The organism is Flavobacteriales bacterium, assembly GCA_016779995.1.
Lineage (GTDB): Bacteria > Bacteroidota > Bacteroidia > Flavobacteriales > UBA7312 > UBA8444.
This window is the reverse complement of sequence record JADHMO010000013.1, coordinates 1-48,363: the sequence shown is the minus strand read 5'-3', so window position 1 is coordinate 48,363 and position 48,363 is coordinate 1. Positions and strand designations below refer to the sequence as shown.

Here is a 48,363-nt window from a genome sequence, read left to right as displayed (position 1 = left end):
TAACCCAACCGACTGCAGTAGTGGCTACGTTTAATGCTAGTCAAACACCATTTACAGCTTCAGCAAGTGGAGGTACGCCACCTTATACATACGAATGGTTGTATTTTGGTAATTATCAGTCTAGTGGAACGACTTTTAGTCCTTCTGAAAGTGGTGAATATACTTTAGTTGTTACTGATGCTAACGATTGTGAGGGTCGTAAACTCAATACCTACAGTAATACTGTTGATGTTTCAGAATTTGAAGATTTAGAAGTATTGATTTATCCTAATCCAGTTAAAGAGAGTTTAATTGTAGAAGTGACAAAACAGTCAAACTTAGATGAAGATTATAATATCAAAATCTTAGATTACAGAGGGAGAGTTGTCAAAGAAGATACATTTCAAAGACAAACTAAGATTAATAGAAATTCTATTGCTCCAGGTTTTTATGTAATAGTCATTTCATCACAAGATATAAGTTATCAGGAAAAGATATTCTTTGAATAATAATTCTAAGATTATTTAACCTTAACCAAACAAAGTTTAAATATGAAAACTAATTTTTTAATTATTTTCTTTTTTTCATTCTTATCCGTTCAAGCACAATTGACCGTTGATAACGCCCCTCCTAATGATAGTCCAGTTTATTTAGTTAACGATATTTTATTGGGAGATGGTGTGGTAGCCTCTAATCATACTTATCAAGGCGATTCTATTCAAATAGGTTTTTTTGACGGTACAGCATCTAATTTAGGCTTGAATAGTGGCATTGTGATGAGTACAGGTGATATTTCTATTCTTGACCCTAATTTTACTGGTTTTGGTGGTTTTATTGATGTTAACCCACCAGTTACAGATCCTGATTTGCTAGATGTGGCAAATAGTGTTCCTGCTTTGATTGGACAGAATTTTGTGGTACAAGATATAAACGATGTGGCAGTTTTAGAATTTGATTTTATACCAAGTAGTGATACGGTGACATTCCAATATGTTTTTGCTTCCCAAGAATATTTTGCTTTTGAAAACTCTCAGTATAACGATGTGTTTGGTTTCTTTATCTCAGGACCTGGCATTGTAGGGCCATATGCAAGTCCTGCGGCTTTTCCAAATGGGAGTATAAATATTGCGACTATAGAAGATGATAACGGAGTAGTTATGCCAGTTACTATATCTTCTGTTAATGCAACAGTTAATCCCGATTATTTTATTAATAATCAAGGTTTAGAAACTGTTGATGATGCTGATGGATTCACTATTCCTCTGACAGCTGTAGCTGCTGTTCAGTGTGGTGAGACCTATCATATTCGTTTAGCTATAGCAGATGGTTCAGATGGCGGATTATCTTCTTATGTCTTTTTAGAAGAAAATAGTTTTTCATCTCCCTTTTTGGAGGTAACTAACAATATTGGTCAAGACTCTAGTCATATTGTAATTCCTTGTGGAACCGATGTAACTTTATCCGCACAGATGTCTGTACCTGGAGTTTATCAATACCTTTGGAGTAATGGTTCTACTCAGCAAAATGTTACGGTTGGAGAGGGGTCTTATACTGTAGAGGTTACTAGTAATATAAATTGTGTTACACTTTCTGACACATTTTATGTAGATGAATTAAATACAGTTGAAATCGATTTGGGAGAAGATATTTCGGTTTGTGAAGGAGAAGATGCAACTATTGAAATAGAAACTCTGAATGCTATTGCGCCAATAAGTTACACTTGGAGTAGTGGGCAGAATACAGATCAAATAACAGTTCCTGCAGGCGTTTACGCTTTGACTATTACCGATGCTAATGGTTGTATAGGACAAGATGATATAACCGTATTTTCATTAGATAGACCTACTGCTGTTTTGGATGGAGGAGGTGCTATCTGTGAAGGACAACCTTTTGTATTACCTCTCAACGTAAATTTGACAGGTCAAGCTCCTTATTATATCAGTTATACCAATGGAGACCAGCAATTTGTTGATACTGCTATGTTCTCTAATTACTCTATAAATGCTACCTATACAGGTAATTATTCAATTACCTCTTTGACAGATAAAAATTGTTTAGGTTCAGCGAGTGGTTCTGCCTTAATTACTTACAACACCTTGCCAAAATCTTTAATTACTGGAGGAGAAACCATGTGTGATGGTGATAGTACACTAATTAGAATTGATGTTGAAGCCGATGCTTTACCTTACAATGTATTGTTAAGTAATGGTAATTATTCAATTAACTTTAGTTCACTTATGGATAGCTATATGACAACTTATGTCAAAGAGCCAGCTTCATATATAGTTAGTAAAGTTATTGATGCTAACGGTTGCCAATCTATTGAAAATGAAGGTATTGCTATTGTTGCTTTCAAGGATTTTAAAAATCCTGAAATCACGTCTCATTTTGATACGGTTGTTTGTCCTGTTGACAGTGCTTTTCAGTTAACAACTATGGAACCAAACGGACTTTGGACAGGTAAAGGTATGGGATTAAATAATTATTTTTATCCTATCAATGCCAACATAGGAGATAATTGGATATATTATAGCTTTCCAGAAAATTGTAATGAAACCGATTCTATTTTAATTGAATTAGGTTGTAATCTTCATATTTTTATACCCAATTCATTTACTCCTAATGGTGATGATGAAAATGAATTACTCGTTGTAAGAGGTAATAATGTGCTTACTTTTGAGATGTCGATTTATAATAGATGGGGGGAGTTAATGTATTTTACAGATAACATTAATTCGTTTTGGGATGGGAAGTACAAAAATAAAATTGTTCCAGAAGGCGCGTACTCTTACTCTTTCAGTGCCTATGGAAAAGACGCTCAATACATCACAAAAATGGGTGTAGTAAATGTTTTACACTAAATTTTTCCTAAATTTGTAAGGATACATTTGCTGTTCTTCAGCATTTTAAATAATTCCATGCCATTGAAAAAAGTAATCCTTATAATTTCTATTCTTTTATATAGTTATTCTACCTATGGTCAACTCACAGTAGACAGAACACCTCCGTATGATAATGTGAGTTTTTTGATTAACGACGTTCTTTTGTCAGACGATTTACCTATTTCAAATCTAAATTATAATGGCGACTCCATTCAAATAGGATATTTTAAAGGAACAAATTCAAATTTAGGACTAAACGGAGGAATAGTAATGGGAACGGGTGATATTGCTATACTAGACACTAGTTTCAATGGTATTGGTGAATTTGTAAATGTAAATCCAATCGTTACAGATCCAGATCTTTTAGATGTTGCTAATGCTGTTCCTGACTTAATAGGTCAAGATTTTAATGTTTCTGCCATAAATGATGTAGCAGTCTTAGAATTTGATTTTGTGCCTAATAGTGATACAGTTTCATTTAACTATGTTTTTGGTTCACAAGAATATCTTTTTTATGAAAACTCTCCTTATAATGATGTTTTTGGTTTTTTTATTTCAGGTCCTGGTATTTCTGGTCAGTACGCTAGTCCAACGGCTTTTACAGATGGTAGTATTAATATTGCAACTTTTGAAAGTGTTGAAGAAAATTCGCTTGGACAAATGTTACCCATTACCATTTCATCTATTTGTAATTTTGAGACAAATAATGCCGTCTATAATTCTCATTTATTTGTAAACAATCAATCCTTGGAATCAGTGGGTGGAATAAGAGGTTTTACAGATGTTATGACTGCAAAAGTAGTGGTTCAATGTGGAGAAACTTACCATATTCGTCTAGCCATTGCAGATGGTTCGGATGCTGGTATGTCATCTTTTATTTTTATTGAAGAAAATAGTTTTTCATCATCCTCACTTTATTTAAGTAACTCATTGGGTATTCAAGGCAATCAAATACAAATACCTTGTGGTTCAAAAATTGAATTGTCAGCTCAGTTAGAATCTGAAGATGATTATTCTTTTATATGGAATACAAATGATACAACACAATCAATAAGTGTTGGGGCAGGTAGTTATTATGTACAAGCGTCTAATGAAGGTTGTGTAATTAATTCTGACACAATTATAATAACAGAAACACCAATATTGGTAGATTTGGGTGAGGATGTTTATACATGTAAAAATGAGAATATAAACATAAATGTGAAATCAATTGATCAGGCTACACCTCCGTATTCTTATCAATGGAGTACTGGGCAAACTACAGAAAGTATAAACGTCTTAGATGGTACATATTGGGTGAAAATAATTGATGCTAATGGTTGTGAAGAAATTGACACTATTATTGTTCATGGATATAATCTTCCACAAGCGAGGACACATGGTGGAGGAAATATTTGTGAAGGTCAGACTTCTGATTTCCCAATTATAGATATAAACTTTTCTGGGCAAAGTCCATTCTATTTTACTTTTGGAAATGGAATTACTTCAATTCATGATACATCAACTACTATGAATTACTCCTTTGAGGCAAGAAATAAAGGAAACTATAAAGTTACTCAACTTAAAGACGTAAATTGTGAAGGTCTGCCATCAAATTCTGTAGAAGTTACTTATTCAACCTCATCATCATATATAGAAAATGGGAGTGTAATATGTGAAGGGGATAGTGCCTTGCTCACTATCCATTCAAAGGTAGATGCTCCGCCCTATAGTTTATATTTATTCAATGGTTCTTACAATAGAGTATTTGATGATTTAACCGAATCTAAATTTGAAGTATATGTCAAAGATTCTGCTAATTATACTATAAGTAAATTGATAGATAAATACGATTGTAAATCGCTTACTAATGAAGGTTTGGCTAGTGTTCGGTTTAAAGAACCGATTTTTCCAAAATTCATCACATCAGTTGATTCTATTTTATGTCCTGTTGACCCTCCAATTTTATTAGAGGCCATGCCTACAGGAGGAGTGTTTAGTGGCAAGGGAGTAGATTTTGAGGGGTATTTTCACCCTATAAATGCCTTTGAAGGAAAAAGTTGGGTTTACTATAGTTTTCCTAATAATTGTAACGAAACAGATTCTACTTATATACTAATAGATTGTGAGGTTCATTTATACATTCCGAATACCTTTACCCCTAACAATGATCAAATCAATGATTTTTTTGAGTTAAGAGGAGATAATATTTTAGAATTTGAAATCTCAGTTTACTCTAGATGGGGACAAAAAGTATTTTATTCTAATAGAATAGAACATCAATGGGACGGCACATATAAGAATAAAACATTACCAACAGGTGTTTATACTTACGCTGTTACAATTTATGGTAAAGACGCTGAAATTTTCAAGCAAAACGGTTACGTTAATCTAGTTCGTTAGCCAATAACTTATTGTCATTTCTTGTGGATTATTCTAATCAATTTCACATCTTTGTAGGTAGTGATTTATGTTGATGTCATATTACCTTTACCTCTTCAAAATAGCTTTACTTATGAAGTGCCTTCTGAATTTGAAGCTATTCAAGAAGGTATGCGTGTAGTCGTACAGTTTGGTCAAAAAAAATTCTATACAGCTATTGTTTTTAAAATACATAATGAAACTCCAAAAAATTATAGAGCAAAGCCGATAATTAATGTTTTAGACCATCAGCCAATCATTTCAAATCAACAATTTAGGTTGTGGGAATGGATAGCTAATTATTATTGTTGTAGCTTAGGTGATGTGATGCATTCTGCATTACCCTCAGTATTGAAACTTTCTAGTGAAACAAAGTTGAAAATCGCAGAAAATGAAGTTGATAAAAGCAGCTTAAATGATAAGGAATTTTTAGTTGTTGAGGCTTTAGAAATACAAAAGGAATTGACTTTAAATGAGGTTTCTAAAATATTAAATCAAAAAACCATCTTTCCAACCATAAAGTCATTACTCTCTAGAAAAGTTGTTTTATTATTAGAAGAGTTAAACGAGCAGTACAAACCTAAATCCGTCCGTCTTGTATCTTGTTTAAAGAAGGATATCAATTTTAAAATTTTTAAGAATGCTAAAAAGCAAGAACAAGTCTTTCGTTCATTCATTGATTTAACTAAAGAAAACAAAACACCTTCAATTACTGTTAAAGAATTGTTAGAGGTCTCGTCATCTTCTCATCAAACGCTTAATGCTTTGGTAAAAAAAGGTATATTTTCTATTGAAGAAAAAGAAATTTCAAGAATAGAAGTTTACGAAAATGAAGATTTAATTTCTTTTGATTTAAGTGATGAGCAACAAATTGCTTTAAATCAAATTAATAAATCCTTTGAAAGTAAAGAGGTCGTATTACTTCACGGTGTAACTTCTAGTGGTAAAACAGAAATTTTCATCAAACTCATACAAGAGGTAATTGCTAGAGGAGAACAGGTACTTTATTTGTTGCCAGAAATAGCATTGACTACACAAATTATTAATCGTTTACGAAAACATTTTGGAGATAAGGTCGGTGTTTATCATTCAAAATTCAATAATAATGAAAGGGGAGAGATATGGTCTGAGGTGTTAAATGGTAATCGTTTTCCTATTGTCTTAGGTACTCGTTCTTCTATATTTTTACCTTACCAAAACTTAGGTTTAATAGTTGTTGATGAGGAACACGAAAGTTCTTTTAAACAGAAACAGAGTTCACCACGATATAACGCTAGAGATACCGCTATAATGTACGCCAATTTACTTGGAGCAAAAGTACTGTTAGCTTCTGCAACTCCCTCATTAGAAACTTATCATAACGCTTTGTCTCAAAAATATGGATTGGTAACTCTATCAACTAGATATGGAGGAGTAAACATGCCTGAGATAGATATTGAGGACATCAAGTATGTTACACATAGAAAACAAATGAAAGGTGCTTTTTCACCTCGTTTGCTAGAAGAGATTGAAAAGTCTTTACTTAATAAACAACAAGTCATTTTATTTCAAAATAGAAGAGGTTTTGCACCGGTATGTAGTTGTAAATCTTGCGGTTGGACTGCTAACTGTCAAAGCTGTGATGTAAGCCTAACTTATCATAAGCAACAAGAGTTGTTAAAGTGCCATTATTGTGGATATTCAGAACATCTAGTCAAAAAATGTAAGGCTTGTGCAAGTGAGGTTCAAATCAAAGGTTATGGTACAGAAAAAGTCGAAGAAGAATTGCAGCCTTTTTTTCCCGATGCTATTATCAAGCGTTTAGATTTAGACACTACTAGAAGAAAAAATGCCTATCAGACCATTATTAATGATTTTGAAAATAGAAATATCGACATACTAATAGGTACTCAAATGCTAACCAAAGGACTTGATTTTGATCACGTTTCTCTTGTTGGTATTATAAATGCTGATGCCTTATTGAATTTTCCTGATTTTCGCTCGTATGAACGTTCCTATCAGTTAATGGCTCAGGTAGCAGGTAGAGCAGGTAGAAAAAATAAACAAGGTAAAGTCCTTATTCAAACCTATTCTGCCAATCATGATATAATTCATGCGGTTCAAGGGAACGATTATCTCAGCATGTATCATTCCGAATTACTAGAGCGAAAGACCTTTTATTACCCTCCTTTTTGCAAATTGCTTTCAATTATAGTTTCGCATAGAGATTATAATTTAACCAATCAAGCTGCTAGAGAATTAGCCTTAGTTTTACGTCAATCGTTTAGTCATAATGTTCTTGGTCCAGAATATCCAGCCGTATCAAGAATAAAAAACCGTTACCTAAAAAATATATTAGTGAAAATAGGAGCTGATTTATCTTTAAATCAGTCAAAAAGGCATATTTTAAAAGTGATAGATTCAGTACATAAGATGCCGCAATACAAATCGGTACGCTTCACAATAGATGTCGACCCTCAATAGTTTTTACAGCTTTTCCATAACGCTTCGTTTGGTGTTGGGGCAGTTATGCTTATAGGTTCATTTTTAACAGGATGTATAAAATCTATTTTCCTAGCGTGTAGGTGTATGCTTTTATCCTTATTAGTTCTGTCAAAACCGTATTTTATATCACCTTTAATTGGGCAACCAATTTTAGCAAGTTGAACTCTTATTTGATGGTGTCTGCCAGTTTTTGGACTGACTTCCAATAAGTGATAGTTATCTAATGAATGAATAAGTTCATAACTTAGTTCTGAACGTAAAGCATTATTAGCCTCTCTATTAAATGCTTGAGATTTATTTTTAGACTGATTTTTTAAAAGATAGTGCACTAAAGTATCTTTAGTATTTTGAGGTTTGTTTTTAACAATGGCCCAATACGTTTTTTGCACTTTCTTTTCTCTAAACATTTCATTTAACCTGCTTAGTGCTTTGCTTGTTCTTGCAAAAAGTACAACTCCGCTAACGGGTCTATCTAATCGGTGTACTACACCCAAAAATACTTCCCCTGGTTTATTGTATTTTTTCTTGATATAATCTTTAACGTATTCGGGTAGGGGTCTATCTCCAGTCTTGTCGCCTTGCACAATGTCAGACGCTTTTTTATTGACTGCAATGATGTGATTATCCTCATAAAGGACTTCTAGCATTTAGTATTGTTCTTTTTCGTTAGGAAAATCGGTAGTTTTCACATCAGATACATATTGACCAACAGCACCTTTTATATCTTCGTATAAATTGAGATATCGTCTTAAAAAACGAGGACTAAATTCGTGTGTCATACCTATCATATCATGAAGTACTAATACTTGCCCATCAACTCCACCTCCAGCACCAATGCCAATGACAGGAATACTTAACTTTTCAGCAACCTTAGTCGCTAATTTTGCAGGTATTTTTTCTAATACAATAGCAAAACAACCTGCATTTTCAAGATGTAAAGCATCTTCAATGAGTTTTTTAGATTCGGCTTCTTCTTTGGCTCTTACGGTATATGTGCCGAATTTATAAATAGACTGTGGTGTAAGCCCTAGATGACCCATTACAGGAATACCAGCAGTGAGGATTCGCTTTATAGATTCTAATATTTCACTCCCACCTTCCATTTTTACAGAGTGTGCACCAGATTCTTTCATAATACGAATTGCTGAATTGAGAGCTTCCTTTGAATTGCCTTGGTAGGCACCAAAAGGCAAATCAGCAACGATTAGTGCTCTGTCAACAGCTCTGACTACTGAGGCGGTATGATATATCATTTGGTCTAAAGTAATAGGAAGTGTAGTCTCATGACCAGCCATTACGTTTGAGGCAGAATCTCCAACTAATATAACGTCAACACCACCAGAATCAACAATTTTTGCCAAGGTATAATCGTATGCTGTAAGCATAGATATCTTCTCTTTATTTTGCTTCATTTCTAGAAGCGAGTGGGTGGTTATTTTTTTATAAACCTTTTTATGAACAGACATTGTTAAAATTTTACAATGAAGGCATCTTTGAAACCTTTCTTGCTCATTTCCAACAAGTAACCTCTAGCTGAACTAAAATTATCAAACTTACCAGCAATATAAATGACTTGTTGTGCTTGAGTATGAATAGTGGTTAAGTTTTCAATACCTTCAACATCAATCAATTCGTCAAATATACCCAATTGTACTCTATAAACCACATCTTTTGAATTTTCTGATGCTTCTTCTTCAGAATATAAGCTCAAAATCTCATTTTGAAGTTGTTTACTCTTTTGTTTTTCTAGCTGAAAGGATTCTGCAAATTGAACAGCAATGCGTTTTTGTTCTTCATTTTGTTTATTAACAATGTCATATTGTTCTTCTAAAAACTTATTTCGTTTTTCTATACTTGCATACTTAGACTCTAGTTCTTGTAATTTGTCGTATTTCAATTTTAAGGATTCATTCGTCAATTGAGCTGTATTTAATGACTTGCTAAGTTTTGTATTCATAGTGGAATATTTTTCTAGTGAGTTACGAATACTAGCCTCATTTTTTTCCAATTGTTCGTTTTTAGAATTTAAAGTAGTGACTTGACTATTAAGCTTAGAGTTTTTACTTTTTAATTCTGCAAGTTCTCTTTGAAGTTCTAGAAGAGATGAAGATTTTTTCTTCATACTGACTATTTCATCGGTTTTACTTTTAAGTTGAGCATTGGTTTTTTCCAATAAAAGCTGAGTTGTTTCATATTCTTTTTTGATTCTTTGATAGTCTGTGTTTTCAGCTTTTAGTGTTTTGACTTCTTGACTAAGCTTAGTGTTAACACTTTCCATTTCAATAAAACCGTTTTTAAAATCTTCGTTCTCACTTTTCATTTTAGCAACCTCTATTCTCTCATTGTTTAAGCTTTGTATTTTTGAGTCTAAAGATTTCTTCTCGCCCTCTAATTTCACAATCAAATTTTTAGCGGATAACAACTCTTTTTGAGTATTTTTAAGGTCATCACTTAATTTATTTTTTTGAGTGTTTAGGCTTTCCATTTGACCTTGAGATGCGCTTAGTTTAGAAGTTGAGTTTTTTTGAGCAGTTTTCAATGCACTTACCTCTTGATTTAAACTCTTCTCAGTATTTTTGATAGTTGTTAATTCCTTATTGAGTTGATTGACTTTTGTTTTTAGCCCTGCGTTCTCCTGTTTTACATTCTCTAGTTGCTCTTTAACATCAGCCAAAGATTTTGTAGCGCTGATAACCTCGTTTTTTGAAGATATAACAGATTGCGTATTTTTCTTTATATCATTTTTGAGGCGTGTATTTTCTTCATTTACTTTTGTCAATAGTCCAATCTTTTGATTTAAGGCTTTATTTTCCTTTTGCAAATCAGAGTAATCGTTAAGTTTTTCTTTTAGAACTAAGTTTTCACTTTCTATTAAACTGGTTTTTTTCAATTTTTCAGTTAAAATTTGATTATCTGTTTTTAGTGCTGTAAGCTTATTGTTTTTTTCAATTAACATTTCATTTTCTTTTTTTAGACTTTCAATTTTTGTTAATTGTTGCTTGAGGTTATTGTTTTCTTTTTCTAATACTTCATACTTTTTAGCTGATGTAGAAAGATTATTCAATTGGGTTTTAATTTTTACCAAATCTTCCTTTGTTGACTCTTTTTCTTGCTCGTAAATTGTAATGTAATCTATTCTAGCTTGAGAATTAGGACCTATTATAAAGCCGAACCCACCACTTGTGTGTTCTGGTGCTTCAAAAGTACTGATGTGTTTGTTGTTTATGAATAAATCGTATTTACCACGATTTGAAATGATGTCGATGTAATTATAGACTTCGTTCTTGTTGATGTTTTCACTTTTTACCCAGCCATCATTAGATTCTGTACCACTTAAAAATTTAGAAGATGTTGTTATTTTTCTGATGCGATACTCTTGTTTACCATTGATTTCTACCCCTACTGTTTCACTGCCATCAACAGGAGTATTCATCACAATACCAGCATAACTATTTCTTTTGGTAGATGGACCGTTCTTGATAGCGGTTTTAATTCTGTATTCTTCCGATTTTATTATATTTTTCGAAAAAATAATATGATGTACTAACGGATTTGTTCTATTCAAGAATAAGTCGCCATTATCTATAATGATATAATTTTCACTATCGACCAAGCTAGAAAAAGTTGAATTGCTAGAATTAAAATTTTCTTTGAAAATTTCTTTTTGGAACTGTTCTGTTTGTAATGTTTGAGTATATAGATTTAGGCATACAGATAGCCCGATTAGTAAGCTTATAATTTTTTTCATTGTTTTAAGAATTTGCCACAAATGTACTAAGTGTTAATCAGAATTAAAAGTATAAATTTGCCATTATGAAAAAAAGTTACTATTTGTGTTTGTTAGCATTAACTACATTATTGGCATGTGAGACAGATTTTGAGGTCAATGCACCTTGGAAAGAAACGGCTGTAATCTACGGATTACTAGATCAGACCGTCGATACTCAACGAATAGTTATATATAAAGCTTTCTTAGGACAAGAAAGCGCTTACACAATGGCTCAGGAAGCGGATTCATTTTATTATGCTAAAGATGATTTAGAGGTTTTTCTTTTCGGTTTGGATAACGATGGGGACACTCTACAGGAAATAGAACTTGAATATCAGCTTACTAATAACAGATTCAATACGGGTTTTGATACCATATTTTCTACCGAATATTCTGTGGAATATATTACAGCAGAACCACTCAATCAGTCTTTGACCTATCATTTATACGTCCATAATGTAGTTTCAGACTACGTAGCTCGTTCCTCAACAAACCTCATCGAACCTCTTGATATAAACCCAGGCTTTACAGATGAAATCACATTCTTTAAAAATAATGAGTACAGAATACATAGGTTGAGATGGACGTCTTCAACCTTTGGCAAGATTTATAAGCCCTTTATGCGTTTTTACTATTATGAAAAAAACGTTACAACCAACGAAGTTGTTCGTAAATATAAAGACTTAAGTTTTCCTCAAATGTTTTCTCAGTCTATTAGTGGCAATCAGAATATGGAGTTAGCTATTACTGGAGAAAATTTCTTTTATTTTGTTAAAAATAGTATTGAAGAAAACATCAATATTTTGAGAATAAACGCTAAAAGTTTAGAAGATGGTTTTCCAGAATACGACTATTGGCAAGGAGGGATTGATTTTTATTTCTTAATAGGTGGAGAGGCCATTGCTCAATATATTGAAATTAACAATTTACCATCGGTAATATTCCAAGACCCCCCAACTTATACTAATATTGAAAATGGTAGAGGTGTCTTTTCTTCTAGATTAAATGCCGAATCCTTAGGTAAATTTCTTGATATCCCCACCCTTATTGAGTTAGCTAATGGAGATGTAACAAATGAGCTTAATTTTATAGAGCCATAAAGTCTGTCATTTTGTCCCTTTTTTCTGAATTTATGTCATTTCATTAAATAATTTTCTTTTGGCACAGCCTTTGCTTCATACTTAGGCAAACAATGCAACAAATTAAAATTATATACCATGAGCAAAATTATTGGAATTGATTTAGGAACTACCAACTCTTGTGTTTCTGTAATGGAAGGTAACGAGCCAGTTGTAATTCCTAATAGTGAAGGTAAAAGAACAACACCTTCAATTGTAGCTTTTGTTGAGGGAGGAGAACGAAAAGTAGGTGACCCTGCCAAAAGACAAGCTATTACTAACCCAGAAAAAACCATAGCGTCAATTAAGCGTTTTATGGGAGAGTCTTTCTCTAAGCTTCAAAAAGAGGCTGAGCGTGTGCCTTACAAAGTTGTTAAAGGGGACAACGATACGCCAAGAGTACTTATTGACGATAGAAAATATACGCCTCAAGAAATTTCGGCAATGATTCTTCAAAAAATGAAGAAAACGGCTGAAGATTACTTAGGTCAAGAAGTTAAAGAAGCTGTAGTAACAGTACCAGCTTATTTTAATGATGCACAACGCCAAGCTACCAAAGAAGCTGGTGAAATCGCTGGTTTGAAAGTAAGTAGAATTATCAACGAACCTACTGCTGCAGCCTTAGCTTATGGCTTAGACAAAGCCGACCAAGACAAAACAATTGCTGTATTTGATTTGGGTGGAGGTACTTTTGATATATCTATCCTTGAATTAGGAGATGGTGTTTTTGAAGTTAAATCTACTAATGGTGATACCCATTTAGGTGGTGATGACTTTGACCAAGTATTAATTGACTGGATGGCTGAAGAGTTTAAGTCAGAAGAAAATATTGACTTGCGTCAAGATCCAATGGCTTTACAACGTCTTAAAGAAGCGGCTGAAAAAGCTAAAGTAGAGCTTTCTTCAAGTGCTCAAACTGAAATTAATTTGCCTTATATTACAGCAACAGCTTCAGGACCTAAGCACTTAGTGAGAACCTTAACTAAGGCACAATTTGAAAAACTTGCCGATAAACTTATTCAAGCGACTATTACTCCTTGTAAACAAGCCATCAAAGACGCTGGAATTTCTGCCAGTGAAATTGACGAAGTTATTTTAGTAGGTGGTTCTACTCGAATACCAGCTATTCAGAATATTGTTAAGGAATTTTTTGGCAAAGAACCGTCAAAAGGTGTAAACCCTGATGAAGTAGTCGCTATTGGAGCTGCTATTCAAGGTGGTGTACTTACTGGCGATGTAAAAGACGTTCTTTTATTAGACGTAACGCCACTTTCTTTAGGTATAGAAACTATGGGAGGAGTAATGACTAAGTTGATAGAATCGAACACAACTATTCCTACCAAAAAGTCAGAAGTCTTTTCTACAGCTGCTGATAATCAACCTGCCGTAGATATTCACGTACTACAAGGCGAAAGACCGATGTCTGCAGATAACAAGACTATTGGAAGATTCCAATTGTCAGATATACCACCTGCACCAAGAGGAGTGCCTCAAATTGAAGTTACCTTTGATATTGATGCTAATGGTATTTTGAATGTTTCTGCTAAAGACAAAGCAACAGGCAAAGAGCAAAACATTAAAATTGAAGCTTCTTCGGGTCTTTCAGATGAAGAAATTGAAAGAATGAAAAAAGAAGCTGAAGCGAATGCCGATGCAGATAAAAAAGCTAAAGAAGAAGTAGAGAAAGTTAATGCTGCCGATGCTATGATTTTCCAAACTGAAAAGCAGTTAAAAGATTATGGTGATAAATTGTCTGATGACAAGAAAAAACCTATTGAAGATGCTCTAGAAGGTTTGAAAAAAGCACACGAGAGTAAAGACCTTGCTGCTATAGATTCTGCAATGGAAACTATCAATACAGCTTGGACTGCTGCTTCTGAAGAAATGTACAAAGCTACACAAGAGCAACAAGGTGCTGAAGGTGCCGCTCAGCCTAACGCTGAGGGTGGTGGAGCCGATGATGTTACTGATGTAGATTTTGAAGAAGTAAAAGAAGATAAGTAAATAATAACTTACTTAATTTTAGTTAGTAAAAAAAGCCCTACCAGATGGTAGGGCTTTTTTTTTGAATTTATACAATAAATAAAACTTAAGTATGTTATCTTACTAATTTTAATACTTATTTTACCTAAAACTTAAACTATGAAAACAAACCCCATTATCTTATTTGGAAGTGTATCAGCTACGAATAAGAACAAAAGAAGTGTTTTAGTAATCCTGCTCTTCTTTTTAATTCTGTCTAACAATTCTTATTCACAAATTCCTAAAATTGAAAACTATTCTGTTGGTTATCTGAATGAAACTATCTTTCGGTCTGGTATTATTGTAGGAACAGAATGGACACAAAAAGAATGGAATGCAAGTAAGCTCGGTAATAGTGATAGAAATATTACTAAAGAAAGAGCATACATCATAAATCCTCAATTTGGATTATATAATCATGTAGATAATCACACAGGATTAATAACTAAGGTGGATTTTACAGCAATGAGAAAAATATCAGAGAGTCAATTTTCACACAATTGGTCTTTAGGATTAGGACTGATAACGCAATTTAATACAGGAACAACCTATGTATTGAAAGAAAATAAAGAAATTTCGGAGGAAAAAAATGCAAGAAGAACATATTTTAATCCATCAATAAGTTACACTTTAGAGCGTCAATTAGATGCTATGAAAAGTGTATTCGCCAAATTGGGCTTAGGCGTTAAGACCCCTTATAACGCTTGGATAGCACCCACATCATTAATTGTAATAGGAACAAAAATTAAACTAAACTAAACTAGTCATGAAAAAATATAATTTAATCATAATCTCATTATTTGTCATCAGTACTTTAATGTTATCATGTACCAAGGAAAATATTAGACAAGGACAAATGAAAGAAGAGTTTTATCTCAGAAATGGGGATGCAGATATGCCTGTTTTTATGAGAGGAAACCCCGAGTCTAAAACCATTATTTTATATCTTCACGGAGGGCCTGGTGGTGAAAGTACCTCTTCAATATATACTAATGCTTTTTTGCAGCTTCAAGAAAAGTATAAAATAGCTTTTTTAGATCAAAGACAACAGGGTAATGCACATGGCAAAACTAAGCTTAAAGATATTAGTTTCGATAATTTTACAGAAGATGTCTTTCTTTTGACACAAGTTTTGAAAAAGCGTTATGGTGAAGATTCTCGAATATACATACTAGGTCATAGTTGGGGTGGAACTTTAGGAACAGGTTTTATGATAAATGAAAGCTATCAACAAGAGGTAGAGGGTTACATTCAAGTGGCTGGTGCTTACGATTTGCCACTGCTTGGTAAAAGTGTTGTTGAGATGGTAAATGAAATTGGAAACGAGCAGATTAATCAAGGAAAAGATGTTGCAAAGTGGCAAAAAATGATAACAGACATTAATAAAACAAATGAAGATGGTTTAACTTCGGATGAAATATTAAAACTCGGCTCTTATGCAAATGATATATGGCAAGAAAAAATGCTCACTGACGAAATTTTTGATATACCTTCTGCAATAAAGTTTGCAGAGGAACCTAAAGACGTTGATGTTCCGGTTTATCCAAAAGCTTATGATATGTTTGGTGCATTAGCTAACGTTTGGGCCATTATTAAGGTCAATTATGGCAAAGGGGGCTTAATGGAAAAAGTACTGGAGTTATCTATGGCTGATGAATTGTATAAAATCAAAAAACCTACCTTATTAATTTGGGGTAAATACGATTTTACGGTTCCTCCAAAATTGGGTGAAGTTGCCTTGCAAAATATTGGCGCATCAGAAAAATCTCTTAAAATTTATGAGCATTCAGGACATGTCCCAATGGCTTCAGACCCTGATCGTTTTGTAAAAGATGTTAGTGAGTTTATTGATAATAATTAGATGACTACTATTAAAAAAGCCCTACCAAATGGTGGGGCTTTTTTTTAATTATTTACTTACTCTATCAATATCTCTTTGGATATCTCTGTCTTTTATCGTATTTCTTTTGTCATGAAGTTTCTTACCCTTAGCTACAGCGATTTCTAATTTAGCCCAACCTTTATCGTTAATGAATAAGCGTAGCGGTACAATAGTTAGTCCTATGTCGTTTAATTTTTTTCTAATTTTATCTAACTCTTGTCTATTTAGCAATAGTTTTCGATCACGTTTAGGTTGATGGTTAGCATAATTGCCAAATTCGTATTCATCAACATGCATACCTACGATAAAAAGCTCATTTCCTTTAAATGAACAAAAGGAATCGCTCAAGTTTGCCTTGCCATTGCGTATAGATTTGATTTCTGTACCGCTAAGCTGCAAACCAGCCACATACTTATCAAGTAGGGTGTATTCAAATCTAGCCCGTTTATTTTGGATATTTACCGCTTTCATCAGGCTGCGAAGTTAAGGATTTTATCCTAGTGCAACATCAAGTATCATCATTACGATAAATCCTGCAATAAGCCCCATTGTAGCTAAGTCGGTATGTCCACCACTTTGACTTTCAGGGATTACTTCTTCTACTACAATGAATATCATTGCTCCTGCAGCAAAGGCTAGGGCATAGGGCAGTATTGGCAATGCATAAATTACAGTGGCAGCACCAATCATAGCAAAAATAGGTTCTACAATAGCTGATAATTGCCCCCATTTCCAACTTTTCCATTTACTCACTCCTTGTCTCCTGAGCGGCATAGAAACAGCAAAGCCCTCAGGGAAATTCTGTATGCCAATGCCAATAGCTAAAGCAATAGCTGCTCCTATTTCAAAACCTGGAATGCCATGTGATATGGCTCCAAAAGCGACACCTACAGCTAAACCTTCAGGAATATTATGGAGAGCAATAGCTAATACTAGTAAAATAGTTTTTTTCCACTTGGTTGGATAGCCTTCTGCTTCTTCAACTTTTTTGAATAAATGTAAGTGAGGTATTATTTTATCTAACCCAAAAAGAAATAAAGCTCCCAAGAAAAACCCAATAGCAGGAGGAAACCATGAAGGTAAATTAGTGTTGCCTATTTCATTTTGCATTTCTACATAGCTGATAGCGGGGGAGAGTAGAGACCAAAAACTAGCTGCTATCATAACACCACCAGTAAAGCCTAAAGATGTATCTAAAATTTTTCGATTAGTATTGTTAAAGAATACGACCAATGCTGCACCTGATGCAGTCAAGCCCCAAGTAAATAGTCCAGCTAATAAAGCTTGTAATACAGGGTGTTGTTCGATAAACCAAGTGTATAAATCTGTCATTTTTGTTTAATTAATAAGTTTCTTGCTACATCATTGCTAATGTGTGCTAATTTGTTGTTTATTGTTATTTCTAGTGAATTGTCAAAGTCTATTTTTTTAAGAACGCTGATAGATGTTCCCAGTGTAATGTTTAAGGAATTGAGGTATTGTAAAAAGGATTGATTGTCTTGAGAAACTCCTACAACTTGTCCACTGCTTCCTTTTTCTAATTCGCTAAGTCGTTTTGAAAATGATTTAGGAAATAGTCCGTCTTTATTGGGAATAGGTTCTCCATGTGGGTCGTGTTGTGGATAGCCCAAGTAAGCATCTAAACCATCTACTAATTTTTGTGATTTGATGTGTTCTAATTGCTCAGCAACATCGTGAACCTCGTCCCATTTGAATTGAAGTTTAGTGACTAAAAAAACTTCCCAAAGACGATGTTTTCTAACAATTTCTACGGCTTTCTTAAGACCAGATTTACTAAGACTTACTCCACGATAGGGCACATAATCAACCAATTGTTTATCTGTTAACTTTTTAATCATATCTGTAACAGATGATGCTTTGGTCTCTAGCTCATCAGCAATAGAATTAGTAGATACTGAATCTTCGGAATTTTTGGAAAGTTTGAGTATCGCTTTCAAGTAATTTTCTTCAGCCAACGTAATCATGATGCAAATATAATAATTTTATACGTCTAATTTAATTTTTAGTCTTACCTAAATTTAGCTGCTTTTATGAAGTAAAAAATGTATTCAATTTTACACAAGAATCCCCTTTAATGGATTTGCAACATTCTTTTTGTTGATGATTTTGTTACCTCATACGCTGATGGTTTTTTACAAAGCAGACGTTTTTTACTTGAGCTTAGTGTTAGGCTTTAATTTTTTTTAAATTTACCCTATGGATATTGAGTGGAGATTTAAGTCGTTTGAGGATTTGACAAAATCGGAATTACACGATTTGATGATTTTACGTCAGAAAGTGTTCGTAGTCGAACAAGATTGTCCCTATCAAGATGCCGATGAAAAAGATAAAGATTCACATCATTTATTGGGCTATATCAAGGGTGTTTTGGTAGCTTATTTACGTTTAGTTAAACCAGGGATAAGTTATGAGGAAATGTCTTTTGGAAGGATAGTTACTGCTCCAAGTCATAGAGGAACAGGCTTAGGAATAGCACTTATGAGAGAAGGTATAAAGCAATCCATTACACTTTATGGCACATCTAAAAACCGTATTTCTGCTCAATCGCATTTATTGCCATTTTATCAAAAATTTGGCTTTGAATCTACTGGAAAAGAGTACTTAGAAGATGACATTCCTCACACTGAGATGATAAAAAAATAAATATATTTGAGTACCTATAATTTTACTAATTATTTATCGTTGGCATAATTGAAAACTACATAAATTATATTAATGCTATGAAATATTTACTAACTCTATCACTATCCCTATTTTTATTTTCTAATTGTAATTTTAAAAAAAACTCTACTCCACCAATGGCAAAAAAAATTCCTACAGCTTTAAACTATCATAATGATACCATTATTGACGACTATTTTTGGATGCGTCTCTCGGATGAACAAAAAGAAGCTGAAGAATTAGACGAACAAACTCAAAATGTCATTGACTACCTTAATTTGGAAAATGATTATTTAGAGTCTCAAATGGCTGAAACAGAATCTTTTCAAAAAAAATTATACGAAGAATTTGTATCACGCATTAAGCAAGATGATGAAAGTCTACCTGTAAGTTATAATGGATATACATACTACATTAAGTTTGAAGAGGGGCAAGATTACGAATGCCATTATAGAAAAGCTAATAATGATGACGCCCAAGAAGAATTATTATTGGACATTCCAAAGATGGCAAAAGGTGAAAATTATTTTGATTTAGGAGACAAATCCATCAGTGAAAATAATCGTTATATGGCTTATAGCATTGATTTGGTATCTCGAAGACAATACACCATTCATATAAAAGATTTGAAAACGGGCGAAATATTAGAAGATAAAATTGAAAATACCACTGGTAGTATATGTTGGGCAAATGATAATAAAACTATTTATTATACCAAACAAGATGAAGTGACCTTGCGTTCAAATAAAATCTTTAAGCACACCCTAGGAACTGAAACTTCACAAGATGAACTTGTGTATGAAGAAAAAGACGAAACTTTCAGTTGCTATATTTATAAAACCAAATCAAGAAAATATCTGCTGATTGGCTCCAGTCAAACATTATCCACTGAGTATCGTTTTTTAGATGCAGATAATCCAGATGGTGAATGGCAGGTTTTTCAAGCAAGAGAACGAAATTTAGAGTATAGCATTAGTCATTTTGAAGATCATTTTTATGTACTTACCAATTGGGATGCTAAGAACTTTAGACTAATGAAAACATCTGTTGATGCCACTTCAAAAGAAAATTGGAAAGAGCTTATTTCACACCGAGAAGATGTATTGATAAACGATATTGAAATTTTTAAAAATTATTTAGTTATAAAAGAGCGTAAAAATGGATTAGACCATTTGAGAGTAAAAAGTTGGTATGATGATACGGATTACTACATTGATTTTAAAGACCCTACATATTCTTTGTTTTCTAGTTCTAACCTAGAGTTTGACACTGATACATTCCGATTTGTTTATACTTCTTTGACCATTCCTTCTACGGTATATGGCTTCAATCTTTTAACCCAAGAGCGTACTTTGTTGAAGCGAGACGAAGTATTGGGAGGAGGGTTTGAATCGGATAATTATACTTCAGAACGCTTATTTGCCACAAGTAGAGATGGAAAAACTCAAATTCCTATTTCACTAGTTTATAAAAAGGGTTTCGAGAAAAACGGAGAACAGCCACTTTTACTGTATGCGTATGGTTCTTATGGATATAGTACGCCACCTTATTTTAGTTCATCAAGATTAAGTTTATTAGATAGAGGTTTTGCTTTTGCCATAGCGCACATTAGAGGAGGACAGGAAATGGGGCGTCAGTGGTATGAGGATGGTAAGCTTCTAAAAAAGATGAATACATTTTATGATTTTATCGATTGTGCAAACTACCTTATTGATGAAAAATACACCTCCTCAAATCATTTATATGCCAATGGCGGAAGTGCAGGTGGTTTATTGATGGGGGCAGTCATTAATATGGCTCCAGATTTGTGGAATGGCGTAATTGCTGAAGTACCTTTTGTTGATGTTATTAATACCATGTGGGACGAATCAATACCACTAACTACTGGTGAATTCGATGAATGGGGAAATCCTAAGGATAAGAAATATTACGATTACATAAAATCATATTCTCCTTACGATAATGTTAAAGCGGTTGCTTATCCCAATATGTTAATTACTACTGGTTATTGGGATAGCCAAGTACAATATTGGGAACCAGCGAAGTGGATAGCCAAGCTAAGAGAGTACAAAACGGATGATAATTTATTAATGATGTATTGCAATATGGATGTAGGTCATGGTGGAGCATCAGGACGTTTTAAAAGTCTGAAAGAGGAAGCATTAAAAGTTGCCTTTCTACTCAAGTTAGAGGGGATAAAAGAGTGATAGTTATCATATTTTCCTAAAACTTACTTTCTGACCTTTGCCTACTATGAATAAGTCTTCGTTGATTAACAAATACAATGTTTCTGGTCCTCGTTATACCTCTTATCCTACAGTGCCTTATTGGGACGATTCAAACTTTACCAGCGAACTCTACTTGCATACTTTAAAAAATACATTTGAAAGTAGTAATTCGCAAGGAATTAGCCTTTATATACATCTTCCTTTTTGCGAAAGTCTGTGTACGTTTTGTGCTTGTCATAAGCACATAACTAAACGGCATGAAGTCGAAGAAGAATACATAGAAACTTTATTAATGGAATGGGCACTTTATGTCAATTTTTTAGAACAGAAGCCACAGATTAGTGAAATCCATTTAGGAGGTGGCACTCCTACTTTTTTTTCGGCTAAAAATCTATCTAAACTCATAGAAGGTATTTTACAAAAGTCTATTTTAAGAGAAGATTACGATTTTAGTTTTGAAGCCCACCCCAACAATACTACTAGAGAACAACTTCAAGTTTTGTATGATTTAGGCTTTAGGAGGTTGAGTTTAGGAATTCAGGATTATGATAAAAAGGTTCAAAAAGCAATAAATCGCATACAATCCTTTGAACAAGTAAAAAAAGTAAGCAAGTGGTCCAAGGAAATCGGTTACACTTCTATTAGTCATGATTTAGTTTTTGGATTACCTTTTCAAATCCTAGATAATATGAAGGATAGTATTAGCAAGACAGTTAGCCTATTGCCTGATAGAATATCTTTGTATAGCTATGCCCATGTGCCTTGGATTAAAGGAGTTGGACAGAGAGGTTTTGATGAAAAAGATTTGCCAAAAGCAAAAGAAAAAAGACAATTGTATGAAGTCGCTAAATCTGCCTTTGAATACTATGGCTATCACGAGATTGGTATGGATCATTTTTCCTTAAAAACGGACAACCTATTTCAGTCATTTAAAAATAAAAAGCTGCACAGAAATTTTATGGGTTATACTACCAATAAAACAAAGCTCATGATAGGTTTGGGTATGTCAGCTATTGGTGATAGTTGGGGTGGGTTTGCTCAAAATGTAAAACATGTAAAAGATTATCAAGAAATGGTCAAAGGTGGTCATTTACCTTTTTATAGAGGGCATATCCTTAGTTCTGAAGATAAAATAATCAGAAAGCATATACTTAATTTAATGTGTTATCAAGAAACATCTTGGCAAGATGAGTCCATGCAATTTGAAGGAATTGGACATACCTTAGAATTGTTGGAAGAGATGAAGTCAGACGGTTTACTTACAATTGAAGGAAAATCTTTAGTTGTAGCTAAAGAGGCGATACCATTTATTAGAAACGTCTGTATGGCTTTTGATAAATACTTGACGAGAAATCAGCCAGAAAAAGCCATCTTTTCAAAAACGATTTAGTTTAAATATACAGCTTCTTTTGTGCCTAATTCTACAGTAACGTGTTCTTGTAATGTTGTCGCTAGTGATAAGCCTACCACATCAGCTTTTATGGGGTAAGTTTTATAATTTCTATCAATGAGTATAGCTGTCATTAATTTTTTGATAGGTTGATTTAAGAAGTATTGAGCACCATACATCAATGTTTTACCAGACTTAAGTACATCATCGACTAATACGACCACTTTATCATTCAATTCGCTATGCGCGCTCACTTGAACAGGTGACGATAGGGGATTGAGTTTATCTAGTTTTACTTCTATGACTTCAACCATAATGGAAGAAATATCGCTTAAATGTTTGCTCAAACGCTGAGCTAAAATACTCCCTTTAGGACTTATGCCTGCAATAACAATATGGGATTCTTGATGATTTTTTTCTAATACTTCCCATGCCATGCGACATAGCTTTTGCTCCATCTGTTGAGCGTTAAGTACTACAGTTGTTGATGAATTGATTTTCATAGCGCTAAGTTAAGCAATCTTGTTTTTTTAAAGAAATAAATAACTCTCTACCTTTTCTAGCTTCTATGGAATTGTCAGCGATTTGCATGTATTCTATGTCGTAATGAGAAGAAAAGAGTTTTTGATATTCTTCTTTGCTTCCTCCAAATGGTGGGTGGTCGTTTCCAAATTCTTCAGCAAACAATAAGCCAACAATTTTTCCATTTTTATTCAGTAAATCTGAAGTATGCTTCACATAATCCTTTCTTAAATTAGGGCTTATGGCGCAGAAAAAGGTTTGTTCTAAAATGAGGTCATATTGTCCTTGATGTTCAAAGAAGTCAACTTCTATTAATTGAGCTTTTGGAAAACTAGGGACTCGCTTTGAAAATTCACCTAAAGCTAATGGGGAGAAGTCAAGGATAGTTACCTTTTTAAAACCTATTTGGTGTAGGTATTCAGCCTCATAAGCTCTTCCACAGCCAGGTATTAGGATGTTTATGTCTTTATCTTCTACACTATCAATGAAGGTCTTTAGAGGGGTGGAAGGATAGCCAATATCCCAACCAGTTTGTGCTGTCCTATAACGATTATTCCAAAATTCTTTATCTAACATCTTACCTTTTTTCAAGCAGCACTACATTTTCAACGTGGAAAGTTTGAGGAAACATATCAACGGGCTGAACTTTAGTCACTTTGTAGTGTTCGTTCATTAATGCCAAATCTCTAGCTTGTGTTGCAGGGTTACAACTTACATAAACAATACGTTTAGGGTTTACATCTAATAATTGACCAACTACTTTTTTATGCATTCCATCTCTAGGAGGGTCAGTAATTATCACATCTGGCTTTCCGTTCTTGCGTATAAAATCTTCGGTGAATATTTCTTTCATATCACCCACGTAGAATTTACAATTGTCTATACCATTATTTTTAGCATTTTCTTTAGCCGCTTCAATAGCTTCAGGTACAGACTCTACACCAATCACTTTAAGAGCATTTTTACCAACGAATTGAGCAATAGTACCTGTTCCGGTATACAAATCGTAAACAATATCATTTTTCTCTATTTGGGCAAATTCTCTAGTTATTTTATACAGTTCGTAAGCTTGTTTGGAATTGGTTTGATAAAATGACTTGGGTCCAATTTTAAATTTTAAACCTTCCATTTCTTCATAGATACAGTCAGCACCACTAAAAGTGATAATATCTAAATCGAATATCGTTTCATTGCCCTTATCGTTAATGGTATATAATAAAGATGTGATTTCAGGAAATTGTTCTTCAATGTAGTTGAGTAATCCTAACCTTTTCGATTCATCTTCATAAAAGAATTGGAAAAGAACCATAATTTCTCCTGTACTGCTCATTCGAATGGTAAGCGCTCTTAAAAAACCTTCTTTTTCAGCAATATCAAAAAAATCGAGTTCATTTTCAATAGCATAGTCTCGAGCTGCTTTGCGTATGGCGTTAGATGGTTCTGCTTGAAGATGACATTCATTAAGGTTAATGACTTTGTCCCAAAATCCAGAAACTCTAAAACCAGCACCATTTCGGTTGTATATTTCTTTGCCTTCCGCACTTTCTTCTTCAGTTATCCAACGTCTATTTGTAAAGGCAAAGTCCATTTTGTTTCTATAGCGGAACTCATTCTCACAACCCATAATAGGATTGACTTCAGGTAAGTCTAAACCACCAATTCTATTCAAAGAATCCATTACCTCTTTTTGTTTGAATTCTAGTTGATGCTCATAGCCCATAAATTGCCATTTACAACCACCGCACAGACCAAAATGCTCGCATTTAGCTTCTCGTCTTCTTTCAGAAAAAGAATGAAATTTAACAGGCTTACCTTCCAAAAAAGAACGTCTTTTTTTATGAACTAATACATCACATACATCACCAGGAACGGCTCCTTCAACAAAAAGAACTAATCCATTTTCTAGACGAGTAATTGCTTTTCCTTTAGCTCCTGCATCAGAAATATGAACATTTTCTAAAACTATCTTTTTACGCTTTCTTCCCATGGCGCAAATATAGAATTTTAAGCACTGCATTTTGATTTTAAAATCATTGATTTTTCTAACTTTGTCTTTCAAAATTACAAGATATGTACTCATCACAAGAACTCATTGAAATAGAAGAAAAATATGGTGCTCACAACTACCACCCACTACCTGTTGTTTTATCAAAAGGTAAAGGTGTGTATGTTTGGGATGTTGAAGGAAAACAATATTTTGATTTTCTGTCTGCCTATTCGGCTGTCAATCAAGGCCATTGCCACCCTAAAATTATAAAAGCACTTACGGACCAAGCCTCAACTTTGACGCTTACTTCTAGAGCTTTTCACAATGATATTCTTGGTCAATATGAAAAATTCATTACCCATTTGTTCGGCTATGATAAGGTTCTGCCTATGAATACAGGAGTTGAAGGTGGAGAAACAGCTAATAAATTAGCTCGTAAGTGGGGTTATATGAAAAAAGGAATTGCTGAAAATAAAGCACGTATTATTTTTGCAAAAGGCAATTTTTGGGGGAGAACATTAGCCGCTATTTCTAGTTCTGATGACCCTACATCTTACAAAGGTTTTGGTCCTTACATGCCGGGTTATGATTTAATACCATACAACAACTTAGATGCTTTAGAAAGGGAATTAAAAGACCCTAACGTTTGTGCTTTTATGGTAGAACCTATTCAAGGTGAAGCAGGTGTTGTTGTCCCTGACCAAGGGTATTTAGCAGGTGTTCGTGCTTTGTGTACAAAGTATAACGTTTTGTTTATAGCTGATGAAGTTCAAACGGGTATTGCTAGAACAGGTAAAATGTTAGCTTGTGATTTTGAAGACGCAAGACCTGATATTTTAATTCTAGGAAAAGCCTTGTCAGGAGGTGTATTACCTGTTTCTGCTGTTTTAGCTGACGATGATGTGATGTTATGCATTAAGCCTGGCGAACACGGTTCTACTTTTGGGGGAAATCCTTTGGCATGTAAAGTAGCTCAAGCAGCTCTTGAAGTTGTAATTGATGAAAATTTAGCCCAAAAAGCTGAGGAATTGGGTCATATTTTCAGAGATGAATTACAGCAACGTTTAGGTCATTTGAATATCGTTTCAAAAATTAGAGGAAAAGGGCTGTTAAATGCCATAGTAATCAACGATACAGAAGATAGTTCAACAGCTTGGGATATGTGTATGTCATTAAGGGATAATGGACTTTTAGCAAAGCCTACGCATGGAAATATCATTCGTTTTGCTCCACCATTGGTCATTACTAAAGAACAGCTTTTAGAGTGTGTCAATATCATAGAAAACACTATAAAATCTTTTGAAAAATAAATTTTGTAACTTTACAAAGTGAATAAGATCGCAAAACATATCATTAGCCACCTTTTATGCCTGTTTATGCTGGTTGGTGCTATTGGTATTCCAGTAATCTTTAATCATTCTCATAAATCAGATATTATATCAGTAATAAATCAGTCTGATAATATTTGTCAAGAAGCAATGTCTTGTTGCGAGACAGAGCCAGTAGAACAAGAAAAAGTGGTTTGTTGTTCGACAGAACCTGTAAATGAGGTAGAGAGAATTTCATCTTGTAAATGTAATATTCTTGCCTCTTGTTGCTGTTGTTTTTTAGATGTTCGTTTAGTATCATTTGTGTTTGATACTCCTGTTAATGAACCTGTATCTATTCCATCATTTGTGCAAGCTTTTGTTAGAGATATAGGCATTAAAGAACTTCTAAGCTACTACTCACATTTATCTTGGTATAATTTTGATTTACCACCTCCCAAAACCTATTCTCAACAGTTAGCACTTTTTCAAGTATTTAGAATTTGATTATTGACTGAGCTAAAATCTTAACAGCTTAAGTTATAGTATTAATATCAATAATTAAATTATGAAATATATAGTTTTAATAGCCTTTCAAATTAGTGCTTTGTTTATTTATGCACAGGGCAATATCAATGGAAAAATAAACGATCAAAATGGATTACCTCTTATAGGAGCTAACATAGTTGTAGAAAACACAACAATAGGGACAACTACCGATGTAAACGGTAAGTTTAAACTACAAGTTGATAAGTTGCCAGTTAATATTAAGGTAACTTATATTGGTTTTCAACCAAAAACTATTCAGGTAAAAAACCAATCTTTTCTAACGGTATCGCTTAGCGAGTCAGTAGATATAAAGGAAGTGACTGTTGAGTCAAAAGTCAATACCACAGAATTGTCTATGGTTAATCCATTACAAGTGCAAAAAATTTCTAGTAAGGAGCTTCAAAAAGCGGCTTGTTGTAATCTTTCGGAAAGTTTCGAAACTAATGCTACTGTTGATGTTTCTTTTACTGACGCTGTTTCTGGTGCCAAGCAAATTCAAATGTTAGGATTGGATGGTATTTACACACAAATAACCCAAGAAAATGTTCCATTGATAAGAGGGCTTTCTTCTGCTTATGGTTTAACATACGTGCCAGGTACATGGATAGAGTCTATACAGATTATAAAAGGTGCTGGTTCAGTAATAAATGGTTTTGAGTCTTTTGCTGGTCAAATCAACTTAGAATATTTTAAACCTGAAAATGCCGATAAGATTTATTGGAATTTTTATACCAATTCAGAGAATAAATTTGAAAATAACCTGCAGTTTGCTAAAAAAACAGGTAAATGGACTTCTAATCTCTTTACTAGTATAAACTATCACAGTAAAGAAGTTGACGAAAATGAAAATGGATTTTTGGACATGCCCCATATTAAATCTGTCAATGTTCTGAACCGTTGGCTTACAGAAACGGAAAGTTATAGAATTAATCTAGTTGGTCGTGTACTTGTTGATGAACGAGAAGGTGGGCAAATTCGTTCAATTAGTAATCCTTATAAAGTACTTATAGATAACACACTTTTGGAGTTTAATAGTAAAACAGGTTTGAAAATGCCTGATAAAATAGGAAAGAGTGTCGGATTGCAAACGGCTTTTAGAAGACACGACCAAGCTATAAAGTTTGGGTTGACCGATTACAATGCCTTACAAGAAAGTGCATTTTTAAATCTAATAGGTCAAACTTATATTTCTACAACAGATCATTCGCTAAAATATGGGATAAGCTATTATGCCGATAGATACACCGAAAATTATGAATCTACTAATTTTGATAGAGTTGACTTGACAACCGGTATTTTTACAGAGTACAGTTATACTTCACCTTCTGAATTGACAATTGTTGCAGGTATTCGTGGAGATTATCACAATACACACGGTTTTGAATTTTTACCACGCTTAAATTTAAAATATAATCCTTCAGAACAAACAGTCGTTAGGCTATCTGCAGGAAAGGCTATGCGAGTAGCTAATCCTATTGCTGAAAATACCTCTTATTTTGCATCCTCTAGAGAGTTTGAAATACAAGATAGTTTGGGTGTTGAAGTGGCTTGGAATTATGGTGTTAACTTCACGCATTGTTTTAAACTTTTTGAAAGAGAAGCATCATTCAATGCAGATGCATACCGAACAGATTTTGAAAATCAAGTGATAGTAGATATAGAAGACCCTACTAAACTACGATTTTATAATTTAGATGGTGAATCTTATTCAAACAGTATTCAATTCGATTTTAATTATGAATTATTTGATCGTTTTGATGTTAAACTCGCTTATAAAATTAACCAAGTCTATTCTACTTATGATGGCGAAAAGATGAAAACTCCTTTAGTGCCAGAAAATAGAGCCTTAATTAATTTTGCATATGCTACAGATCATATCAATAAATGGATGTTTGATGCTACTTGGAATTATATCGGAGAAAGTAGAATTCCATACCACCCACTTATTAAAGACAATAAAACGGTTTCAGATCCATTCTATGTGATAAATAGTCAAGTCACTAAAAAGTTTAAAACTTTGGACATATACTTAGGTGGTGAAAATCTGTTGAATTATAAGCAAGAAAATCCTATACTTGGGGGCGATGATCCATTTGGCAGTAATTTTGACGCGTCTATTATATGGGCACCTGTTATGGGTCGTTTAATTTATACAGGTATTCGTTTAAAAATCAATTGATGAAACTAGGATTAATAATATATAGTACGGATGCAGAGCTTGTTTTTAACGCTTTTCGTTTGGCTAACTTCTCATTAAAAGAAAAAGACGAGGTTCGTCTTTTTCTTTTAGCGAGTGGGGTAGAGTATGAATCCCTTCATTCGGAAAAGTTTCCGATTATTGACTTAGCCCAATCTTTTGTAGATAATGGCGGTCAGATTTTGGCTTGTGGTACTTGCCTTAATCTCAGACAACAAGATAGTTCGGAATTATGCCCATTATCTACTATGAAAGATTTATATGAATTAATAAGAGATTGCGACAAAACCGTTACCTTCTAGATGTTGTTTGCCAAAATAATGATGGGTATAGTAGCTATTGTGCTATTGATATCCTTATTGATTTTTTTGGAAAAAATTGATAAAAGACGATGATTTAATGTGTTCTTTGGCACTATAAATACTAGCGTTGAGTTCAAAGCCAATGAGCATTACAATAGCATTAAAGTACATCCATAACAGAATGACAATTAGCGTACCAATTGAGCCATAGAGTTTGTTGTATTGACCAAAATGATCGATATATAAGCCAAAGCCAGTTGACGTTAAAACAATAAAAAGTGTAGCTATAATAGAGCCAGGTGAGATTAAACTCCAATGTGTTTTTTTAGACGGACCGTACTGAAATAATACCGATAATCCACCGAATAAAAAAGCCAATAGTATAATCCATTTTCCGATAACCATAAGAGTAACAGCACTTTGTTCAAGAATCCCTAAGTCTACAAAGTAGTTACTAGCAAATTGTGTAAAAACAATGAGAGCAACGGCTACAATAAGCATGAATGATAACATCAATGTTAGACCTAGTGCTATGAGGCGTTGCTTCCACATACCTCTATTTTCAGAAATATGATAGGAACTATTAAAGGCTTCCATAAGTGAGTTGATACTATTTGTGGAAAAATACAGAGCCATTAAAAAACCAAAGGACAGTAGACCGCCTCTTGGGTGATTAATTATATCAGTTATAGTGGTGAATGCCGATTCGTTAGTGCTTGGTGGTAATACTTCTCCTAAAAGTCCTAATAGTATTTCTTGAAAGTTGTCTACAGGAATGTAGGGAATTAGAGTGAAGAAAAATATCAAGGCTGGAAATAAAGCCAAGAAGAAGTTAAAAGCTATTGAAGACGCTCGGGTAGTGATAGCACCTTTTTCAAGTCCTTCAATAAAAAAATGTGTCACATCATAAAGATTCATACCACTAAAGCCAGGCAAAACAATGTGCTTGCTCCAATCTACTAGAAATGACAGATGTTCTTTAAGTTTCATTTAAAAGGCTTTTAGACTTAAATCTAAGCTATTGACAGAATGTGTTAATGCACCAACAGAAATAAAATCTACTCCACAGAGGGCATGTTCTCTTATAGTTTCTTCGGTTATTCCTCCAGAGGCTTCAGTTTCAAAACGTCCTCCAATTTGTTCTACAGCAATACGTGTATCGTCATAACTAAAGTTATCCAGCATGATGCGTTGTATATTACCAACTCTTAAAATTTCATTGACTTCTTCTAAGTTTCTGGCTTCTACCTCAATAGGTATTTTTATTCCCTTGTCTTTTTGGTAGTTTATGGCTTTTTCTATGGCTGATTCAATACCACCTGCAAAGTCAATGTGATTGTCTTTTATCATCATCTTATCGTATAATCCAAAACGGTGATTGACACCACCGCCAATTTTAACCGCCCATTTTTCGAGCAAACGAATACCCGGTGTTGTCTTTCTAGTATCTAGTACTTGTGCTTTAGTCCCTTCTAACAATTTTACAATATGCTGTGTTTTGGTGGCAATGCCACTCATGCGTTGCATACAATTGAGAACGAGTCTTTCGGCAGTTAGAATGGAAGAAGAAGGCCCTTCCACAATAAAGGCCACATCGCCAATAGTCATACTTTCACCATCTTGCATTAAGGGAAAAAATTGAATATCTGGATTGACTTTTTCAAAGATAGCCTGAGCAACCTCCATACCAGCAAGTATTCCATTTTCTTTGACAAGTAGTTGGGCTTTGCCGCAAGCCGTAGAAGGAATGCATGCCAAAGAAGTATGATCGCCATCACGGACATCTTCTTTTAAGGCGAATTCTATGAAGGCATTTAATTCTTCTTTCATTGAGGGTGTTTTTCTATCCAACAAAATGACTAATATTGTGGCAAATTACAAAACTTTTTTGGTGAAAATAGTAGTAATAGCAATAGGAAAGACCGATGAAAGTTGGGTGCAAGAGGGAATAGACAAATATTCTAACCGTTTGAAGCACTATATCTCTTTTGAATTTGTGATTATTCCTGACTTAAAAAACCGTAAAAACTTATCTGAAAGTCAGCAAAAAGAACAAGAGGGTAAGTTAATCCTAAAGCAAGTGCACAATACCGACACACTTATTTTGTTAGATGAAATAGGCAAGGAGTTTAATTCTACATCTTTTTCTAATTTTTTGCAACAGAAAATGAATACAGGTATAAAACGCTTGGTGTTTGTTATTGGTGGTCCTTATGGTTTTAGTGCTGAGATTTATAACAAAGCGACTTCTAAAATTGCTTTATCCAAGATGACTTTTTCACATCAGATGATACGCCCATTTTTTGCCGAACAAGTTTACCGAGCATTTAGTATTCTGAATAACGAACCCTATCATCATCAATAAATGAAATTAGTATTTGCAACCAACAATCCCAATAAGCTTGCTGAAATACGTATGCTAGTACCCTCTTCCATTGAAATTCTTAGTTTGAAAGATATCAATTGTCATGAAGAACTGCCTGAAACATCGGATACTTTGGAAGATAATGCCGCTCAAAAAGCCTTTTATGTTTTTGACAACTACGGTTACAATTGCTTTGCTGATGATACTGGATTAGAAATAGATGCCTTAGATGGTCGTCCCGGGGTGTATTCGGCACGTTATGCTGGTGAACAATGTATTGCTGAAGATAATATGCAAAAGGTATTGGCCGAAATGAAAGGGCAAGAGAACAGAGATGCCTGTTTCCGTACCATAATTTCTCTAGTAATTGATGGTAAAGAGTTTCAATTCGAGGGAATGGTAGAAGGTCAGATTATTCCTGAAAAATGGGGCGATAAAGGCTTTGGATATGACCCTATATTTTTAGCCGATGGTTTTGATGAAAGTTTTGCACAAATGTCTATCCAACAAAAAAATGAAATTAGCCACAGGGGGTTAGCTGTCAAAGAGCTTATAGCTTTCTTAAAAAAGAAGATTTAAAAAAATCGGAATTTATATATTTGTGAAAACAGAATTTACACACATGAAAACAACTTATTTTTTAGCAATACTCTTAGTTTTTGCCTCTTGTCAATCTAAAATCTCAATGAAAGAATATCCTATGACTGAAAAAAAAGAAGTTATTGATACCTACTTTGGTGTTGAGGTAGTAGACAATTACCGTTGGTTAGAAGACGATTTAAGTGAAGAAACAGCCCAATGGGTAAAGCAGCAAAATGAAGTGACATTCGATTTTCTCAATCAGATACCTATCAAAAATGCTTTGACGGAAAGACTGACAGAAATATGGAATTATGAAAAATTATCTGCCCCATTCAAAAGAGGTGATTACACTTATTTTTATAAAAATGACGGTTTACAGAATCAATACGTTGTTTATAGAGAAAAGGATAATGAGGAAGAAGTCTTTTTAGATCCAAACTCTTTTTCTGATGATGGTACAGTTTCTTTAAGTTCATTAAGTTTTTCCCCTGACGGTAGCTTGGCAGCTTATGCCATTTCTGAAGGTGGTAGCGATTGGCGAAGTGTTATCGTTATTGACGCACTAACTAAGGAAATCATCGAAGATACTTTGGTCGATATCAAATTTAGTGGTGTCAGTTGGAAAGGCAATGAAGGGTTTTATTATGCCAGTTACGATAAGCCAGAGGGAAGTGAGTTATCCGCTATGACAGACCAACACAAACTGTATTTCCATCAGCTAGGGACTCCTCAAAGAGATGATAAAGTTGTCTTTGGTGCTACAGAAAAATACCGTTATGTATGGGGAGGAGTTAGTGAGGACGGTCGTTTTTTGACTATCTCTGCTTCAACATCTACTAGTGGCAACAAACTTTTTATTAAAGATTTGAACCAAGAGAATTCGCCTATCATAAACATAGTCAATGATTACGATAGCGATAGTTATGTTTTGCACAACGAGGGCGATTTACTCTATATTGTTACCAACAGAAATGCACCTAATAAGAAAGTAGTAACTGTATCATTTCAAAACCCCCAAGTCGAGCATTGGCAAGACTTTATTGCTGAGACAAAACATGTTCTTAGCCCTAGCTTTGGTGGAGGTTTTTTCTTTGCACATTACATGATTGATGCCATTTCTAAAGTTTATCAGTTTGATACTGAAGGTCATAATTTGGGAGAGATTCAATTGCCAGGTGTAGGAAGTAGCGGTGGCTTTTCTTCTAGAAAAGAAGAAAAAGAACTGTATTATCGTTTTACAAACTATCATACGCCAAGTGTTATTTATAAATACGATGTAGAAAGCCGTCAGTCAGAATTGTATTGGGAGCCTAGTATAGATTTTGTTTCTTCCGATTTTGTATCTAAACAAATCTTTTATACTTCTAAAGATGGTACGGAAGTACCTATGATTATAACTCACAAAAAAGGAATCAACTATGATGGCGCTAATCCGACCATCTTGTACGGCTACGGAGGTTTTAATGTGAGTTTATCACCTTCATTCAGTATCAGTAGAGCTGTATGGTTAGAGCAAGGAGGAGTATATGCAGTTGCCAATCTTAGAGGTGGTGGCGAATATGGTAAAGAATGGCATAATGCTGGAACTAAAATGAATAAGCAAAATGTTTTTGATGACTTTATAGCAGCAGCTGAATATTTGATTTCAGAAAATATTACATCTAGTGATTATTTAGCTGTCGATGGTCGTTCTAATGGTGGATTATTGGTAGGGGCTACTATAACACAACGCCCAGACCTTATGAAAGTAGCCTTACCAGCAGTAGGAGTTTTAGATATGTTGCGTTACCATAAATTTACGGCAGGTGCAGGTTGGGCATACGATTATGGTACTTCAGACGATTCTAAAGCAATGTTTGAGTATTTGAAAGGCTATTCGCCAGTACATAACGTTAAGCAAGGGTTTAATTATCCAGCTACTTTAGTTATTACAGCCGACCACGACGATAGGGTAGTACCAGCACATTCTTTTAAGTTTATTGCAGAATTGCAAGACAAACACCAAGGAGATAATCCTGTGTTTATACGCATAGAAACCAATTCCGGACACGGTGCAGGAACACCCGTTTCTAAGCAAATAGAGCAATCGGCGGATATAATGGCATTTACCCTTTACAATATGGGGGTTGATGAGTTTAAGAAATAATTTGATAAAATTCTAAACTCAACATTTTTAGTCTATTCTGTGATATTTCCTGACTAAGCCCGATTTATAGCGAATAAATACGGATGAATTAGTTAAAATTTGATCGACTTTTCTTCCATCTAAGCTAAATAACTTCAATTTCATCAGTATTTAAAAGATGGTAAGTTCCTAGATTTGTTGATTCAACAGCAGTTCCTATCTATACCACTGTATCTATGGTAGTTGAATTAGTGGTTATTTCCATTTTTACTACACCTTGACCAGCTGTATTATTGGGGTAAAAATGGCAATTTAAATACTGATTAGTACTTGCTGAAAAGTTGGCGGTTCCACTTATAACTCCTGGATCATAACAACTAGGAAAGCAAATAGAAAATTCCCATTCATTCGGCATTTCGGCTTCCACAATTTGCCAACTAATATCACATGCTTCTAAAGCGTTGTAATAGGTGTTTTGATAAAAGTCAGAAACTGACGAAATATCGGATAACTCTATGGTGTAGTCATCAATTGTATGGGTCAGTGGATTACTTTCTCCTTCGACAATGATGTAAGCTTTCATTCCCATCATTACATGGGGTGTACAAGCATAAAAATAAGTGCCAGCTTCATTAAATACGACGTAGCCATCATCTTCTAGTGAAAAGCCACCATTTGATGTAGTTCCATTGTTATTATAGGTTTCCTCATTCACTTCAACGGCGTTATGAGAAGATAAATTTTCAAAATACACAGTATCGTTCACTTGGATTGTGAGTTCGCTAGGTGAAAAAATATTGTAGTCTGATGCGTAAATGGTATGTGTGTTTTGAGCTTTGCCTATTAATGGTAGAGCAAATAGAAATAAACAGATGAATTTGTTCATAGGTTAAAATGTATTTGTTATTGTGAAAATATATTTTTTTTAAATATTAATCTCTATAAACTTATGAACACCTTTTCAACTCTCTAACTCAATCTCAATAGTCTGTAAATTTCCATTGCGTTTAATTTGGCAAATTATTTCGTCACCAGGACTAAATTTAATAATTTGTTCATGTAATTGACTGACACTATTTACCTCGACATCATTGATGCTAATCAAAACATCGTAGCTTTCAATTCCAGCTTTTTTGGCAGCACCATCTTTTAGTACATCAGTTATAAGAACACCTTCCACGCCGTTTAAAGCTAGTTTTTTAGCCATTTCTTGGTTAATGTCAGCAATATGAATGCCGATGTAGGCACGTCTGACTTCACCATAATTTTTGAGGTCAGAGACCACTTTCTGAACCATATTGGCAGGTATAGCAAATCCATATCCTGTATAAGAACCTGTATTGGATTGTATGGCTGTATTAATGCCGACTAAATCACCATTGGTATTAACTAAAGCTCCTCCCGAATTGCCAGGATTTATAGCAGCATCGGTTTGTATAAAGGATTCTATGCCATTTCTTCTGTTCAATATATTGATACTTCTTGCTTTGGCACTGACAATGCCAGCTGTTACAGTAGAGTTAAGGTTAAATGGATTACCTACTGCTAAAACCCATTCGCCTACTTTGATGGAATCCGAATCACTAAAAGTAAGGTGTTCCAAAGTTTGAGCATTAATTTTTAGTAATGCCAAATCGGTATTAGGATCTGTGCCTAATAATTCTGCTGTATAACTGCGTTTATCGTTGAGCACGACTTCTATTTCTTCAGCTTCATTAATAACGTGCTTATTTGTTACTACGTATCCATCTTTTGAAATGATGACTCCAGAACCACTAGCTACTTTCTCGGTTGGTTGGTTGTAATAGCCTTGACCAAAAAAAGGGTGATAATATCGATAGTATTCATCTTCCATAATTTTGGATTTGATGTGTACGACTGCCTCAAGAGATTTTTCGGCGGCATAAGTGAAATCTGTTTGTGTATTGGATTTGTTTTTAGTAGTTACAAAAAATGATGTGTTTGCGAATACCTTGTTATCTATAAATGCTTGTGTTATCTGAAAGAGAACGCCTCCTAAAACCAGATAAGCAAAAATGGTTAATTTCTTCATAATTATTGATTTTTGATATAAACAAATTGAGTGTTCAATTTATTGTATAAAAACCCAAGAAATTATAGAATGCTTTTAATGAGCCTGAGTTTGTGGGTATGTTTGCGTTCTTCGGCGTTGAAGATGCCCTGTTGGTCGAGTCGGTCTATACGCACTTTTCCAGAGGCGTGAATAATGAAGTTATTCTCCAAGATGATGCCAACGTGAATAATTTTGCCTTCGTTGTTATCGAAAAAGGCTAAATCACCAGCTTCTGATTCTTCTATGAAACTAAGTGTTGTTCCAATTTCTGCTTGTTGGTAGGCGTCTCTAGGAATTTCTTTTCCGTGCAAACGGTAAATCATCTGCGTAAAACCAGAGCAATCAATTCCAAAAGGTGTTCTGCCTCCCCACAGATAAGGTGTGTTGAGGTATAGCATAGCATTATCCACCATCATAGCTTTGTCCTTATAGCCTGTTGTGCTTTCTCCTTGATGACTGTAGACATTATCGTTTATTTGAAACTGATGTTCTTGGTAAAACGGGAGTGTACTACCCAAAGGTACAGTTTGATGGGTGTCTTTAACTACCATATCTAACAATTCGGTAGTTAGGGTAGGGTCATGACGTTCAAGTTCCTCGTAGGTGTTTTTGTCTATTTCTGACCACTGTTTGTTGCAAATCCAACCTTCGTATTTGTCGTGTGCTAAACGTATTTTGCTCCATTTTACTCGAGATTCTAATACTTTGAAATGTTCGCCAAAGAGAACTTGATTGACCATCTCTGCTTTGTCGGATGCTTCGGCACGTATAGGTACTATTGCTAATTCTGAAATTCCGTATTTCATCTAAGACAAAAGTAAAAAAAAAGCCCACTTATTAAAGTGAGCTTTTAGTATTAATTCTTTGGCGTTTAAATCATTTCTACAACCATAGCAGATGCACCGCCACCACCGTTGCAAATTCCTGCTGCTCCGATTTTAGCATGGTTTTGCTGAAGAACATGCAATAGAGTAACGATAATTCGTGCTCCTGAGCAACCTAGTGGGTGTCCCAAAGATACTGCACCACCATTGACGTTTACCTTAGCAGCGTCAAGCCCTAATTTTTCTATGTTGGCTAGTCCTACTACAGAAAACGCTTCGTTTAATTCGAAGTAATCTACATCGCTAGTAGATAGATTGGCCTTATCCAAGGCAATGGGTAAGGCTTTAGCAGGAGCAGTAGTGAACCATTCTGGTTGATGGGCTGCATCGGCATAGCTACGTATTTTAGCTAAAGGTTTTAGATCTAATTCCTTAGCCTTTTCGGCACTCATAAGTAATAGAGCAGCGGCACCATCATTTAGGGTCGATGCATTGGCCGCAGTTACTGTACCATCTTTATCGAATACAGGGCGTAGATTAGGAATTTTATCCATCTTTACATTTTTGTATTCTTCATCTTCAGATACGATGAGGTCATCTCCTCGTCTTTGAGGTACTGTTACTGGAACAACTTCGTCTTTAAACTTGCCATTTTCCCATGCACTAGCACTTCTGTTGTATGATTCAATAGCAAAGGCATCTTGTTGTTCTCTACTAAAGTTCATCTCTTTAGCACACAATTCGGCACAATTTCCCATGTGTACTTTATTGTAAACGTCCGTTAGTCCGTCTTTTACTAAGCCATCTATTAACTTCATATCTCCTAGCTTCTGACCATCTCTTCCTTTAGCGAAGTAATGAGGTACGCTAGACATATTTTCCATACCACCAGCTATGACGATATCGTTATCACCACACATTATACTTTGTGTGGCTAACATGATGGATTTCATACCTGAAGAACATACTTTATTAATCGTCGTGCAAGGTACTTCTTGAGAGAGACCAGCGGCCATAGCGGCTTGTCGTGCTGGAGCTTGACCTAAGTTGGCTTGGAGTACATTACCCATATAAACTTCATCTACCTTATCTGCTGATAGGCTGACTTTTTCTAATGCACCTTTTATAGCAACGCCACCTAATGTTGTAGCAGAAACACTTGATAAACTACCTCCAAAACTTCCCATTGGAGTTCTTACGGCCGATACGATAACTACTTCTTTCATAATTATTTTTAATTTTTGGATACTAAGCTGCGAAGTTAAATAAAATGATGTAGTAAAGTAGGTTTGTAAACTTGTTATTTATTGGTATTTTAGTCGGCGATATGCGATTTAACTTCCCTTCTGAAATAAGGAATAATTACTTTAAAATTCAAAAAGTTGTTGTTTTCCTTCTGGCAACCATTCTTATTGTATGGATGTTTCCTAACAAAGCATCTTTTAAGTTTGAGTTTCAAAAGGGCAAGCCTTGGATGCACGAAACCTTAATCGCTCCTTATGATTTCCCTGTTTACAAATCTAACGAACAGTTGGTTGATGAGCAGGAGCAATTGCGTAACAACATCAAGCTAACTTTTGTATTGGATGAATCGGTGTATGATATCAAAGCCGAAGAATTTATATCCAATTTTGAGCAAAAATGGTCTACTGATAAAAAGGTGTCTAAAGATGCTCGTTTTACTTTTTTTAACCTCAATAAAAAGAAGAAGAATAAAACAAAGAAGGAAAAATTAGCCGATTATGGTTTGAAGGTTCTTAAAGACTTGTACACAACTGGTATCATTCAAATGGTTGATGATATTGAATTTAAGGAAGCCGATTATGAACTTATTGTAATGAAAGATAATGTTGGTAAGCTCGTTCCTTTAGGAGAGTTGTACACCATAGAAACAGCTTCCAAAAAGGCTTATGAACTAAAAAATATTTCCGAGGAAGAATCCAATTTCTTAGCACCTTTGATATTAGAAATGCTCAAGCAAAATGTCTTTTATGACGAAGATGCTACATCTAAAATGTTGAATAGTGAACTGAAAGCTATTTCTAAGGGCTTAGGCATGGTTCAACGTGGCGAGGTAATTATCTCACAAGGTGAATTAGTTACTGAAAGTAATTTTCAAGAATTAGAATCTTATCGTCAGCGATATGAAGGTGAAAATTGGCAAGATGGTTCAGAAAACTGGCTGAGTTTAGGACAGTCCTTATTAGTATTAGTGGCTTTTTTGATTTTATTCTTATTTCTCAAACAATTTAGGATTGATGTATTCAACGATAATAAGAAAATCACTTTTATTCTTACTCTTATCGTTTTAATGGTTTTGATGGGTTCTCTTTCTTTAATGGCAAGTAACAAGCTCATCTTTTTAATGCCTTTCTGCTTGTTACCCATCATTATGAAAGCCTTTTTTGATACACGTTTAGCTTTGTTTACTCATTTAATAGCTATCATCATTATTGGCTTTATTGTGCCTAATAGCTTTGAGTTTATCTATTTGCAGTTAATGGCTGGAATTGTATCCATTTTATCTGTTTTACAGATGTATAAACGAGCTCAGCTCTTTGTTTCTGCTGCTAAAATCATCGCTATTTATTTTGTTGCTTATTTCGCTATGGCACTCACTCAAGAGGGTAGTGTTGATAATATCGATTGGATGAATTTTGTTTGGTTTGCTGGAAATGGTGCCCTGACCTTATTTGCTTATCCTTTGATATTTGCTTTTGAAAAAACGTTCTCTTTGGTATCTGATATGTCACTGTTAGAGTTGTCAGACACCAATAGCCCATTATTGAGAGAATTGGCTCAAAAAGCACCCGGTACGTTTCAACACTCTATACAAGTGGCTAATCTAGCCGAAGAAGGAATTCTTGAAATTGGAGGTAATGCTTTGTTGGTACGAGCTGGTGCTTTATATCACGATATTGGTAAAATGAAGAATCCTCAATTTTTTATAGAAAATCAAATTTCTGGAATAAACCCCCACGATGATTTGAGTTTTGAGGAAAGTGCTGACGTTATTATTAAGCACGTAAAAAATGGCATTAGTTTAGCTAAAGAAAATAACTTACCTGATGAACTGATAGACTTTATACGGACACATCATGGTACTACTATGGTGGGCTATTTTTATAAGCAGTATGTAGCGAGTTTTCCTGATGAGATTGAGGCTGCGGAAAAATTTACTTACCCTGGCCCTAAACCTTTCTCCAAAGAAACTGCCGTTCTGATGATGGCCGACTCAGTGGAAGCTGCTGCCAGGAGTTTAAAGTCACCAACTTTAGAAAATATCGATAAGTTAGTGGAGAGTATCATCAATACTCAAATAGACAACGAACAATTTGTGAATGCCGATATTACTATGAAATCCATTACGGAGATAAAGAAATTGTTTAAAAAGAAATTACAGAGCATACACCACGTGAGGGTGGAGTACTGATTTAAGGAATAAGCACTCGCTTAGCATCTACTTTTCTACCGTCAACAGCCAAACGAACAACATAAAGCCCAGCTTTTAGATTGGGCTTTTTTAATTGTATTTGATGCAATTGTTTGTTGCAGCTACTTTGATACAATGTTGTTGCCTTACGTCCCATAACATCACATATATCAATACTAACTTCCGACTTATTGTTGCAGTAAAAACTAAGTTCAAAATTTTCTAAAATGGGATTAGGGGCAATGGATAGTATCTTACTAGCAATATCGTTTCTATTGTAGTCTATGGTATTTACTGTTGCTATATCAACGTCAAGATAAATATCAAAAACACCATTTAAATTTGAATTGTCATCAACAGTCAAAGGTATGATTCTATCTACTGCTGAGGGGTCAGAAGCCCAGGGGTCAATGTCTAGGGAGGTATCACCTTCAAAGTATAATTGGGTGACAAACTCAGGATTGTTTTTATAGACTACCTTATAATGTATGTGACTTGGTCGGTAATAACTTCCGTTTAAGTATTTACCGGGTTGAATACTTTCAAAAGCGTAATTTCCAGCATCGTCGGTATAGATTTTACCTCTGTAGTCTATATCTTCATATGCACCATCATTATTGGCTTGCCATACATCTATTAGAGCATTTGGAATAGGCGTTACACAATCTTTAGCGTAAACAGTGCCAGTAATGTATAATCGTGGTACTTCACTAACAGCAGGAGCTATATTGCTAATGTTTGGTGCTCCTTCTATAAAGTAAGGGCCTAGTATATCATCTGTAGTAATGCATTCGTCTTGAGCAAACAACTGTTTGAAGGGTAAAAAGGGTAGGATAGAGGCACTAATGAACGATTTTAAGGCTTGTCTTCTTTTCATAATTTATGAGCTATTAGAGATATTTCCACATTTACATTTTTGGGTAATACACTAACTTGAACGGCCTCTCGTGCTGGAGGGGCTTCATCGAAGTACTCTGCATATACTGAATTGATGTCTGCATATTGATTCATATCTTTTAAAAAGATAGTGCATTTCAAAACATGGGAAAAATTCATTTCAGCGGCTTCTAAAACTGCTTGTAGATTTTTCATGACTTGGTGGGTTTCATTTGTAATAGAATCCATTATCAAATCGCCATTAATAGGATTTATAGCAATTTGACCTGAGGTGTATAAGGTGTTGTTAGATAGTATAGCTTGACTATATGGACCTATAGCCTCAGGTGCATTTTTTGTATAAATCACTTTTTTCATTGTACTAAGATAGTATTTTTTACTTTTGCCATAGTAGTAATGGACTTCATCGCTTATAACTTTAAGAGGAAAGTCCGGACACCATAGAGCAGCATAGCGGATAACATCCGTCCACCGTAAGGTGAGGACCAGTGCAACAGAAAGCAAGTACAGTTCGGCTGTAGTGAAACCAGGTAAACTCTATGCGGTGCAATGTCGTGTATACCGAGAACAGGGACTGCTCGTTCAATCTCGGGGGGTAGGCAGCTCAAGCTAGTTAGTAATAGCTAGCGTAGATAAATGATGAAGCTCGAAAGAGAACAGAATCCGGCTTATGAATTACTACCTGCTGCCCCTCGTGGGCAGCTTTTTTTTATATAGTTTTGTTGTATGAGAAAGTGGTTTTGTATTCTTTTTGCACTGTGTAGCTCAGTTCTTTCGGCACAAGATGGTATAGTCAAGTCCGTGATGTTGGATTCTGTAATGGTGTCGGCGGTTAGTGCTGGTTTTAGTGTTGAAGATTTTGTTGACTACGTTAAATCTGATACTAGCTTTTATCAAGGGTTTAAAAACTTGCGCTATTATCCTCATCAATACTCTAGTGAATTGGAGGTTTTTGACGTCAATAATAATTCGGTTGGATTTTTGTATCGTCAAGGGCATTATGAGGTGGCAGATAATAAGCTTGTAGTTAAAGTAGATTCTTCGTTTAATGATGGAAGAATTTACAATAGACGAGGTAAATACCGATACTATACACCAGAATTTTTTGACTACATTTTTTTTCCAAAAGACACTTTGGAGGTAAGTAAATACAGCTCAAAAGAGGAGTCAAAAGATGGTGATAGCCAAAACGAAAGAAATGAAAGAGATGCTAAAGTCATCATTTTTAATCCAGGTTCTGTAGAAGTAGAGAAATCTGGTAGTAAAAAAGAAAAACTTGCTGTTTTTGACGAGTCTATGCAAAAATACTACGACTACATCATTTCTAAAAAGACTTATAAAGATACTTTGGAGTGTTATGAGTTTGTGTGTCGTATGAAAAGTGACCTTAGCGAAGACGAGCAAGAAGAAGTTCTTATTCGAGAGTTAGTATCGTATTTTGATAGAAGCACCTTTAATGTAGTGTATAGAAAGTATATTATGCAATACGATTATTGGCTAATTGATTTGAACGTGACGGTAGATGTCGAGATGGGCTATGTTCAGGACAAACTTATTCCGAGCTATATCAATTACAAAGGATATTGGGATATACCTTTTAATAAGCCTGAGATTGCTGAATTTAAACTCTGGAATTCAGATTTTATAATTACCGACTAGAAGTTTAATCTTGAGCAGCTAAAAAACGCTCTGCATCTAGTGCTGCCATACAGCCAGTTCCGGCAGAAGTTACGGCTTGACGATACACATGGTCTGCTACGTCACCAGCAGCAAAAACACCATCTATCTTAGTTTTAGATGTTCCAGCTTCCACTATCAAATAACCATTATCGTCCATATCCAATTGACCTTTGAATAAGTCGGTATTTGGTTTGTGTCCGATGGCTACAAAAAAGCCAGTTGCAGGAATCACCGTTTCTTCTTTAGTTTGGTTGTTATAAGCAGTTACACTTTCAACACCTTTTTCACCATTAATGCTTTTAGTTTCGTGGTTGAAAAGTACCGTAATGTTATCCGTTTTAAATACTCTTTTCTGCATGGCTTTAGAGGCTCTCATTTCGTCTCTTCGAACTAACATAGTTACCTTAGTACATAACTTAGCTAAGTAGGTAGCTTCTTCAGCTGCTGTATCACCAGCACCAACTACTACAACTTCTTGACCTTTATAGAAAAAACCATCGCAAACGGCACAGGCAGAAACACCAAAACCATTTAGTCTTTCTTCATCAGGAATGCCAAGCCATTTGGCAGAAGCTCCTGTTGCAATAATTACAGTTTGTGCTAACACATTTTTGTTGCCATCAATCTCCACTTTAAATGGTCTTTCAGAAAAATCCACTTTAGTAACCATTCCCCATCGAGTATCGGTATCAAAACGCTCAGCCTGAGCTTTGAAGTCTTCCATCATTTTAGTGCCATCTACACCGTTTGGATAACCAGGATAGTTATCAACTTCTGTGGTGGTTGTTAGCTGTCCGCCAGGTTGCAATCCTTGTATTACAACAGGTTTTAAATCAGCACGAGCGGCATATATAGCAGCAGTATATCCTGCAGGTCCAGAGCCGATAATTAAGACTTCAATGTTTTCTATTTCTTCCGACATAAAGAGGTTTTTTTAATGGTCAATATTTAGCCTGCAAATTTATAATATTTCTGTGATAAGTGGGTAGTATCTTTCAATATATGTAGTGTCTTCTTTGGCAATAAGTTTGTAGTAAACGGCAGCCTGTCCATAGAATACACCATATCCGTTAGATACATTCGATTGCAAGTTGATGGGTTCTGCAAAAGGATTGCCATTACTACTAGCTTGATAATCTACAGAACGCCAAAACAAATAGGAGTTATTATCTATTTGACTCATTCTCACCAATACGGTGTCGGGGTAAACAGTTTTATCGTGTTCTAGCAGAGTTTGTCCAGCTTTGAAATAGCCTTCCTCGTCTTGTTCGAAAATTACCTCATCAAAAGTTGCTGAGAGAGTAGAACTTAAATTACCTCTTTGAAAATAAGTGTCGAAAGAAGTGCCGTTAAGACCTTCAAAATCATTTCTAACAAAACCCCAAAGTGCCTTTGCAAAAAGAGGGTCGTTAGTTTGCTTGACGGTAAAAGAATTAGGCATTGTTCCTTGTGGTGGATTGTCCCCCCAAAAAACTTCTTTAGTGTGAGCTAGACGTTTATGTTCTATCATTATGGTATTGCCCAAAGTATCGGGGTCTGAATAGTGAAACCAAAAATTACCTAGATTGGGTCGTGGTGCTAACTCGTCAATTTCAAACCATAAGCTATCCATAAGATGTTCATTAGGAATAGTAGTTGTGGCAAAAAGAGAATCACCATCAACGACAACGGTCATATTAAAACGCTCTCCTGACTTGGCTATAGTATTGTAGGGGGGGGATAAGATGATATCGAATGGCCATTCAATGTAAAAACCCGGAAACAAAGCTGCTATAGAGTCTAAGGTTGCGTCAATTTCTTCAATGCCAAACGCAGGAATATCGTTTATATTAACAAGTTCAACAGTTTGTCCTTCAGCATTGGATACTTGTATGTTAGCATCAGTTACGAATAGTTCGTTTATAGTTTCGTCAGTTACTGCCGAGAAATATGGTTGAGTTTTTGTTACGATAGCATAAGCTGGATAGCCCGTTTGAATGACGGACTGAACAACAATTTTAGTTTCTGTACTTTCTTGAGAAAAACCAACTTCTTGTTCAAATTCAAAAAACTTTTCACAACTGCTAAGTAGTAAAAGAGGTAATATGTAATAGATTAACTTTTTCATATTGAATTAAAAATTAAAATTCCAAGCTACAGATGGTATAATTGGGAATATGGATATCTGAAAAGCCTTAGGTTCTAAACCACCATCTGTTAAATTTCCATCACCTTCCACATCGAAATAAATGAAGTAGGGGTTGGCTCTATTATAAACATTGTAAATGGAAAAATTCCACGAGGAGTTAAAACGTTTGTTAGCTTTATTTTTAGTGTACGTTGCTGACAAATCCATGCGGTGATAGGCTGGCATTCTATAGCTGTTTCTATCGGCAAATTCGGTATAAATATCCCCATCAATGATGTATCTGTCAAGAGCTGGAGTTAATGTATTTCCAGTAGCATAAACAAAGACAGCCGATAGTACCCAGTTTTCATTCAGTTCGTGAGTAGCTGTTAAGGATAAATCGTGCGTTCGGTCGTATTTGGCAGGGAAGCCAATACCATTATTTAATTCTTCAAAGTAACGTGTTGTTTTTGAAATGGTATAACCTAGCCAGCCAGTGGTTTTCCCTAATCTTCTTTTGATAAAAAACTCCAAGCCGTAAGACTCACCATCACCAAATGTAAAGGATTCGTCAGAGGCTGTATTAGTATTATCTTCAGGTAATGCCCCTTCTTTGTATTCTATGAGGTTATCCATTTTTTTATGGTAGGCTTCAATGGAAGTTTCCCATTTGTTGTCCTTCCAATTTTTGAATAAACCGACTGCAAATTGTCTTCCATATTGTGGTTTTACAATTTTGGTGCTAGGTACCCATAAATCAGTAGGTAAAGAAACACTAGACAATGATGCTAGATGAATGTATTGGTAATTTTGAGTGTATGAAGCTTTAACCGAACTGCTTTTATTCAATTTATACCTCATGGAAAGGCGAGGCTCCAAATGTCTGTGATGATTGGCAGTATCACCAGTCAATTCGTTCTTGAAGTAGTTTCGTACAGTTACTGGGCCACCAAACTGAAAACTGCTGTATCGAAGCCCAGCTTGAATTTTTAAATCCTCTGTAACTTCAATATCATCAGATACATAAAGTGCTCCTTCGTTGGAATATTGCTTGAAAATGGATTCAGGTTCGAAAACGACTTCTCCAGAACGTCCTGTTACACTACCTGGAATAAAAGTATGGTAGGTAAAGTGAGAACCGAATTTTATGTTGTGTTTGTAGTTGGGTAGATAGGAAAAATCAATTTTTGTATTCCAATCGGTAATACTCGAATTGAGTTTAAATTCAAAGTCATTTTGTTCTGCTCCGAAAGAGAACTGATAATCACTAAATATAACCGATGTATTGACAAATAGCCTATCGTTAAATAAATGATTCCAACGCATAGATGCTGTGGCATTTCCCCAAGGGATATCGAATTTAAAGCCTCGGTCAGCATTTCTGAAAGTAAATACATCTCTACCAAAGTAACCACTCAAAAAGAGTCTATCCTTATCAGAAATTCTATAATTTACTTTAGAGGTTAAGTCAAAAAAGTAATAGCCCGTTCCTTTGAATGCTGAAGTATCATTAATAAGAGGATTAACCAATACATCTATATAAGTTCTTCGACCAGAAAGGATAAACGAACTGGTATCTTTTTTGATAGGTCCTTGTAAGGTAAGTTTTGATGATATAAGACCTATACCGCCATCTACTTCAAACTTTTTGCTGTTTCCTTCTTTCATAGAGATGTCTAGTACTGATGCTAAACGCCCACCATATTGGGCAGGCATACCACCTTTAATGAGGTTGATATCCTTAATAGCATCTGCATTGAATACCGAGAAAAAACCAAACAGGTGAGAGGCGTTATAAACAGTGGCTTCATCCAATAAAATTAGATTTTGGTCAGGACCACCACCACGAACATAAAAGCCAGAACTACCTTCCCCTGAAGATTGTACCCCAGGTAGCAGTTGAATGGTTTTGAGGACATCTACCTCTCCCATAAAAGCAGGTAATTTTTTGATGTTTTTAACGTCTATTTTTACCTGACTCATATTAGTTGACTGCACGTTTTTGTCTGCACCTTCGGATTCTATTACTACTTCTGAAGTGACGATGGCATTGGGTTCAAGAGCAACATTAATTCTAATATCTTTATCTAGCTTGATTTGCTTTTGTTGGCTAGTTAAGCCCAAAAATGAATAATCTACAGTGTATTTTCCTTCATCAACAGTAAGCGAATAAAAGCCGTATTGGTTAGTTGACACGCCTTTTAAATTTTCCTTGAGGTAAATGGTAGCTCCAATAAGGTATTCTCCTGTTTCGTTGTCTTTTACGTAACCGCTAAGCGTGTATTTTTTCTGAGCAAAATTGGTCAATGCAAACAAACATAAGGCAAGTGATAAAAGATACTTTTTCATTGTGGATAATGAATGGAATTTTATTTTTGCAAAGTTAAAACAATTTGGTATTCGTTCGTTTTGATATTCGATAACAATTGAGTTTTAATTTCGGGATGTAGCTTAGTCCGGTTAAAGTGCGCGTCTGGGGGGCGCGAGATCGGAGGTTCGAATCCTCTCATCCCGACCACATTTTTACTCCATTTTCTAGGGATTTGATCACAAATCCCTTTTTAATTTATTGATTT

Annotated in this window: 40 protein-coding genes, 1 tRNA gene and 1 other RNA gene; 22 read left to right on the top strand and 20 right to left on the bottom strand. The window is 34.8% G+C overall.

What is annotated here, in order from left to right; translation table 11 throughout:
- From ISP71_07725 to priA, 4 genes are all read left to right on the top strand, one after another.
- Positions 1-488: T9SS type A sorting domain-containing protein (locus ISP71_07725; GenBank protein MBL6663974.1), on the top strand; the 488-nt coding region annotated here is incomplete at its 5' end.
- A 42-nt stretch (positions 489-530) separates the two neighbouring features.
- On the top strand, positions 531-2,840 hold the full coding sequence (locus ISP71_07720) for a choice-of-anchor L domain-containing protein (GenBank protein MBL6663973.1): 2,310 nt from the start codon (positions 531-533) through the stop codon (positions 2,838-2,840).
- Between the two features lie 63 nt (positions 2,841-2,903).
- A complete protein-coding gene (locus ISP71_07715; GenBank protein ID MBL6663972.1) occupies positions 2,904-5,243 on the top strand; it encodes a gliding motility-associated C-terminal domain-containing protein in 2,340 nt (779 codons plus the stop codon).
- 60 nt (positions 5,244-5,303) lie between these two features.
- A complete protein-coding gene (priA, locus tag ISP71_07710) occupies positions 5,304-7,724 on the top strand; it encodes a primosomal protein N' (GenBank protein ID MBL6663971.1) in 2,421 nt (806 codons plus the stop codon).
- Here priA and ISP71_07705 read toward each other — a convergent pair.
- From ISP71_07705 to ISP71_07695, 3 genes are read right to left on the bottom strand one after another with little or no spacing between them, the layout of a single operon-like run.
- The gene (locus ISP71_07705) at positions 7,718-8,392 is read right to left on the bottom strand and encodes an RluA family pseudouridine synthase (protein MBL6663970.1); all 675 of its coding nucleotides are present in this window, start codon (positions 8,390-8,392) and stop codon (positions 7,718-7,720) included. The two genes, priA and ISP71_07705, sit on opposite strands and share 7 nt — an antisense overlap.
- The gene (panB, locus tag ISP71_07700) at positions 8,393-9,211 is read right to left on the bottom strand and encodes a 3-methyl-2-oxobutanoate hydroxymethyltransferase (GenBank protein MBL6663969.1); all 819 of its coding nucleotides are present in this window, start codon (positions 9,209-9,211) and stop codon (positions 8,393-8,395) included.
- Positions 9,212-9,213: 2 nt separating this feature from the next.
- Positions 9,214-11,493 (bottom strand): hypothetical protein, encoded by a 2,280-nt coding sequence (locus ISP71_07695; GenBank protein ID MBL6663968.1) that lies wholly within the window; start codon positions 11,491-11,493, stop codon positions 9,214-9,216.
- 65 nt (positions 11,494-11,558) lie between these two features.
- On the opposite strand from ISP71_07695, the gene ISP71_07690 reads away from it, so the two are divergent.
- From ISP71_07690 to ISP71_07675, 4 genes are all read left to right on the top strand, one after another.
- Entirely contained in the window at positions 11,559-12,614 is a 1,056-nt protein-coding gene (locus ISP71_07690) for a hypothetical protein (protein ID MBL6663967.1), read from the top strand.
- A gap of 117 nt (positions 12,615-12,731) precedes the next feature.
- The gene (dnaK, locus tag ISP71_07685; protein MBL6663966.1) at positions 12,732-14,636 is read left to right on the top strand and encodes a molecular chaperone DnaK; all 1,905 of its coding nucleotides are present in this window, start codon (positions 12,732-12,734) and stop codon (positions 14,634-14,636) included.
- Positions 14,637-14,774: 138 nt separating this feature from the next.
- Positions 14,775-15,413: a hypothetical protein gene (locus ISP71_07680; GenBank protein MBL6663965.1), complete on the top strand. Its 639-nt coding sequence runs from the start codon at positions 14,775-14,777 to the stop codon at positions 15,411-15,413.
- Between the two features lie 7 nt (positions 15,414-15,420).
- Positions 15,421-16,515, top strand: a complete 1,095-nt coding sequence (locus ISP71_07675) for an alpha/beta fold hydrolase (protein MBL6663964.1) — start codon at positions 15,421-15,423, stop codon at positions 16,513-16,515.
- Between the two features lie 48 nt (positions 16,516-16,563).
- On the opposite strand, the gene smpB is transcribed toward ISP71_07675, so the two are convergent.
- From smpB to ISP71_07660, 3 genes are read right to left on the bottom strand one after another with little or no spacing between them, the layout of a single operon-like run.
- On the bottom strand, positions 16,564-17,010 hold the full coding sequence (smpB, locus tag ISP71_07670) for an SsrA-binding protein SmpB (protein MBL6663963.1): 447 nt from the start codon (positions 17,008-17,010) through the stop codon (positions 16,564-16,566).
- 18 nt (positions 17,011-17,028) lie between these two features.
- On the bottom strand, positions 17,029-17,868 hold the full coding sequence (locus ISP71_07665; GenBank protein MBL6663962.1) for a ZIP family metal transporter: 840 nt from the start codon (positions 17,866-17,868) through the stop codon (positions 17,029-17,031).
- Entirely contained in the window at positions 17,865-18,518 is a 654-nt protein-coding gene (locus ISP71_07660) for a metal-dependent transcriptional regulator (GenBank protein MBL6663961.1), read from the bottom strand. The genes ISP71_07665 and ISP71_07660 overlap by 4 nt, the downstream gene beginning before the upstream one ends.
- A gap of 241 nt (positions 18,519-18,759) precedes the next feature.
- Here ISP71_07660 and ISP71_07655 point away from each other — a divergent pair, with 241 nt between their 5' ends.
- The 3 genes from ISP71_07655 to hemN all read left to right on the top strand — a co-directional run bounded on the left by ISP71_07655 (position 18,760) and on the right by hemN (position 22,836).
- Positions 18,760-19,200 (top strand): GNAT family N-acetyltransferase, encoded by a 441-nt coding sequence (locus tag ISP71_07655; protein MBL6663960.1) that lies wholly within the window; start codon positions 18,760-18,762, stop codon positions 19,198-19,200.
- Positions 19,201-19,277: 77 nt separating this feature from the next.
- On the top strand, positions 19,278-21,425 hold the full coding sequence (locus ISP71_07650) for a S9 family peptidase (GenBank protein MBL6663959.1): 2,148 nt from the start codon (positions 19,278-19,280) through the stop codon (positions 21,423-21,425).
- Between the two features lie 46 nt (positions 21,426-21,471).
- Positions 21,472-22,836, top strand: a complete 1,365-nt coding sequence (gene hemN, locus ISP71_07645) for an oxygen-independent coproporphyrinogen III oxidase (protein ID MBL6663958.1) — start codon at positions 21,472-21,474, stop codon at positions 22,834-22,836.
- Here hemN and ISP71_07640 read toward each other — a convergent pair.
- Genes ISP71_07640 through rlmD form a run of 3 tightly spaced genes read right to left on the bottom strand, consistent with a single transcriptional unit; the run spans position 22,833 to position 25,345 of the window.
- Entirely contained in the window at positions 22,833-23,339 is a 507-nt protein-coding gene (locus tag ISP71_07640; protein ID MBL6663957.1) for a phosphoribosyltransferase, read from the bottom strand. The two genes, hemN and ISP71_07640, sit on opposite strands and share 4 nt — an antisense overlap.
- A gap of 4 nt (positions 23,340-23,343) precedes the next feature.
- Entirely contained in the window at positions 23,344-23,934 is a 591-nt protein-coding gene (locus ISP71_07635; GenBank protein ID MBL6663956.1) for an SAM-dependent methyltransferase, read from the bottom strand.
- 1 nt (position 23,935) lies between these two features.
- Positions 23,936-25,345, bottom strand: coding sequence for a 23S rRNA (uracil(1939)-C(5))-methyltransferase RlmD (rlmD, locus tag ISP71_07630; GenBank protein MBL6663955.1), 1,410 nt, complete (start codon positions 25,343-25,345; stop codon positions 23,936-23,938).
- An 83-nt stretch (positions 25,346-25,428) separates the two neighbouring features.
- Between rlmD and rocD the strand changes: the two genes are divergently transcribed.
- From rocD to ISP71_07610, 4 genes are all read left to right on the top strand, one after another.
- Complete coding sequence (gene rocD / locus ISP71_07625) at positions 25,429-26,655, top strand: ornithine--oxo-acid transaminase (GenBank protein MBL6663954.1); 1,227 nt, start codon at positions 25,429-25,431, stop codon at positions 26,653-26,655.
- 18 nt (positions 26,656-26,673) lie between these two features.
- Entirely contained in the window at positions 26,674-27,159 is a 486-nt protein-coding gene (locus tag ISP71_07620) for a hypothetical protein (protein MBL6663953.1), read from the top strand.
- Between the two features lie 61 nt (positions 27,160-27,220).
- Positions 27,221-29,380 carry a TonB-dependent receptor gene (locus ISP71_07615; GenBank protein MBL6663952.1) on the top strand — a complete coding sequence of 720 codons (2,160 nt, stop codon included), beginning with the start codon at positions 27,221-27,223 and terminating at the stop codon, positions 29,378-29,380.
- Complete coding sequence (locus ISP71_07610) at positions 29,380-29,700, top strand: DsrE family protein (protein MBL6663951.1); 321 nt, start codon at positions 29,380-29,382, stop codon at positions 29,698-29,700. Before ISP71_07615 ends, ISP71_07610 begins: the two co-directional genes overlap by 1 nt.
- 54 nt (positions 29,701-29,754) lie before the next feature.
- Here the strand turns inward: ISP71_07610 and ISP71_07605 are convergent, their stop codons facing one another.
- Both ISP71_07605 and nadC read right to left on the bottom strand, forming a co-directional pair.
- Positions 29,755-30,690: a YihY/virulence factor BrkB family protein gene (locus ISP71_07605; GenBank protein ID MBL6663950.1), complete on the bottom strand. Its 936-nt coding sequence runs from the start codon at positions 30,688-30,690 to the stop codon at positions 29,755-29,757.
- Positions 30,691-31,530: a carboxylating nicotinate-nucleotide diphosphorylase gene (nadC, locus tag ISP71_07600; protein ID MBL6663949.1), complete on the bottom strand. Its 840-nt coding sequence runs from the start codon at positions 31,528-31,530 to the stop codon at positions 30,691-30,693.
- A gap of 61 nt (positions 31,531-31,591) precedes the next feature.
- On the opposite strand from nadC, the gene rlmH reads away from it, so the two are divergent.
- From rlmH to ISP71_07585, 3 genes are read left to right on the top strand one after another with little or no spacing between them, the layout of a single operon-like run.
- The gene (gene rlmH, locus ISP71_07595) at positions 31,592-32,065 is read left to right on the top strand and encodes a 23S rRNA (pseudouridine(1915)-N(3))-methyltransferase RlmH (protein MBL6663948.1); all 474 of its coding nucleotides are present in this window, start codon (positions 31,592-31,594) and stop codon (positions 32,063-32,065) included.
- A complete protein-coding gene (locus ISP71_07590) occupies positions 32,066-32,644 on the top strand; it encodes a non-canonical purine NTP diphosphatase (GenBank protein MBL6663947.1) in 579 nt (192 codons plus the stop codon). It abuts the gene before it with no gap.
- Between the two features lie 43 nt (positions 32,645-32,687).
- Positions 32,688-34,793, top strand: a complete 2,106-nt coding sequence (locus ISP71_07585) for a S9 family peptidase (protein MBL6663946.1) — start codon at positions 32,688-32,690, stop codon at positions 34,791-34,793.
- A gap of 199 nt (positions 34,794-34,992) precedes the next feature.
- On the opposite strand, the gene ISP71_07580 is transcribed toward ISP71_07585, so the two are convergent.
- The 4 genes from ISP71_07580 to ISP71_07565 all read right to left on the bottom strand — a co-directional run bounded on the left by ISP71_07580 (position 34,993) and on the right by ISP71_07565 (position 38,896).
- Complete coding sequence (locus ISP71_07580) at positions 34,993-35,658, bottom strand: hypothetical protein (GenBank protein ID MBL6663945.1); 666 nt, start codon at positions 35,656-35,658, stop codon at positions 34,993-34,995.
- A 75-nt stretch (positions 35,659-35,733) separates the two neighbouring features.
- Positions 35,734-36,825 (bottom strand): trypsin-like peptidase domain-containing protein, encoded by a 1,092-nt coding sequence (locus ISP71_07575; protein MBL6663944.1) that lies wholly within the window; start codon positions 36,823-36,825, stop codon positions 35,734-35,736.
- A 62-nt stretch (positions 36,826-36,887) separates the two neighbouring features.
- Positions 36,888-37,652 carry a C40 family peptidase gene (locus ISP71_07570; protein ID MBL6663943.1) on the bottom strand — a complete coding sequence of 255 codons (765 nt, stop codon included), beginning with the start codon at positions 37,650-37,652 and terminating at the stop codon, positions 36,888-36,890.
- Between the two features lie 65 nt (positions 37,653-37,717).
- The gene (locus ISP71_07565; GenBank protein ID MBL6663942.1) at positions 37,718-38,896 is read right to left on the bottom strand and encodes an acetyl-CoA C-acyltransferase; all 1,179 of its coding nucleotides are present in this window, start codon (positions 38,894-38,896) and stop codon (positions 37,718-37,720) included.
- A 101-nt stretch (positions 38,897-38,997) separates the two neighbouring features.
- Here ISP71_07565 and ISP71_07560 point away from each other — a divergent pair, with 101 nt between their 5' ends.
- Positions 38,998-41,103: an HDIG domain-containing protein gene (locus ISP71_07560; GenBank protein MBL6663941.1), complete on the top strand. Its 2,106-nt coding sequence runs from the start codon at positions 38,998-39,000 to the stop codon at positions 41,101-41,103.
- A gap of 1 nt (position 41,104) precedes the next feature.
- Here the strand turns inward: ISP71_07560 and ISP71_07555 are convergent, their stop codons facing one another.
- A complete protein-coding gene (locus tag ISP71_07555; protein ID MBL6663940.1) occupies positions 41,105-41,980 on the bottom strand; it encodes a T9SS type A sorting domain-containing protein in 876 nt (291 codons plus the stop codon).
- The gene (locus tag ISP71_07550) at positions 41,977-42,357 is read right to left on the bottom strand and encodes a RidA family protein (GenBank protein ID MBL6663939.1); all 381 of its coding nucleotides are present in this window, start codon (positions 42,355-42,357) and stop codon (positions 41,977-41,979) included. The genes ISP71_07555 and ISP71_07550 overlap by 4 nt, the downstream gene beginning before the upstream one ends.
- A gap of 33 nt (positions 42,358-42,390) precedes the next feature.
- Here ISP71_07550 and rnpB point away from each other — a divergent pair.
- Together rnpB and ISP71_07540 are read left to right on the top strand one after the other, a co-directional pair.
- Positions 42,391-42,686: RNase P RNA component class A (gene rnpB / locus ISP71_07545), an RNA gene on the top strand.
- A 40-nt stretch (positions 42,687-42,726) separates the two neighbouring features.
- Positions 42,727-43,659: a hypothetical protein gene (locus ISP71_07540; GenBank protein MBL6663938.1), complete on the top strand. Its 933-nt coding sequence runs from the start codon at positions 42,727-42,729 to the stop codon at positions 43,657-43,659.
- A 4-nt stretch (positions 43,660-43,663) separates the two neighbouring features.
- Here ISP71_07540 and trxB read toward each other — a convergent pair whose 3' ends face one another.
- From trxB to ISP71_07525, 3 genes are read right to left on the bottom strand one after another with little or no spacing between them, the layout of a single operon-like run.
- Entirely contained in the window at positions 43,664-44,602 is a 939-nt protein-coding gene (gene trxB, locus ISP71_07535; protein MBL6663937.1) for a thioredoxin-disulfide reductase, read from the bottom strand.
- Positions 44,603-44,641: 39 nt separating this feature from the next.
- On the bottom strand, positions 44,642-45,787 hold the full coding sequence (locus ISP71_07530; protein ID MBL6663936.1) for a DUF4249 family protein: 1,146 nt from the start codon (positions 45,785-45,787) through the stop codon (positions 44,642-44,644).
- A gap of 6 nt (positions 45,788-45,793) precedes the next feature.
- Entirely contained in the window at positions 45,794-48,136 is a 2,343-nt protein-coding gene (locus tag ISP71_07525) for a TonB-dependent receptor (GenBank protein ID MBL6663935.1), read from the bottom strand.
- A gap of 91 nt (positions 48,137-48,227) precedes the next feature.
- Between ISP71_07525 and ISP71_07520 the strand changes: the two genes are divergently transcribed.
- A tRNA-Pro gene (locus ISP71_07520) sits at positions 48,228-48,305 on the top strand.
- The last annotated feature ends 58 nt before the right edge of the window (positions 48,306-48,363 follow it).

Bases quoted from the DNA above. Each gene is read 5' to 3' on its own strand.
- ISP71_07580 (MBL6663945.1), bottom strand. From the start codon at position 35,658: ATGAACAAATTCATCTGTTTATTTCTATTTGCTCTACCATTAATAGGC.
- dnaK (MBL6663966.1), top strand. From the start codon at position 12,732: ATGAGCAAAATTATTGGAATTGATTTAGGAACTACCAACTCTTGTGTT.
- ISP71_07560 (MBL6663941.1), top strand. From the start codon at position 38,998: ATGCGATTTAACTTCCCTTCTGAAATAAGGAATAATTACTTTAAAATT.
- panB (MBL6663969.1), bottom strand. From the start codon at position 9,211: ATGTCTGTTCATAAAAAGGTTTATAAAAAAATAACCACCCACTCGCTT.
- ISP71_07705 (MBL6663970.1), bottom strand. From the start codon at position 8,392: ATGCTAGAAGTCCTTTATGAGGATAATCACATCATTGCAGTCAATAAA.
- ISP71_07590 (MBL6663947.1), top strand. From the start codon at position 32,066: ATGAAATTAGTATTTGCAACCAACAATCCCAATAAGCTTGCTGAAATA.
- ISP71_07650 (MBL6663959.1), top strand. From the start codon at position 19,278: ATGAAATATTTACTAACTCTATCACTATCCCTATTTTTATTTTCTAAT.
- ISP71_07610 (MBL6663951.1), top strand. From the start codon at position 29,380: ATGAAACTAGGATTAATAATATATAGTACGGATGCAGAGCTTGTTTTT.
- ISP71_07540 (MBL6663938.1), top strand. From the start codon at position 42,727: ATGAGAAAGTGGTTTTGTATTCTTTTTGCACTGTGTAGCTCAGTTCTT.
- ISP71_07680 (MBL6663965.1), top strand. From the start codon at position 14,775: ATGAAAACAAACCCCATTATCTTATTTGGAAGTGTATCAGCTACGAAT.
- ISP71_07525 (MBL6663935.1), bottom strand. From the start codon at position 48,136: ATGAAAAAGTATCTTTTATCACTTGCCTTATGTTTGTTTGCATTGACC.
- ISP71_07575 (MBL6663944.1), bottom strand. From the start codon at position 36,825: ATGAAGAAATTAACCATTTTTGCTTATCTGGTTTTAGGAGGCGTTCTC.
- rocD (MBL6663954.1), top strand. From the start codon at position 25,429: ATGTACTCATCACAAGAACTCATTGAAATAGAAGAAAAATATGGTGCT.
- ISP71_07690 (MBL6663967.1), top strand. From the start codon at position 11,559: ATGAAAAAAAGTTACTATTTGTGTTTGTTAGCATTAACTACATTATTG.
- ISP71_07565 (MBL6663942.1), bottom strand. From the start codon at position 38,896: ATGAAAGAAGTAGTTATCGTATCGGCCGTAAGAACTCCAATGGGAAGT.
- ISP71_07720 (MBL6663973.1), top strand. From the start codon at position 531: ATGAAAACTAATTTTTTAATTATTTTCTTTTTTTCATTCTTATCCGTT.
- ISP71_07570 (MBL6663943.1), bottom strand. From the start codon at position 37,652: ATGAAATACGGAATTTCAGAATTAGCAATAGTACCTATACGTGCCGAA.
- ISP71_07675 (MBL6663964.1), top strand. From the start codon at position 15,421: ATGAAAAAATATAATTTAATCATAATCTCATTATTTGTCATCAGTACT.
- ISP71_07695 (MBL6663968.1), bottom strand. From the start codon at position 11,493: ATGAAAAAAATTATAAGCTTACTAATCGGGCTATCTGTATGCCTAAAT.
- ISP71_07665 (MBL6663962.1), bottom strand. From the start codon at position 17,868: ATGACAGATTTATACACTTGGTTTATCGAACAACACCCTGTATTACAA.
- ISP71_07550 (MBL6663939.1), bottom strand. From the start codon at position 42,357: ATGAAAAAAGTGATTTATACAAAAAATGCACCTGAGGCTATAGGTCCA.
- hemN (MBL6663958.1), top strand. From the start codon at position 21,472: ATGAATAAGTCTTCGTTGATTAACAAATACAATGTTTCTGGTCCTCGT.
- ISP71_07555 (MBL6663940.1), bottom strand. From the start codon at position 41,980: ATGAAAAGAAGACAAGCCTTAAAATCGTTCATTAGTGCCTCTATCCTA.
- ISP71_07635 (MBL6663956.1), bottom strand. From the start codon at position 23,934: ATGTTAGATAAAGAATTTTGGAATAATCGTTATAGGACAGCACAAACT.
- ISP71_07585 (MBL6663946.1), top strand. From the start codon at position 32,688: ATGAAAACAACTTATTTTTTAGCAATACTCTTAGTTTTTGCCTCTTGT.
- ISP71_07640 (MBL6663957.1), bottom strand. From the start codon at position 23,339: ATGAAAATCAATTCATCAACAACTGTAGTACTTAACGCTCAACAGATG.
- nadC (MBL6663949.1), bottom strand. From the start codon at position 31,530: ATGAAAGAAGAATTAAATGCCTTCATAGAATTCGCCTTAAAAGAAGAT.
- trxB (MBL6663937.1), bottom strand. From the start codon at position 44,602: ATGTCGGAAGAAATAGAAAACATTGAAGTCTTAATTATCGGCTCTGGA.
- ISP71_07615 (MBL6663952.1), top strand. From the start codon at position 27,221: ATGAAATATATAGTTTTAATAGCCTTTCAAATTAGTGCTTTGTTTATT.
- ISP71_07605 (MBL6663950.1), bottom strand. From the start codon at position 30,690: ATGAAACTTAAAGAACATCTGTCATTTCTAGTAGATTGGAGCAAGCAC.
- rlmD (MBL6663955.1), bottom strand. From the start codon at position 25,345: ATGGGAAGAAAGCGTAAAAAGATAGTTTTAGAAAATGTTCATATTTCT.
- ISP71_07530 (MBL6663936.1), bottom strand. From the start codon at position 45,787: ATGAAAAAGTTAATCTATTACATATTACCTCTTTTACTACTTAGCAGT.